Raw genomic sequence first — 57,671 nt, 5'->3', positions numbered from 1 at the left:
AAGAGACAGGTCCTATCGAAGATCAGGATACATTTGCTGTGATAGGAGCATCTGTCGCAGAAAATTTCGGTGTGGAAATGCCGGAGGGTACAATTGGAAAATCGATCCTGGATCGGTTAAAGTGAACTACTCGGCAACTAAGTTACCAGAGCATCTGAAATCTGGCGGGATACCGCCTTTTTTCAGGGTGCGTCCATGACACCAATACTGCTTGCCTTTCGGCTATGCAGCTACTTTTATTATTTCTGGATTCTTTAGTCCGGTTACGGACAGTTCCTTCTGTTTTCCGGATACGGAAAGATATTTCCGCAGGATATTAAACGCGCCTACTGCATCTGCATTGTATCTTACTCCGTCAGTTATATACATGCCCCGTTCTTTTCGGTTTGATGCTTCTGCATATCTTTTTGATACTTCTGGTGATAACGGGCTACACTGGCTGGTATAGCTTTCTTCCTGCTTGATCAATTGAATCCCATACAGTTTCAACTTATATTCCAGCATGATGTATAGTTTGTTATATGGCAGTCCGTGAAACTTCTGGTTGGTCTTGTGTCCCATATCTTTTTCTTTACGGATATTTCGGATGTTCCCCACAATCATACAGCGGATGTCTTCTTTTCTACAGNACTGCATTCTGCTTTTTCCTGTAAAGTCTCTGGATATGTTTCGATGATTTTGGATATTTTATTCCTCTTTCCGATTGCTGTGCATACCATACAGACTGCACTCTGGCGATCTCTTTATGAAAATATCTTTCCAGAGAAAGATATTTTCTTCCCAGAATAAAAGTCCTGCCATTTCCAGAATCATAGCAGGTCATCAGATTATGAAGTCCCAGATCAATCGATAAATAATGTCCATTCTGAGAAAGCTGCTCCGGTTCTTCAATCTCATAGATAACAATAAGGTCGTATTTTCCATTTTCCGGCGGATAGATCCGCAGCTGCTTTATATGATCCATGTTCCTGAAAATCTTATTTTCAAGATATAGAAATTTTTCATGGATCCCGTATGTTTCTTCCATGTAGCTTTTCAGTTCCTTTGGCAGAGACAGCCTCAGCTGGTCCGAACCTTTCTCATGCCTGATCCCCATCTGCATGTATGTGACCGGTATATTTCCCTGTTTAAAACGGGGCGGATTTGGATCTTTGATCCCTCCGGTCTTTTTCAGGACATAAAAAGATTTCCATGCTTTATCCAGCTGCTTGCAGGTCTCCTGCGCTGTCTGTGACGGAAGCTGTTTATACCACAGATTTCCTTTATGTGCTTTTTTCTGATAATACCAGTCAGGATACTTTTCCAGTCTCAGTTCTTTATAATGACGCCGTTCATAGTTGCAGATATTCCAGAGTTTGGATGCTGCATAACACATATGCCCTATGATATTGGAATATTCCTGACTGATCTTTATGGATGTTTTATGTGACAGCAGCATCTCCATTCTCCTTTTGGTTCATAATTTCTACTATGGTTATAGCATAGCACAAAATGCTCTTGCTTTTCAATATAAATCTGGTCTGCTTTCTTTTGAAAACAAATACAAGAATCAGGAGATATAAGAAATCAATCTTTGTTGTTATATTTTTTGTGCGGATACGCACAATCCTGTGCTTTCATCTCGGTAATTGAATTGCAGAGGATTCCCACCTATTGTCCTAAATAGCTTGAGACTGTTTTTTTACTATGTTATACTGGATGTATTGAGAGAATCAACGGGGTTTTTATTAAAAAGAGGAGGCTTTTCTATATGAGAGAGGTAAAAGCAGTAAAAATTAACGCGGCAGATTTTGCACCGTATGGAACATTCTACAGCATGACAGAACCGGAGGGACATCCGCTGGAAGGTGAAATCCATAAATTTTATCCAGATCGTATTTCTGGTGCCTGTGTCGGAAGTATGGCATTTTCTCCGCTTGCTGTCCGCAAAGATGAGAGAATTATTAAAGCAGCGGAATATCATACAACTACATGGGAGGGAATTGTTGCGTTGGACGATGACATGATTATTCATGTTGCACCGGCATCCGGCGGCACACCTGTCCCGGAACTGACGAAGGCTTTTCTTGTGCCGAAGGGATACATGGTAAAACTGAATGCGGCAATCTGGCATCTCTGTCCGCTTCCGGCAAATAACGAAGTACTTCATGCAATGATCATTCTTCCGGAATGTACTTATGCAAATGACTGTACAGTAGTTGATTTTGACGAGAAGGACTGGTTTAAGATTACCGTATAAAAAGTCTCCGGGTTGAACCCGGAGACTTTTTTTTCCACGAAGATCATAATTTTACAGCAGTTTCTTTTCTGTGAAAAAGAATTGTACAGATCAGTACAGTAAGTGGAACGGAGAGTACGATTCCGAAACTTCCGGCAAGTCCCTGCATGATCGCAATACCAATATTGTTTGAGTTGATGATCTGCTGATATGGAAGATCATAGGCATAATCCAGAAGAAGCGTACTCACACTGCTTCCTGCGAATGCAAGAATCAGGGTATTACTGTCAGTTCCCATCATATCTCTTCCGACACGCATTCCGGCCTTAAACAGTTCCTTGCGTGTAAGGGAAGAATTCTGTTTGTAGATCTCATCAATGGCACTGCTGATGGACATGGCAACATCCATGACAGCACCGAGACAGGAAATCAGAAGCCCGGAAAAAAGAAGTCCGCCAACCTGGATCCGGTTGGTATTCCACAGAGTCATCAGCGTTTCAATATCAGATACATTGTAGCCGGAAATGCCGGATGCTTTGCTGAAGCACCATGCAGAGATACCGGCAAGAACAACACCTGCCAGGGTGCCCAGTGTAGCTGCACAGGTTTTCTTTGTCGGTCCGCCGATCAGATACATAGTGACCAGTGTGGTAAGAAAACAGATAAATACTGCTGACCAGAATGGTGAATATCCAAGATACACAAGCGGAAGATATACAAAGATCACGCAGAAAAAAGTAAAGATCAGGCCAAGACATCCTTTGATCCCCTGTTTACCGCCGATGATGCATAATGCAAGAAGATAAAGAAGGGCAAAGATGTAAATAACCCACTCACGATCCTGAGAGTAAACGCTGGCGATCGTGGTCTCACCGGCAACGCTCTGCATGACAATGACCTTCATTCCTACTGTGCAGGCTGCACCAAAAAGATAACCGGAGCTGCTGGTGACATCAAGTTCTTCTCCCTTTCGTACACCAGTGAGCATTTTTACCCGTACCTTCTGTTCTCCTACACGGGTTCCGTTGGAATCGAGATTATCCTGAAGGATTTCTGTGACTTTTCCCTTTTCAAATGTCTGCCCCGTCCGGACAACCAGTTCTGTTTTTTCTACCTGATTAAGCTTAAAGACAAAAACAGCGAACACACAGACAAGTAAAAGATAAATAAGATACCGGACTGCTTTTTTTCTGGAAAGCAGCCCGGTAAATCTGGTGTGAGTCATACGAGTTCAGATCCCCTTAATTTGCAGAATCGTCGGCTTCAGTATCAGAAGCATCTGTGGTGTCAGCAGATGTATCTGTACCGGATTTCTGGATGGTAAAAGTATCATCGATAGCTTCAGTTTTGCCATCATCGGTGATCTGGTAAGTGTCGATGGAGAAGGAATCAGCACTCATTGTGATGACGGAATAACTTGGAAGCCAGTTCTGGCTGCGTGCTGCTACATAATCCTGCTGTGTGGAGAGCAGTTCGTAATATTTGGAACCGGAAGCGGAGTTTGCTGTCATGTAAAGGATTCCCTGAGGATCTGTTACAGTATTTCCGTCTACATCCTCAATTGTATAGCAGTTGTTGTCCTCGTGGAATGCATCGAGAGCAGCCTGTGCATCAGTATTGCCTTCTTCCGGAGCAAGTGTGATCTGATCGCCGGTATCTACATTTGTAGCGTGATCCCAGTCATAGTCCGTGCCGTCTGCGTTTAAACTGAACTCATAGTTCTGATGAGTCTGTCCGTCACCGTAGAGCATTTTGGAACGGCTGTAGGTGTGGTCATGACCCTGGAGAACGACATCAATATCGTTAGCATCAAAGACAGGAGTAAGCTGGGTACGAAGGATCATACCATCTGTATCAGAATGATCAAGACCGGAGCCGTAAATATCCTGATGGATAGTTACGATACGCCATTTTGCATCCGGATATGCCTTTACAGCCTCCTCGATGGTTTTCTGATGCTCTGCCACGTTATAGTTGTTTGTATTAAGGACAATGAAAAGTCCTTTGCCATAGCTATAATAGTAATCACCGCCGGCAGCAGTTTTTCCGTTGTCTGTATTGTTCGGGTTGTTAAAATGGTAGGAGTAATCAGGATTCAGAGAGTCATGATTACCGATGGTTGTTGCTACCGGAAGGCTTTTCAGTGCGTCTGCACTCAGATAGGAGGCGTATTCCTCTTCTTTGGCTTCACCGGTTTTGTTTACCTGATCACCGGCAGAGATGACAAAGTTTACATCTGGATTTTCAGAAAGTGCGGTATTCAGTGTACGATTCCAGGAAAAGCCATCGTTCTCGGCAGCAGTATTAGCTTCACCGGATTCGTTGGTCAGTTCGGCACCATCCTGGGTCTGACCTTTGGAAGCACCAATCTGCGGATCGCCTACATAGAGGATTTTTACGGAATCTGTTTTCTGTGTTTTATATTCGCACACGTCTGTCTGCTGACCGTTTTTCTCTACTGTGTAGTAGTAGGTTGTCTCTGGTTCAAGTCCGGTTACAGTTACGTGATTATATTCATATGCTTTATCGCCGGTAAGTTCCTGATCTACATCGCCGGCAGTACCCTCGAAGGTTTCAAGATTGTCTTTATCGGTTCCGAAATGGACAACAGGAGTAGCAGTACTGTCACCTTTTTCGCTGTACCATGCAAAGTTAAGCTGTGTGTCATCTGCACCCGGAGTGAGAGATACTTTGGTAAAATCTGCTGCCGTATCTGCCCAGCTGGAAGTCCAGTCAGACCATCCGGAATCAGCACCGGTAACGCTGCTGTCTGTGTAGTGTTCTGTGGATGCATAAACGGAAGGACATACAGTTGTAATGGAACAAAGAGTTAAAAAACCGACAATCAATTTTCTTTTCATAATAATATAAACTCCTTTAAGAGATAGATAATTAAAATGTAATAGATATTTGTTGGATCCAATCCTTACCCTCAGTCGACGCTGTGAAGTATATCACTGTAATTTTCAGAAAACAATAGCATTTACGGAGGTTTGATTGAGATTTTACAGAATCTTCATATAAAAAATATCGACGCATTCAGTTCGGATTACAGAGAATGAAGGGAACAGAAGGCTTTTTGCTTGGAAACCTGTAAAATATGTGATATGGTAAGATGAAACAGAAAAAATGAGGAAAACTATATGAACCATAAGATAAGAGTTCTTTTTCTGGATATTGATAATACTCTGCTGGATTTTGATGCAGGTGCTGCATGGGGAATGGAGCAGTGCTTCCGGAAGGCAGGACTGGAATACAGATCAGAAATGTTTTCTGTATTTACAGAAGAAAACAACAAAATATGGCAGAGGATTGAGCGCAGAGAGCTGACTATGGACGATCTTTTTCATGTGCGCTGGCAGGCAATCCTTGCACATCTCGGACTGGAAGCGGATGGAGTCGAGATGGAAAAGGAATTCCGCAGACTGCTTCATCTGACTGCGATTCCGGTGGAAGGCGCAGAAGAACTTCTGGAATATTTATATAAGAAAGACTACTGTCTCTGTGCCGCAAGTAATGGTCCTTACGAGCAGCAGATCAATCGTCTGAAAAGTGCAGATATGCTGAAATATTTTGACTATTGCTTTGTTTCAGAAAAGATAGGGGCAGATAAGCCGGGAAAACAGTTTTTTGATGGTTGTATGAGGCTTCTTCCGGGAGTGCAGCCAGAAGAATGTATGATGATCGGAGATTCCCTGACAGCAGATATTGCAGGCGGGAAACTCTATGGGATGTCCACCTGCTGGTATGTGCCTTCGGTGGAAAAATATAACGAAGAAAAATCAAAAAGTGGAAAACCGGCAGAGTATATTATCCATGAATTGAGAGAACTAAAAAATATTCTGTAAAAGAAGAGGAAAAAACATGAACAATAACACAGACAAAGGATTACAGGGCAACGAAAAAATAGAAGAGGCGATTGCGGGACTTCAAAAAGAAACCACACAGGAAATGCTGGCACATACGCTTACCGTGATCCGCCGCTGTATGAAAGCGGACGGTCAGTTCATCATTGCTGTGGAACCACCAAAGGGAGATGGACAGATCCGACTGGAAGCGATCAAAACAGAGGATGGAAGAAGTTGGTGGGCAGCATTTACCAGTTTTGAGGAAGAACTGAAAGGGGGCGGAAATGTCAAATCTACATTTCTTACAGATATTGACAGATTATTTGAAACCGCACTTACTGCAGATGAAATCGAAGGTGTGATCCTTAATCCCTGGAACCGTACGATCATGTTGGATAAATACCTGATCAAGGTGATTCTGGGAAAAAATATATAAGATTTTTTCTGAAATAAGTCTATAAAATTTTATCATAAGTTCAGGTATAATATTTCCCATCACAGCAGATACTGTCATCGTATTGCAAAATCAAAGAGAGGAAGCGTATACGATGATATTAAAAGAAAAGGAACGTACCACGATTGAAGACTTACAGACACAGGAAAAAAGCTGCATTGAAAAATACGGAAGATATGCGCAGCAGGCGAAAGATCCTGAACTGAAGAATCTTTTTCAGATTCTGGAAAAGAAGGAAAGAGAACATTATGATTCTCTTGACCGTGTACTCAGAGGAGAAGTCCCGCAGTGTAACTGCAACGACAATGCAGGGAAAGAGTATCAGCCGAAGGCTGCCTATACGGCGATGAGTTCCCCGGAGGACAAACAGCTGGATGCTTTTCTGGCAACGGACTGTATTGCGTCAGAAAAGCTGGTATCAGGAGAATACAATTCAAATGTATTTGCTTTTGGTGACAGTGGAGTGCGTAAACTGCTCGCAGATATTCAGGTAGAAGAACAGAATCACGCAGAGATGCTGTATAAATACAAAACAGTAAACGGGATGGCATAAGACAACAGAAGAAGAGGGCACAGCTCAGATAAAATGAGCTGTGCCCTTTTTGCAAATTACACTTCAGGATAATATTCTCTGAGGAATGGAATGGAGAAGGTTTCCATGGCTTCTCTAAGATCCGCCGTATTTCGTGGTCCGTAAAGTGGCAGGCAGGTAAAATCACGGCAGGTCAGATATCCCAGAATGGCCTGAGTCAGAGAAATCTGATATTCTTCCATTAGTCCGTGAAGTCCTTCGGCAATCTTGAGATTCTCAGGAGTATAGTATTCGGAATCTTTTACAGCGGCTGTTCCGTCGGCATATAATTTATGGAAAAATCCACTGCACACAGACATATATGGCATGGCCAGATTCTGAGGATTTTCTGCGTGATACTTCTGCATCTCCTGATCCATGATGGCCAGGGTGTCATCTGCAGGCGGACGCATGGAGGAGGAACCGATATTAAACAATGCCTCATTTGCCGTGAAACCGCGGTATCCTTTGGATGCGGCATAGACATCTGCTTCTTTCATACGTGCGGTACTCCAGTTGGAGCAGCCATAGTAACGGATTTTTCCCTCTTTTCGGAAATTTTCCATTATTTCAATTAATTCTCCTGCAGGAATCGCTTCATTATCTCTGTGATAAAAATAAATATCAATATAATCTGTGCCAAGTGCACGAAGAGAAAGTTCCAGATCTGTACGCATGTTTTCAGTAGAAATCCGTGAAGCGTGCATATCAGGGGTGGCAGAAGTCATATCCGGATGTCCGCCCTTGGTGAGTAATATAACGTCATGACGCTTTCCGCTCTGACGGAGCCACTGACCAAGTACACGCTCACTGCGTCCGATCTCAGAAGGAATCCAGTCAGAATAGACGCGGGCAGTATCATAAACATTGCCGCCCATATCCAGAAAAGCATCAAAAATCCGGTAAGCATCCTCGCCGTCCCATTTGATGCCGGCATTTACACAGCCCATTCCCATTGGAGAAAGTTCGAGATCTGTATTCATAAGAGTTATTTTTTTCATATAAATAAGTACCTTTCCTGTTGTGTGATATAAAAATAGAATCAGATATATCCTTATTATAAGCTATAGCCAGCGTACAGGTCAAAGTTTTTTGAAGGTTTCTATTTTACAAAGATTTTACAGGGTTACGATTTTGTATTTTACTTTTCCTCCATATAATTGCACTTGTCAATGAGGAAAACAAAAAAATTAAATAAAGCAAAATCAAGAGGAGAGTTATTTATTATGAAGAAAAAATTTCTTGCAATCGTAACAGCAGCACTTATTGGAACTACCGCTTTCGCATCTGTAGCAAACGCAGCAAGCGGAACCATTGATGTAATTTCCCGTGAAGATGGTTCAGGAACACGAGGAGCATTCATCGAGCTGTTTGGGATTGAAGAAAAACAGGGTGATGAAAAAGTAGATATGACAACAGAGGATGCAAGCATCACAAACAGCACTTCCGTTATGATGACAACTGTATCAGGTGATGAGAATGCAATCGGATATATTTCCCTTGGTTCTTTGAATGACACTGTAAAAGCAGTTAAGATCGACGGTGCTGAGGCATCCGCAGAGAATGTTGCAAATGATACATACAAAGTATCCCGTCCATTCAACATCGTAACAGGTGAGAAACTCAGCGATGCAGCTCAGGATTTTGAAAATTATATCATGAGTGCTGACGGACAGCAGATTGTAGAGGACAACGGATACATCAAAGTAGCAGATGATGCAAAAGCTTATGAGCAGAGCGATGCAGAGGGTAAAGTTGTTGTAGCTGGTTCTTCATCTGTAACACCGGTTATGGAAAAACTGAAAGAAGCCTATGAAAAAGCAAACGGCGGAAAAATCACAGTAGAAGTACAGCAGAGCGATTCTACAACAGGTATCACATCCGCAGCAGAAGGAATCTGCGATATCGGTATGGCTTCCCGTGAACTGAAAGATGAAGAAACAAGCGAAAATCTTACAGCAACAGAGATTGCAAGAGATGGTATCGCAGTTGTAGTAAACAATGACAATGACATTGATGATCTGACCAGTGATCAGGTAAAAGCTATCTTCACAGGTGAGACTACAGAGTGGGAAGACCTGGCTAAATAAGACATATACAGACTGACAGAACAGGGTGCCCGGTTTGTTCCGGGCTTCCTGTATGTCTGAGTACATTGATTGCATATAAAGGAAGCGCCAGCAGCGCATCCGCTAAGTTGGAGAGAGGAAGAGTCCTGTATGAATAAATTCAAAGAACAGGCCATGAAAATTGTATTTATGGTGGCTGCCTGTGCTTCTGTCCTGGCAGTATTTCTGATCTGTCTGTTCCTGTTTGCGAACGGACTTCCGGCCATCGCAAAGATAGGGCCGCTTAAGTTTCTTCTTGGAACCGTATGGAAACCATCCAATGACAAGTTTGGAATTTTTCCAATGATCATTGCAAGTATCTATGTGACAGGTGGAGCAATCCTGATCGGTGTTCCAATTGCACTGTTCACATCAGTATTTATGGCACGCTACTGTCCGCAGAAAATCTATCGTCCGCTGAAATCAGGAATTGAACTGATGGCTGGTGTACCGTCTATCGTATATGGATTTTTTGGTCTGGTCCTTATGGTGCCACTGATCAGAAGTACTTTTGGCGGCACCGGAACGAGCTGGCTGGCTGCTTCACTTCTGCTGGCAATTATGATTCTTCCGACGATTATCGGACCTACAGAATCCGCACTTAGAAGTGTTCCGGAAAGCTATTATGAAGGTTCTCTGGCACTGGGAGCAACAAAAGAAAGAAGCATTTTTATGGTTATGCTTCCGGCAGCGAAATCCGGTATCCTTGCAGCAGTTGTCCTTGGTATCGGACGTGCAATAGGTGAGACAATGGCAGTTATTATGGTAGCAGGAAACCAGGCAAGAATGCCGGTAGGACTGCTCAAAGGTCTTCGTACCATGACTGCAAACATCGTAACAGAAATGGGTTATGCTACAGGGCTTCACAGAGAAGCACTAATTGCAACAGGAGTAGTACTTTTCGTGTTTATCCTGATCATCAACCTGAGTCTTTCTTTACTGAACAGGAGGTCAGAACATGCAAACTAATGCAGCAGCAATAGATCCGGCGACGGAAAATATGGAAAAGAGAAATCAGACATCAGTATCGGACCGCATCCGTTCCTATCTGAGCCATCCAGGTTCAGGAGTGCTTGCACTTCTTACGATAGGAGCAGCAGTAATTACTTTTTCTGTGCTGATCTTCCTGGTAGCATATATCCTTGTCAAAGGTATCCCATATCTGACCCCAAGTCTTTTTAGTCTGGAGTATACCTCAGAGAATGTCTCTTTGATGCCTTCTCTTATCAATACCTTTATCATGACCGGATTGTCACTTGTGATTGCAGCACCACTTGGAATTTTTGCAGCAATTTATCTGGTAGAATATGCAAAAAAAGGCAACAAACTGGTACAGATCATCCGTATCACAGCGGAGACACTTTCCGGTATTCCGTCTATCGTATTTGGTCTGTTTGGTATGCTGTTTTTCGTAACAGCACTTCATTGGGGAATGTCTCTTCTGGCAGGTGCATGTACCCTTGTTATCATGGTACTTCCGCTTATTATGAGAACCTCTGAGGAGGCATTAAAGGCAGTTCCGGATTCTTACAGAGAGGCAAGCTTCGGACTGGGAGCAGGCAAGCTTCGTACGATTTTTACGATTGTGCTTCCTTCAGCAGTACCGGGAATCCTTGCAGGAATCATCCTTGCAATCGGACGTATCATTGGTGAGACAGCAGCACTTCTTTATACTTCCGGAACCGTTGCACAGGTTCCAAATCTGATGGGATCCGGACGTACACTGGCTCTTCATATGTATGTACTTTCCAGTGAAGGTCTCCATATGAATCAGGCATCTGCGACAGCAGTTATCATTCTCTTATTTGTATTAATCATTAACGGTTTGTCCGGTATGGTGGCAAAACGTATCGCGAAAGGATAACACGAAATGAACGATAATATTAAACTTTCTATAGAGGATATGAACCTTTTTTACGGAAATTTTCATGCACTGAAGGATATCAATATGCATATTCCGGAAAAAGAAATTACCGCTTTTATCGGACCAAGTGGATGTGGTAAATCCACCCTTCTGAAGTCCCTGAATCGAATGAATGACCTGGTAGAGGGCTGCAGGATCACCGGTAGAGTAGAACTTGACGGCGAGGATATCTATGGTGATATGGATGTCAATGGCCTTCGCAAAAGAGTCGGAATGGTATTCCAGAAACCGAATCCGTTTCCAATGAGCATCTATGATAATATCGCATATGGTCCAAGAACACATGGCATTCATTCCAAAGCAAAACTGGATGAGATTGTAGAAAAATCTCTTCGTGATGCAGCAATCTGGGATGAAGTAAAGGATCGTCTGAAAAAAAGTGCTCTCGGAATGTCTGGTGGACAGCAGCAGAGACTTTGTATCGCGAGAGCACTGGCAGTACAGCCAGAAGTTCTTCTGATGGATGAGCCGACCTCCGCTCTTGACCCGATTTCCACCTCCAAAATCGAGGAACTTGCAATGGAACTTAAGGGTGACTATACAATTGTCATTGTTACACATAATATGCAGCAGGCGACACGAATTTCTGATAAAACAGCTTTTTTTCTCCTGGGAGAAGTGGTAGAATTTAACGATACAGATACCTTGTTTTCCATGCCTAAGGACAAAAGAACTGAGGACTACATTACAGGGAGGTTTGGTTGATCATGGCGACACATTTCGAAAGGCAGCTTGAGGAACTTCATGTACAGATAATCACAATGGGAAGCCTCTGTGAGAAGGTGATCTCACTTTCCAACAGGGCAATCCGGGGAGATGACTGTGTCCGGGAAATTTTTGACACAGACAGAGAGATTGATACGAAAGAGCGTGAAATAGAGAATCACTGCATGCGTATTTTGCTTCATCAGCAGCCTGTAGCGAAGGATCTGCGGGAGGTTTCAGCAGCACTGAAAATGATTTCTGATATGGAACGTATAGGAGACCAGGCTGCAGATATCGCTGATCTCTCCAAGTTTATTGAGGTCAATCATGTAGAGGTTCCAGAACTGATCGGAAGCATGGCAGAGATGACAGTTCGCATGGTGACAGAGAGTATTGACGCGTTCGTAAAGAAAGATCTGAAGCTTTGCCGTAAGGTTATTGACGATGATGATCAGGTAGATGATGCATTTAATCAGGTCAAAGAAGAACTGGCGAAGCTGATGTATCAGAACCTGGATGCAAAGGCAGGACTTGATCTTCTTATGACGGCAAAATACATGGAGCGGATCGGAGATCATGCAGTAAATATTGCGGAGTGGGTTGAGTATGCACTCACCGGTGTCCACAGAAACAACGAACATCAAATGGGAGGCAGTCAAGCTTGACAAAGAAGATATTTAAATCGACTGTGCTGGTTTCGGCAATGATCCTGATGCTGGGAAGTGCCCTGGTAATGGGAATTCTGTATCGGTATTTTGGAAAACAATTAGATGGGGAGCTGGAAAAAGAGGCTTCCTATCTGGCGTATGGAGTAGAACAAAGCGGAGTAAATTATCTGGAGCATCTGAAGCAGAAGGATGCCCGTATTACCTACATTGATGCGTCGGGGAACGTGCTTTATGACAGCCAGGCGGACATATCTTCTATGGAAAACCACAGTGACCGTAAAGAGTTTGAAGAGGCAGTGCAAAAAGGACAGGGATACGCGGAACGAATGTCCAGTACACTGTCTGAAAAAACCGTTTATTATGCACGGAAGCTTACAGATGGAACAGTTCTCAGAGTAGCTGCAGTGCATTCTTCCATATTGACACTTATGCTTCAGCTTCTTCCTTCCGTGATAGGTGTTGCAATTGTGATGCTGATTTTTGCAGGAATTGCAGCGGCACGTATATCGGCCAAAATTGTTAAACCGATCAATACACTGGATCTTGACCATCCGGAAGATAATCAGATTTATGAGGAGGTGGGACCTCTTCTCAGCCGAATCCATAAACAGAATTATCAGATACAGATGCAGCTGGAAACAGCGAGACGTAATCAGGAAGAATTCCAGATCATTACCGAGAATATGCAGGAGGGGCTTCTGGTCATTGATGCATATACAATGATCCTCTCCGGAAATTCCAGTGTGTGGAGAATGTTCCAGTTACGAGAGCCGAAGATAGGTGACAGTGTATATTCCCTTGACCGAAATGAAGATTTTCGTAAAGTAATCGAAGATGTTCTCAAAGGACAGCATGGCAGTGCCATGCTGCAGCTTGATGGAGAATATGTTCAGCTCATCGCAAATCCGGTTTCCCGAGATGACAGAGTGGTAGGTGCAGTCCTGCTTCTGGTTAATGAGACTGAGAAGGTTGAAAGAGAAAATCTCAGAAGAGAGTTTTCGGCTAATGTGTCACATGAACTGAAAACACCTCTGACTTCTATTTCTGGTTTTGCAGAGATCATACAGGATGGCATAGTACAGGGAGAAGATGTACAGAAGTTTGCCGGAAGGATTTACCGGGAGGCACAGAGACTGATCCAGCTTGTTGAGGATACGATCAAGATCTCTCAGCTGGATGAGGGCGAAAATCCGTATGAATGGGAAAAAGTGGATGCCTATGCAGTTGTAAAAAATGTATGCGGAAATCTAAGAGACATTGCGGCAAAGAAAAACGTGCATCTTTTTATTGACGGCGAGAAACTGAATTTTTGTACAGTAAGACCTATTCTGGAAGAGGTCATTTATAACCTGTGCGATAATGGAATCAAATATAACCGGGAAGATGGTACAGTAAGTATTCATCTTCAGGAACTGAAAGACAGCGTGGAGATTAGAGTTAAGGACAATGGGATAGGAATTCCCAGAGAAGACTGCAGTAGAGTATTTGAAAGGTTTTATCGTGTAGATAAAAGCCATTCTAAGGCAATCGGTGGTACAGGACTGGGACTGTCGATCGTGAAGCATGGAGTTACCTTCCTTGGTGGTACACTTAAGATGTTCAGTGAAGAAGGCAAAGGTACGGAAATTACTATGACATTTCCAAAAGAACGAAAATCTAACGAATAAAAAGCAGGAGATGCGGGCAGGTTACTGTCAGCATCTCCTGTTTTTTAATAGCAATATGCGCCCTCGTAGCGTCCACAGGCGTCTTTTTTGTGAGAAAGTTCCTTGCAGGAGCTGCAGCGATCGCAGAATTCCTGCTCATAACAGGTTGCACAGATACAGTTCCCACAGCTGCTGCGGTCATAAGCCGGAGTACAGGTGTAGGGAAGAGTTTCTTTAGGTTTTTCTTCCTTCATGATATTCACCTCTCCTGAAACATTTTGATAACTGTATTATATATCTGTGTTTCAGGAGATTCAAGAAATTTATTTTGATTCCCACCGGCCGGAAGCACCACATGGAAGAACAAGTCCGCTGGCTGTTACTGGGAGACCGATTTCCTGAGAATCCACATGTCCGTTGAAGGATTTCAGTTCTGTTGACAACATATAAGTCAGAACAGCCGGTGCAAGTCCTGTAGTGTAGGAGTTGATCAGGAAAAACAGCGGATCCTGACTCAAAAGCTTCACACACAGTTTCACAAGAGGATGGATCGCATCCTCGATCTTCCAGATTTCACCTTTGGGTCCACGTCCGTAGGACGGAGGGTCCATAATAATGGCATCGTAATGATTACCACGGCGGATCTCACGCTCAACGAATTTTACACAGTCATCGACCAGCCAGCGGATCGGTGCCTCTGAGAGACCGGATGCGGCGGCATTTTCTTTTGCCCAGTTTACCATTCCCTTGGAAGCGTCTACATGGGTAACCTGTGCGCCGGCAGCAGCCGCTGCAAGAGTTGCACCTCCTGTGTAGGCAAAAAGATTCAATACTTTGATCGGACGTCCTGCATTGCGGATCTTGTCACCAAACCAGTCCCAGTTGACTGCCTGCTCCGGAAACAGTCCGGTATGCTTGAAGCTGAATGGTTTCAGGTGGAAGGTGAGATGTTTATAATGGAGATCCCACTGCTGAGGAAGATCAAAAAACTCCCATTCGCCGCCGCCCTTTTTGCTACGGTGATAATGTGCGTTCATGTTTTTCCAGCCCTTGCTTACCTTTGGGGTATCCCAGATAACCTGCGGATCCGGACGGACCAGGGTGTATTTGCCCCAGCGCTCCAGCTTTTCACCACAGGAAGCATCAATTACTTCGTATTCTTTCCAGTCATTTGCAATCCACATATATTATAACCTTTCCTGTAACTGTAAGGGTGTTGAACAGTTACCCTTTCTTTGTATGCATTTTATAGGAATCTTTTGAAGGATCCTGTCTATTCAGTATAGGTGAAACCGCAGGATTCTGCAAGCAAAACTGTCGCGTTTTGTGTATATGCCGTGTAGTTTATGCAGAATTTACACTTTATCACTCTGATTCGAGAAAATTTTTTATAAATACAGAGGCTGTGGGACTTGACAAGCAGGAATTTAGCATACTAAAATAGACGAGATAGTAAATCAGCTTAAAAGCTGGCGCTAAAGAAGAGGGAATTTAAATTTATGCCGGTACAGGATTCTGGGGACCGGCACGAGGAGGACAATTATGCAGAAGTACAGCGAAATGAGCAGAGAACAGCTGCTGGATCTGAAGAAAGAACTGGATAAGCAGTATGCAGATATCAAAGCACAGGGACTTGCCCTGGATATGTCACGTGGTAAACCGGCAGCAGATCAGCTGGATCTTTCTATGGAACTGATGGATGTTCTGTCAAGCAGCACAGATCTGAAATGTGAAACAGGGGTAGATTGTCGTAACTATGGAGTTATGGATGGTATTCCGGAGGCAAAGCGTCTTCTTGGAGAGATTTCTGAGGTATCACCGGAAAACATCATCATTTATGGTACTTCCAGTCTGAACGTTATGTTTGATACTGTGGCACGTTCTATGACACATGGTGTTATGGGAAATACACCATGGTGCAAGCTGGATAAGGTAAAATTCCTCTGCCCTGTTCCGGGATATGACCGCCATTTTAAGGTTACAGAGTTCTTTGGAATTGAGATGATCAATGTTCCGATGACTCCGCAGGGACCGGATATGGATATGGTTGAGAAACTGGTAAGTGAAGATCCGGCAATCAAGGGTATCTGGTGTGTTCCGAAATATTCCAATCCACAGGGATATACTTACTCAGAGGAAACAGTTAAACGTTTTGCTCGTCTGAAGCCGGCTGCACCGGATTTCCGTATCTACTGGGATAATGCTTACAGTGTACATCATCTCTATGACGATGAGAAGGAGCAGGATTTCCTTCTTGAAATTCTCGAAGAGTGTGCAAAAGCAGGAAATCCTGATATTGTTTATAAGTTTACTTCTACATCCAAGATCAGCTTCCCGGGTTCCGGTATCGCAGCAGTAGCTGCATCCAAGGCTAATCTGGATGATTTCCGTAAATATATGACTGTCCAGACTATCGGACATGATAAACTGAATCAGCTTCGTCATGTAAGATTCTTCAAGAATCTGGATGGCGTTCATGCACATATGAGCAAACATGCAGCAATTCTCCGTCCGAAATTCGAAATGGTAGAGGCAACTCTGGAAAAAGAACTCGGCGGACTTGGAATTGGAAGCTGGACCACACCGAAGGGTGGCTACTTTATTTCCTTTGAGTCTATGGACGGATGTGCAAAAGCAATCGTTGCCAAGGCAAAAGAAGCAGGCGTTGTTATGACAGGTGCGGGAGCAACTTATCCATATGGTAAAGATCCAAAAGACAGCAATATCCGTATTGCACCATCTTTCCCGCCACTTGAAGAGCTTGAAAAAGCAGCACAGGTATTTGTTGTCTGCGTTAAGCTTGCAAGTGTAGAGAAGCTTCTTGCTGAATAAGACATTTTTTGACCAGGCTGCTGTGAACGGAGTGAACAGTAACCATTTCAGGAGGCATCATGGCAGAAGAAAACAGAAAAATGAGCAAGGGAAGAAAGATACTGGTAGGCTTCATTGTTGTACTGTTTTTACTGAGCATCGGTGCCTACTTTTTTGGAGTATATTATTTTACAAAGCATTTCCTGCCGGGAACGCAGGTAAATGGTTTTAATTGTTCCTACATGACACAGGAAGAGACAGAAAAACTTCTGGCAGAAAAGACCAGAGTATACGTTCTTGCTGTTCAGACCAGAGGAAATGGTCAGGAGAGCATTTCAGCAGATCAGATCGATCTGAAATATACTTCAGATGGCAGTGTGAACAGGATGCTGCATAAGCAGAAACGTTTTCAGTGGTTTCTTGCATTCAGTCAGCATAAATCCTGGGAGGTTTCAGCATCAGTCAGCTATAATGAAAAGCTTTTTCAGAAGGCCGTAGATGATCTGAACTGCCTGAAGGACAATCAGGAACCCTCAGATGCGTACATAAAGGAAAATGAGGACGGGTTCGAAATTGTACCGGAAATAGAAGGCACAAAGGTTGACAGAGAGAAACTGCAGAAGGATATTTCTAATGCAGTTACAACGGGAAGAACAGTAGTAAATCTTGAAGTTGACGAATGCTATGTAAATCCGTTAATATATAGTGATGAGCTGAAAAGTGACTGTGAGCAGATGAATGAACTTACGGATGTTGTGATCACGTATGATTTCAGTGACCGAAAGGAAACGGTTGACAGGACTCTGATCAAAGAATGGCTTGGCAGAGATGAGGATGGCAGTCTGATCCTGGATAAAGATGCGATTGCGTCCTATGTAGGACAGCTTGCAGCGAAGTATGATACGGTTGGTACAGATCGTACTTTCTCGACGTATGATAACAGGGATATCACTGTATCCGGAGGCACTTATGGATGGCTGATCGACCAGCCAAAGGAGACCGACGCTTTATATCAGGCAATCCTTGATAAGAAAACTCAGGTGAGAGAACCTGTATATGCACAGAAGGCGGCAAGCCGTGATACGAATGATATCGGATATTCTTACGTGGAAGTCAGTCTGACAGATCGCAGACTTGTCCTTTATAAGAGCGGAACGCCTGTTGTGGATACCGGGATTGCAATCAGCAGCAGTACACCGGATGGTGTGTACTCGATCGAAGAAAAGAAGACAGGTGTATCTGTCGGAAATATGACCGCAGACTGCTGGCTGTCTTTTACGGATGATCTTGGTATTTATGGTGATCCGGGATTAAATCTCAGTGCGATAACAGACACAGAGGAGGACAGCTTTGGCAGTACGGATTATGTGGATTTCAGCTCAGATATGACAGACTGGACCGGCACAGAAGGCTGTATTGTACTGCCGGAAGAGGCTGCACAGGAACTGTATCAGAATGTAGAAACCGGCATGCCGGTGGTTGTTTATAAATTCTGAATGAATAACTACAAGTAAAAATGCTGCAGAGATTCAGAGGTGAATTTTTGCAGCAGTTTTTGCATTCTTTAAGGAGATGGAAGAATATGAAAATTGTTGTATTAGCAGGTGGAACCAGTACAGAAAGAGATGTCTCTATTGTATCAGGAACAGGAATCTGTCAGGCACTCAGACAGAAAGGTCATCAGGCAATTCTGGTGGATGTATTCTGTGGCCTTGAACCGGTAGACTGGGCAAATCCTTTTCCGGCAGAATATGATGTCGAAAAGGCGGCAGAGTATATCAAGAGCTTTAATTCCCAGATGAAAGAGTTAAAGAAAACCCGAAGAGATTTCTTTGGACCAAATGTCATTGAACTCTGCAAAAAAGCAGATTTTGTTTTCCTTGGACTTCACGGTGCGAACGGAGAAGACGGTAAATTACAGGCAGCCTTTGATCTGATGGGAATCCCTTATACCGGAACAGGATATTTAAGCAGTGCAATGGCGATGGATAAAGGTGTGACTAAAGCTATGTTTCAGATGAGAGGTGTGAGCACACCAGGCGGTAAATCCATGAAGAAAAAAGACCGCCAGGATTCTCTTGCAGCACTTGGTATGGAGTTTCCTGTAGTAGTTAAGACATGCTGTGGTGGTTCCAGTATTGGTGTTTATATTGTAGATGATCAGGAAGCTTACCAAAAAGCACTGGATGAGGCATTTGAATATGAGAATGAAGTAGTTGTAGAAGAGTTTATCAAGGGCGTGGAGTATACAGTTGCAGTGGTTGACGGAACGGCTTATCCGGTTGTTCAGATCGTCCCGAAAGAGGGATTCTATGATTATGAAAATAAATACAAACCAGGTGCAGTACAGGAGACCTGCCCGGCACCGATTTCCGAAGAACTGACAAAACGTCTTCAGGAAGCGGCCGTTGATGGTTATCATGCACTGGAGATGGAAAGCTATGCAAGACTTGATTTCATCGTGACAGAAGATGAGAAGATATACTGCCTGGAGGCAAATACACTTCCGGGAATGACTCCTACCAGTCTGATACCACAGGAGGCTGCCGTTCTTGGAATGGATTATCCTACTCTGTGCGAAGAATTGATTCGTGTATCACAGAAAAAATACGAATAAGGAAATATCATCACCGGAATGCCATGAACGCAAGGTGATATATGGATATGGAGAGGAAATCGATATGAAAAATCTTACTATAAAAAATCTTACAGAGGTCTGCTCCGGCATCTACCATGGTCCGGAAAACATAATGGACAGAGAGGTTTCATCCATTACCACAGACAGCCGCAAGATCGAAAAAGACAGTCTGTTTGTTCCAATCGTAGGGGAACGTGTGGATGCGCATCGTTTTATTGAGGATGTCATGAGCAAAGGGGCACTTGTAACACTGTCGGAACGAGAACTTAAGAATGCTGATTTTCCGTATATTCAGATAAATTCTTCCCTTCAGGCTGTGAAGGATATCGCAGAATTTTATCTGAAACAGCTTCAGATACCGGTTGTAGGGATTACAGGAAGCGTGGGAAAGACCAGTACCAAAGAGGTGATCGCGTCTGTTCTGAAGGAGAAATACCGCACTCTTAAGACACAGGGAAATTTTAACAACGAACTGGGACTTCCACTCACAGTTTTTCGCCTGAGAGAGGAAGATCAGATTGCTGTTCTGGAAATGGGAATCAGTGATTTTGGAGAGATGAGCCGGCTGACAAAGATTGCAAGGCCAGATACCTGTGTGATCACAAACATCGGAACCTGTCATCTGGAAAATCTTGGAGACCGTGACGGTGTGCTTAAAGCAAAGACTGAAATCTTTAAATGTATGAATCCGGAAGGACATATTGTCCTGAACGGTGATGATGACAAGCTTGCCTCAGTAAGCGAATACAATGGCATTAAACCGGTATTCTTTGGACTGGATGAAAATCGTGATGTTTACGCAGACCATATTGAAAGTAAGGGACTCAAAGGTGTAGCGTGCCGTATCCATCTCGGGGAAGCTGTTTTTGATGTTCTTGTTCCGACACCGGGAATTCATATGGTCTATAACGCACTGGCTGCCGCTGCTGTCGGACGCATCTATGGTCTTACCACGGAAGAAATCAAAAAGGGCATCGAAAGCCTTGAGACGATCCGTGGCCGTTTCAAAATGATAGAGACAGATAAATTCCTTGTGGTAGATGACTGCTATAATGCAAATCCAATGTCAATGAAGGCTTCGCTGGATGTTCTTCATGATGGAGAAGGCCGCAGAGTGGCAATTCTTGGAGATATGGGTGAGCTTGGAGAAAATGAGATTGCTCTTCATGAGGAGGTTGGAACTCATGCTGCACAGTGTGGAATAGATGCCTGCATCTGTGTCGGTGAACTTTCGGCACATATGGCAGAAGCGGCACGAAAGGCTGATCCGGATTTTGAGGTTATTTATGAAGAGAGCAGGGAAGCACTCCTTGAACATCTGAAAGATCTGGTTCAGAAGGGAGATACGATTCTCGTAAAAGCATCTCACTTTATGAAGTTTGAAGAGGTTGTTGAAGCACTGGAAAAAATGTAAAGATCTGGAATCCGTATATCTCGGATGAATATAAGAATAACGGAAACTCCCATTGAGTGGATGAATTCTCACGAAAAACAGAGAATTCAGCTGTTTACGGGAGTTTTTTGTATTTTCAAAGGAGAATTTGATGAACGATTTTTGTTTGCAGCAGATTCCTGGAGGTGTAGAATGTGAATTAACAGCAGAAAGAGCCGGAGCGGTGAAGCCGGACAGATTGTAAAAGCAAGGAGGGGCTTATGCTGGAGAAAATCATGGACCTGCAGATACTGTTTTGTATCATGGCTGCATCTGGTGCATCCGGTGCAGTCGGTATGCTGGCAGTACACCTTACTTACAGAAGAATTTTGCGAAGAACGAATGCGGTCACAAGTCTTAAGGAAAAATGGCTGAATCTCTGGAAGACAAGAGACAAACTGCTGAATCGAATGAATCTTCTGGTCTGGATCCCGTCTCTTTTATCAACGGGGTGTCTGGTATTGGCGGTATGGTTTGTGACAAGGCTTGACTGGACAGATGGACTGCCGCTTCGTTATCTCTATCTGGGCACAGTGATTCCGGTTGGTCTTATGATTCTCAGACAGGCACTGGATTTTGCTTACAGAGAAGAACTGGTGATGAATTCTCTTGCGGATTATATTTTGTCTGTGAAAACGCGAAGAGAAGAAACCGTCACTTCAAGAAAGTCAGAACCTGTCCCTGTCGTGCAGCCGGCAAAAGTGGATCCTGCACTTCAGGAGGAGATGGTGGAGAAGATCACAGCAAGTATCCGGCAGACTGCTGCTACCGGAAGTCATTTCAGCAAGATGCTTAGCCCGGAAGAAGAGGAGATTATGAGAGAGATCATCCGGGAATTCATGGAGTGACAGGAAACTCAGAGGAAATAGTTCTTGTAGGAAGGAGAGGTGTTTGTTATACTTTGAAGCATAACGGAAGCTGAGAAACTTGAGAATATGCGGCTGTAAAGAGGATAAACGCTACTGTGAACAGTTACGGATAAACAGCTGCAGACACACAAAATAAAGGGAGAAGAGTCTGAAAAACAGTAGACTTCAGATTCACAAGTCAAGATGAATAAAAAGAGAATTACGTGGATAGAACTTCTTCGCATTGCCGCCTGCATCGGTGTGATCGGTATTCATGCCGGATCGCAGCATTTCCGGGATACAGCACTGGATTCCGGGGTGTGGAGAGTTTCAAATTTCTATCATGGGATCTTTCGGTTTGCAGTCGCTGTGTTTGTTATGATCAGCGGTACCCTGTATCTGGACAGCAAACGGAACTGGTCCCTTAAGAAACTGTGGAGAAAGAACATTCTGCAGATTGCGGCTGCATATGCCTTCTGGCAGTTTTTTTATGCAGTATACAGAATTGTGGTTTCAGGAAATATGGAAGGTCCGGTCCTGTTTTTAAAGAAGGTCCTGATTTATTGCAGCGGTTCCTACTTTCATTTATGGTATCTTCCGATGCTGGCGGGGCTTCTGGCCGTGACGCCGCTTCTGTGGGAGATTGTAAACTGTGAACGCGGGAAGAAATGGGAGGAATATCTGATCCTGCTGTTTCTGATCTTCAAGATTCTGCCGTACACGATGAATTGTTTCTCATTTCCGCTGAAAGAGTATGTTATGGATCTGATGTATACGATTCAGCCTGGAATGATAGTGGATTATGCAGGATATTTTGTTCTGGGGCATTATCTTTCTCATTATGAGATTCCGAAAAAAATGGAAAAGACAGTTTATATTCTTGGAGTCGTTCTGATCATAACAGCAATCCTGCTCTGTCAGATCATGTCACCGCGGGAAGGAAGAGAGATACAGGCATATTATGAAAACTTCACGCTGGCCGGATTTTTCTGGGGAAGTGCAGTATTTCTGTTTTTCAAAAATTATGTATCCCGAATTCAGTGGACAGAGAAACAGGAAGAAGTGATCTGCCGGTTAGGGAGCTATACCTTTGGTATTTATCTGATCCATGCGTTTTTCCGCGATATCCTGCACAGAGCAGGGGTGGACAGTATGATGATCGGAATTACATTTATTGCGATTCCGATGGTTATGATATGTATTTTTGTACTTAGCTGTATTGGAGTAATACTTATAAAGAAAATACCGGTCTTAGGCAAATGGATCGTCTGAAAGTTTGTGGATGATTCTGCCGGCAGGAAACAAAAACAAACACTGCCGCTCACAGCAGGCTGTCAATTGGCAGCAGGGCTGCGGGCGGCAGTTCCTTACTTTATCTTGAAGCAAACTTGTCCGTTTTGTCAATCTTCTTCGATGACCTGAATCTCCAGATAATCAAATTCAATATGCTCAATAAAACTGTCCTGGCGGAATCTGGTTCTGGCATGGCGTTTAAAATCAGCAACATTGCTGTCCAGCCAGATTGGATTCTCCAGGTCGAAATCATAGCAGATTTCCTGAAGTGCCCGAAAAATCTTGTGTGTTCTTGTATCTTCAGAGTCGTCATCAATGACGATGTCTTTTAACATGTGGTTGTCTTTCCACATTTTTCCCCATAAACGAAACATATAATTAAAAACCTCCCTGTCAGAACTGCCACAGGCGGCAGAAATGTGATTCCAAGTATAACGGATTTTGATGGGAAAGTAAAGGAGTGTTATAAATTCACCAGAGTCATGTTTTTTGTGACATATCTTATGAAATCTCATTGCAGATTTTAGTGAGATAAAGTATAATTAATATACATTTTGCAAAAACAGCAAGAATGCAATGCAGAATTTACATGAATGGAGGAGTTATTATGAAGCTATACGACGGTGGCGTTTACCTTGTAAACGGTTGTGATATTGTTGAAGAAGGCAAGATGGAACAGCCGGTATCCAGAGAAGACGCAGCAAAGAACACTATGGCATATGGTATTCTGGAGGCACACAATACTTCTGGAAATATGCAGAAATTACAGATTAAGTTTGATAAATTAACATCTCATGATATTACTTTTGTAGGAATTATCCAGACAGCCCGTGCTTCAGGACTCGAGAAATTCCCGATTCCTTATGTGCTCACAAACTGTCACAACTCTCTCTGTGCAGTAGGCGGAACCATCAATGAAGATGATCATATGTTCGGACTTACCTGTGCAAAGAAATATGGCGGAGTATACGTACCTCCTCATCAGGCAGTTATCCATCAGTTCGCACGTGAGATGCTTGCAGGCGGCGGCAAGATGATCCTTGGTTCTGACAGCCATACCCGTTACGGTGCACTTGGTACCATGGCTATGGGTGAAGGCGGCGGAGAACTGGTTAAGCAGCTTCTTTCCCAGACTTATGACATCAATATGCCGGGCGTAGTTGCTATTTATCTTAAGGGACAGCCAAGACCGGGCGTAGGTCCGCAGGACGTTGCACTGGCAATTATCGGTAAGGTATTTGCCAACGGCTATGTAAAGAATAAGGTTATGGAATTCGTAGGACCTGGAGTTGCCGGTTTAAGTGCAGATTTCCGTATTGGTATCGATGTTATGACAACAGAGACAACCTGTCTTTCTTCTATCTGGCAGACAGATGAGACCATCGAGGAATTCTATGAGATCCATGGCAGAAAAGAAGATTATAAAGAACTGAAGCCAGGCAAGGTTGCATACTATGACGGCTGTGTAGAGGTGGATTTAAGCGAGATCAGGCCAATGATCGCAATGCCGTTCCATCCAAGCAATACCTATACAATTGATGAACTGAAAGCAAATCTCTATGACATTCTTGATGATGTGGAGAAGAAAGCACAGATCAGCCTCGATGGCAAAGTTCCGTATTCACTTAAGGATAAAGTCGTAGATGGCAAGCTTTATGTGGAACAGGGAATCATTGCCGGATGTGCGGGCGGTGGATTTGAAAATATCTGTGCAGCAGCAGATATTCTTCGTGGAGCAAGCATCGGAGCAGATGCATTTACACTCAGTGTTTATCCTGCAAGTACACCGATCTATATGGAACTTGCAAGAAATGGTGTCCTCGCAGATCTGCTTGAAACAGGTGCCGTTGTGAAGACTGCTTTCTGCGGACCTTGTTTTGGTGCCGGAGACACTCCTGCAAACAATGCATTCAGTATCCGTCATACAACCAGAAACTTCCCGAACCGTGAAGGATCTAAGGTTCAGAATGGACAGATTTCTTCGGTTGCCCTTATGGATGCAAGATCTATTGCGGCAACAGCTGCCAATAAAGGCTTCCTGACTTCTGCCGAAGAATTTACAGGAACCTACAGACAGCAGAAATATTTCTTCGACAAGACAATTTATGATAATCGTATCTTTGACAGCAAGGGAGTAGCAGATCCGAGTGTTGAGATCCAGTTCGGTCCAAACATCAAAGACTGGCCGGAGATGCCTGCACTGGCAGAGAATCTTGTGCTTAAGGTTGTTTCTGAGATTCATGATCCTGTTACAACAACAGATGAACTGATCCCGTCAGGTGAGACTTCTTCCTTCCGTTCCAATCCTCTTGGACTGGCAGAGTTTACTCTTTCCAGAAGAGATCCGGAGTATGTCGGACGTGCCAAAGAGATCCAGAAGGCACAGAAGGCAATTGAGGCTGGTGAATGTCCGGTTGATGCAGTTCCTGAGCTGAAACCGGTTATGGAAGCTGTAAAGAAACAGTTTGCAGACATCAGCAAAGAAAATGTTGGAGTCGGAAGTACGATCTTTGCCGTAAAACCTGGCGATGGTTCTGCACGTGAGCAGGCTGCTTCCTGCCAGAAGGTTCTCGGTGGCTGGGCAAATATTGCAAATGAGTACGCAACCAAACGTTATCGTTCTAACCTCATCAACTGGGGTATGCTTCCGTTCCTGATCCGAGAGGGAGAGCTTCCATTTGCAAACGGAGATTTCCTGTTCTTCCCGCAGATTCGTAAAGCTGTTGCAGAAAAAGCAGACAGCATCACAGGATATGTGGTTAAGGAAGACGGGCTCAGAGAATTCCAGGTGACTCTTGGAGAACTGACAGATGATGAACGTGAGATCATTCTCAAGGGATGTCTGATCAACTACAACAGAAAATAATATAACTGTTCACAGTAACAGAATAATCTGAAGGAATTGAATTTCAGTTCAGATTCTAAGGAGGGGTGCCGCACTTTGTGTGACACCCCTCCTGGCTTATATGAGAAATATATGAAAAAAATAAATTATCAGAAAATAATAAACAAAACACACAAATAAAACAAGAATAAAGTCGTAAACAAGAAATATATAAAATAAAATGCAAAATAATTAAAAATGTGTTGACAAATATGGACTGTAGTGCTATTATAATCTCATCAAAACAAAAGAAAACAAACACACAAAGTACAAAAGATACTCATTCAATTCATAGTATATAGAACACACATGAAAGGAATGAAATCAAAAAGAAAGGTTAAGGTGATACCGTTGGGACAGTAGTTATTAACGATCATCAATATAAGAAGTGATAGGAATCGAGTTTCCTGCCAGAAAGACCTGATACATATTAGCCCATTGAATTAGAAATAATCATATTCTGACAGAAGATTAATGAAAGTTATAACCTGGTGAACAGGACTTCATAAGAAGAAATGATTGTTTAAGAGTAAGTATTACAGGTATATAGAATCGATTACTTATATTGAATAACTATCACGCACCTGATACAGAGGATTTCGAAGATGTGTAAAGAAACATTTTTGAAAAAGTATAACTCCTTGTTTTAGAATTTCGTCTGAAAGAAGAGATTCAGAGAAATCCAAAGATAAACAGGCAAGATACTTTGAAATGCATATAAGATAAATTCTCATATGGATTGAAACTTTGCATCAGAAGAACATCTCCTCACAACAGATGTTAAGAAGAGATAAGAAGGAAGCTTATTTCTAAGGAAAACAATTCGAAATTTAATAAGTTAAGTTTGGAGTTGCTCTAGTCCAGCGAAAAAGATATCCGGAATTCTCTATAAATTAAATTATAATCCGTAAATTATAATTTAAATCTATAAACTTTCTAAATAAGCGAAATGATAAACATCGTATCGTTTATGAGCAGGGAATAAAATATTTTGATTATCCGATAAGACATGAATATGAGATTAATATAAAACTGAATAAAGAGAATTGAATGAAAGATATATAATATAAATATATCACAGGAATTCAATTAGCAGACAAGACGATAAGTTTGAAAGAACTAAGAGGTTATTAAAATTGAATAGTGAAGAGTGTTAAGACGACCATCCTTTTATCATAATTCGTGAAGAATAAATAGAAGTGATGGTCGTCTTTGTTGTTGTATTCCGTGCTCTTTTACGTTATACTCTCCTCAAAAGGAGAGATTTTTTTATGCGAAATTTTAATATACAGGACTGTATCCTTTTTGAGGATAAAGAAATTTTAGTATGCCATAAACCCGCAGGTATCGCTGTGCAGAATGCCAGACTGGGAGCCGCGGATATGGAGAGCAGCCTGAAGAATTACCTGGCACTCAAAAATCCCGGAAAAATGCCGTATCTTGGTGTTGTACACAGGTTGGATCAGCCGGTAGAAGGCGTTCTTGTGTTTGCTAAAACACCGAAAGCGGCATCCGGGCTGACTCGACAGATTACTGCAAAAACTGTTACGAAGGAATATCTGGCGGTGACAGCACAGATGTCGGATGAAAAGCAGGGACATTTAGAAGATTATCTCAAAAAAGACAGCAGGACAAATTCTTCGTCTGTGGTTGCTTCCAAAACACCAGGAGCAAAAAAGGCGGTTCTTGATTATTGGGTGCAGGAAGAAATAAAAGATGAAAGGACAGAAACCGGAAAGAGGATTCTGGTAAAAATTGCCCTGGATACAGGACGCCATCATCAGATCAGAGTTCAGATGGCGCATAAGGGAATGCCGCTTCTGGGAGATCGAAAATATAATGCAAAGGATCTTTCCGTCCTGCCACTGGGATTGTGTTCCTGTCATCTGGCATTTCGTCATCCGGTAACAGGAAAGAAGATGGAATTTAAGGCTGCACCGAAGGGGGAAGCATTCACAGGCTTTCAGGCGCTGTGAATGCCACAGTAATCATAACCGATTTTCCCTGTAAATAATGAAAAAAATTATGAAATCTATAGACTCAAAAAAGAAAATGTGTATAATGTAAAAAAAGAAGCGCATTTGTATAAAGGATATATTAAGGAAAAGAGGGAAAACGATGAGAAAAGCGGCTGCAGCCGGAATTATTCTTGCCGGAATTATTTTAGTGGCAGGAGGACTCGATAGAAAAGGCGGCTCTGATAATTTTGTAGCGGATGTGCAGGCAAATGACGAGACAACACAGAAAGAAGAAGAGAACAGATCATCTGAAGAGACAGAACTGGAAACACAGATAGATACTTCGGCACCTGTTACAGCAGGAAGCAGGATTGCCGTTGTGAGCAAGAGCGTAGACGGTGAATTCTGGAAAGCAATCCGTACCGGCATGGAGGATGCGGTGAAGGACGTCAACGCGGCATACGGCTATACGTCAGACGATCAGATCACGATGACGTTTGAAGGTGCGAGCAATGAGCAGGATGTGGAGAAGCAGATAAATACACTGGATGCAGTTATTGCAGAGAATCCAACGGTATTATGTCTTTCAGCAGGAGATGAGGATTCCTGCCAGGCTCAGATCGAGGCAGCGAAGGAAAATGGAATTTCAGTAGTTGCTTTTGACTCTAATGTAACGGACAGTGACATGATTGCAGCTTTTAGGGGTACTGATAATACTTCTGTAGGAAAGCTTGCAGGAGAGAAGCTCGCAGATGCAATAGGAAAGAGCGGCAAGGTGGCGATTTTTTCGGCACAGGAGAAGACAGAGAGTTCCAGGAGGCGAGTAGAGGGATTTAAGGAAGCAATCTCAGCTTATTCAGATATTTCAGTTGTTCAGGAATTATACATGGACAAGGTGGAGGATATGCAGTCTGCAATAGAGAGTACGCTTCAGTCTTATCCGGATCTTGCCGGCGTTTTTTGTACCAATGCGGATGTCTCTGATCTTTATCTTGATACCGAAAAAACAGGAGATCATGTTCTGACTATGGTTGGAGTAGATGCTACATCCAAGCAGCAGGAGGCAATTCGTAATGGTGTTGAGGCAGGTGTGGTTTCGCAGGATCCATACAGAATCGGCTACCAGACAATTCTGGCTGCAGTGCAGCTGACCGTTCCAAAGGAAGAAGTCTCAGGTGTTGAGAGAACGGTGCTTTATGATCCGGCATGGATTGATTCTTCAAGTCTGGATGATCCGGAGTACAGTGATTATCTTTATGGGAAATAATATAAATATTTGTATTCTATGCATAACACAAGGACAGTTCACATTGAACTGTCCTTGTGTTATAATAAACAGGTTCATTAAAATAAAGGAGGAAAAATTTTTGAAGGAAAGAGAATCATTTGGATCAAGGCTTGGTTTCATTCTGGTTTCAGCCGGATGTGCAGTAGGTCTTGGAAATGTATGGAAATTTCCGTATATGACAGGCAAGTATGGCGGTGCCGCGTTTATTCTTATCTATCTTGTATTTCTTGTGCTGCTTGGACTGCCAATTCTTGTAAGTGAATTTGCGGTAGGACGCAGCAGCAGACTGAGTACGGCGAGAGCATTTCATAAACTGGAACCGGAGGGTTCTAATTTTCATAAATACAGTTATATGGGAATGATCGGCAATTACATGCTGATGATGTTTTACACGATGGTAGCAGGCTGGATGATGTACTATTGTTATGTTATGGCATCCGGTAAGCTGAGCGGTGCTTCTTCTGATGAGATAAGTGGATTTTTTTCAAATTTGATGACGTCCACAGGTACCATGACGGGCTGGATGATCGCGGCAGTTCTGCTTGCATTTGGAGTCTGTTCGCTGGGACTTAAGAATGGAATTGAGCGTATCACCAAGGTCATGATGATCTGTCTTCTGGCACTTATCGTTGTGCTGGCTGTTCATTCTGTGACTCTGGACGGTGCAATGGAGGGTGTTAAATTCTATCTGGTGCCAAACCTTGACAATATTCGTGAGGCAGGTCTTGGAAATGTAATCTTCGGGGCACTTTCACAGGCATTCTTTACGTTGAGCATTGGTATCGGAGCTATGGAAATCTTTGGAAGCTATATGGGAAAAGAACAGACGCTGGCAGGTGAGAGTGTCAACATCCTGATCCTGGATACCTTTGTTGCACTGATGGCTGGACTGATCATTATTCCTGCATGTTTTGCTTTTAATGTAGAACCGGGAGCAGGTCCGGGACTGGTATTTATCACTCTGCCGAATGTCTTTAATCAGATGGCAGGAGGAAGGCTCTGGGGAACACTATTCTTCTTATTTATGTCATTTGCAGCATTATCCACAGTTATTGCAGTGTTTGAGAATATTCTTTCTTTTGCAATGGATTTGTGGGGCTGGAAGCGAAACAAGGCGGTTCTTGTAAATATTGTTCTGGTTATCGTTCTATCCATGCCGGCAATCCTTGGATTTGGTCCATGGTCTGGAATACAGATTCTTGGTGAAGGAACAAACATTATGGATCTGGAGGATTTTATTATTTCCAATAATATCCTGCCGCTGGGATCTGTGATCTTTGTGATCTTCTGTGCATCCAGAAAAGGCTGGGGATGGGAGAATTTTATCAAAGAGGTCAATACAGGTTCCGGACTGAAATTTCCGACATTCATCAGAAATTATATGCTGTGGGTGATCCCGGTTGTTGTTGCAGTCATTTATCTGAAAGGGTACTATGATATGTTCCAGCCAAAGGGACTCTCCTATCTGATTCCATGGATGATTGTTGGTATTGCCATGCTAGCGCTGGTTGGATGGATTGCATTTGGTCACAGCAGAAAAAATAAAAAGTAATCAGCAGAAATACGAGGAGGTATATTATGATAGCAGAAAAAATGAAACCTTTTGTACAGAATAACTCAGCAATTCGTATGATGTTTGAGGAAGGAAACCGTCTCCGTGCAAAGTACGGTGCGGATAAGGTATATGATTTCAGCCTGGGAAATCCGAGCGTTCCGGCACCGGACTGTGTGAGAGAGGCAATCATTGACCTTGCAAACAACGAAGAACCGACAGTTCTTCACGGTTATATGAGCAATGCCGGGTTTGAAGATGTCAGAGAAACAATTGCACAGTCTCTGAACCGTCGTTTTGGAACCAGTTTTTCTGCACATAATCTGATTATGACCGTTGGTGCGGCCAGTGGGCTGAATGTGATCCTCAAGACAATCCTGAATCCTGGAGAAGAAGTGATCGTTTTTGCACCGTATTTTCTGGAATATGGTGCATATGTACGTAATTATGACGGCCAGCTTGTGGAAATCTCCCCGAATACAGAGACTTTTCAGCCAAACTTAAATGAACTGGAAGAGAAGATTACCGCGAATACCCGTGCAGTGATCGTGAATACACCACATAATCCTACAGGTGTTGTTTATTCCGAGGATACGATCAAAGAACTGTCTGCGATCCTTGAGAAAAAACAGCAGGAGTTTGGCTCTGTGATTTATCTGATTTCTGATGAACCATACAGAGAGTTGGCTTATGATGGAGTGGAGGTTCCATATCTGACAAAATATTACAGGAATACTGTTGTGGGATATTCCTACAGTAAATCACTCTCTTTACCGGGAGAGCGTATTGGTTATCTGGTCATTCCAGATGAACTGGAAGACAGTGCAACAGTTATTACAGCAGCAGCGATTGCAAATCGTATACTTGGAAGTGTCAACGCTCCGTCTCTGATGCAGAAGGTGATCCAGAAATGTGTAGATGCAGAGGTGGATGTGGCTGCCTATGACAGAAATCGTCTGACACTTTACAACGGGTTGATAGAATGTGGTTTTGAGTGTATCAAACCACAGGGAGCTTTTTATTTATTTGTGAAATCTCCGATCGCAGATGAGAAACAGTTCTGTGAGGCCGGTAAGAAATATAACATCCTTATGGTTCCGGGAAGCTCCTTTGCTTGCCCGGGATATGTGAGACTGGCATACTGCGTCTCTTATGAGACAATCTGTAATTCCCTTCCGGAATTTCGGAAGCTGGCAGCAGAGTATGGACTTGCATAGAGCAAAAGAATATTCTTTAAAGTACCGAGAAGCCGCATTGCGCGGCTTCTTTTATTGTGAAATAATAAACAAAGTTTGCCGATTTTTGAACCCAAAAACAGGAGATCCACTCGCAGAAGTACGGGGCAGGAGCTCCTGTATATGTTTATATTGCATATCAGAGAGGCATCAGGGATGCCGGATCATGATATCAGATTTTATCAATTTTCTTACGGATTTCCAGCATCCGGTGATCCAGCTGGCTGATCATGGAGGCACATTGCTGCAGTTCCTCGTTGATAGGAGCTGCCTGTTTCTGATCTCTTTTATAGCGAAGATGATGATCAAGATTAGCCCAGTAATCCATGGCAGCTGTCCGAAGCTGTAGCTCCAGCTTGATCCACTGGTTTTCTTCCTGAAATGGAATTGCAATTTCCAGAATCAGATGGAGACTCTGATAGCCGGACTTCTTGGGCTGTCTGATATAATCTTTGATTTTGATGACACGGATATCCTGCTGCTTTTGGAGAAGGTCAGCTACTTTATAGATATCATCTATATAGGCACAGACCGCTCGGACACCGATCAGGTCGTTGATCTTGTCTAGAGCATTGGAAAAAGTCAGATCCAGCCCCTTTTTCTGCATTTTTTTGCATACGCTGTCATAGCTTTTGAGTCGTCCGATTTTCATCTGGATAAAGTTTCTCCCATAGTGCATAAGCAGAAAGGTATTGATGATATCTATCTTGGTCATCATAAGATTGATGGCACATTGTCCTTTGATGCTGAACTCACTGTCAGTCAGCATATTCTTTAAAAGTTCTTTCTTTTTCAATTTCTGTCTTTCTTCCTCTAATTGTATCAATGTGAATGTTTCTGGTTCTGTTACTCGTACTGCATTGCCGCTTCCCATTAGAATACTCCTTCAATAATAAATTTGTAGATTGATTGTGTTAAAAGAAAGTAAAGATCTCTCATCTTTTAATTTATGTGGGGCATAATAGAAATATGACAAATAATCGTAACTGTTCAGTACCCTCACAGTTACGAGTCAAAATGCATTTCAAATCACCTTCGGTGATGGCATTTTGCCTTGTATATCTCGGGATTTTGGCAAAAAACATGCCAAAACGCCTCGCGGGATACTACCTTCTGAATAGTTATAAATAATCTTATTTTTTGAACTTTTGGGGAATGACTCGCGGACAGTTGCGAAAGATTGTGGGATATACTTGGGAGGCTGAGAGTTTGTCTGGAAAAACAGTGAGTATTTTTGCTGTATTAACGAAACGGCATAATATATTATTATATACAAAATAAACAAAAAAGTATATAGAAAAACAGAAAAAATATAAAATATTTCAAAAGAAAGTGAATGAAAAAATCTAAATTTTAAATTATATGATAATAATGTACAAAAGCACCCCGAAATCACTTGAATAAAATGCATAAAAAATCGAAAAAAGAGGGATTATGTGGGATTGATTTAGATGAATAAAGTATATTGACAAATGATTAACAATCACATATAATAACCTCATCAGCAAGATTGATAAATAATTAACGATAATTCGTTAACACACACAACCAACACACTACACTATTAAGACGAAAAAGAAAAACAGGAGGATTTCAGAAATGGCAAAGAAAGAAAATAACATCCCTGCAATTATCGATACTCCAGAGGCACTTGAAGCTAAGATTGCCGCAATGAAAGAAGCTCAGAAAATTTTTGCTACCTATACACAGGAGCAGGTTGATAAGATTTTCAAAGCAGCAGCAACTGCAGCAGATAAAGCACGTATCCCGCTTGCCAAAGCAGCTGTTGAAGAAACAGGAATGGGTATCGTAGAAGATAAAGTTATCAAAAATCATTATGCATCTGAATATATCTACAACGCATACAAAAACACAAAGACATGTGGTGTAGTGGAAGAAGATTCGGTTTATGGAATCAAGAAAATCGCAGAGCCGATCGGTCTGATTGCAGCAGTTATCCCGACAACAAACCCGACTTCCACAGCAATCTTCAAAACTCTGATCGCATTAAAAACAAGAAACGCGATTATCATCAGCCCACATCCACGTGCAAAAGGAAGTACTATTGAGGCTGCAAAGGTTGTTCTGGAAGCGGCAGTTAAAGCAGGTGCTCCGGAAGGCATCATCGGATGGATCGATGTACCAAGCCTTGAACTGACAAACCTTGTAATGAAAGAAGCTGACATCATCCTTGCAACAGGTGGTCCTGGAATGGTTAAGGCTGCATACTCCTCCGGAAAACCGGCACTTGGTGTTGGAGCCGGAAATACACCGGTTATCATTGATGAGACAGCAGACGTTCGTCTTGCAGTAAACTCCATCATTCATTCCAAGACATTCGACAATGGTATGATCTGTGCTTCTGAGCAGTCTGTAACTGTTCTGGAGGGCGTATACGAAGCAGTAAAAGCAGAGTTCCAGTACAGAGGATGCTACTTCCTTAAAGAAGATGAGATCGAGAAAGTAAGAAAAACAATCCTGATCAATGGTGCACTGAATGCCAAGATCGTTGGACAGAAAGCAGCAACCATCGCTGAGATGGCAGGAGTTACTGTCCCGGCTGAAACAAAGATCCTGATCGGTGAAGTTGAATCTGTAGATATCAGTGAAGAGTTTGCACATGAGAAACTTTCTCCTGTACTTGCAATGTACAAGGCAAAAACCTTTGACGAAGCAATCGCAAAAGCAGAACAGCTTGTAGCTGATGGCGGATACGGACATACAGCTTCTCTTTACATCAATGTAAATGAGAAAGAAAAAATGGCAAAACATGCAGCAGCAATGAAGACCTGCCGTATTCTTATCAATACTCCATCTTCTCAGGGTGGTATTGGAGACCTCTACAACTTCAAACTTGCTCCGTCTCTGACACTTGGATGCGGTTCCTGGGGTGGAAACTCTGTATCTGAAAACGTTGGTGTAAAACACCTGATCAATATTAAGACTGTTGCTGAGAGGAGAGAGAACATGCTCTGGATGAGAACCCCGGAAAAAGTTTACTTTAAAAAAGGTTGCCTGCCGGTTGCTCTTGATGAGCTGAAAAACGTAATGGGCAAAAAACGCTGCTTCATCGTAACTGACTCTTTCCTTTATAAGAATGGATATACAAAGAAAATCGAAGACAAACTGGATGAAATGGGAATCGTTCATACATGCTTCTCTGATGTAGAACCAGATCCGTCTCTGGCAAGTGCAAGAGCAGGTGCAGCAGCAATGCGTGCATTTGAGCCGGACTGCATCATTGCAATGGGTGGTGGTTCCGCAATGGATGCCGGTAAGATCATGTGGGTTCTTTATGAAAACCCGGATGCAGACTTCGATGATATGGCAATGGACTTCATGGATATCCGTAAGAGAATCTATACATTCCCGAAAATGGGTAAAAAAGCTTACTTCATCGCCGTACCTACATCTTCTGGTACAGGTTCTGAGGTAACACCGTTCGCGATCATCACAGATAAAGAGACAGGAATTAAATGGCCTCTGGCAGACTATGAACTGCTTCCGGATATGGCGATCGTAGATACAGACAACATGATGAGTGCACCAAAAGGCCTGACAAGTGCTTCCGGTATCGACGTTATGACACATGCGATCGAAGCATATGTATCCATGATGGCATCTGACTACACAGACGGTCTTGCACTCCGTGCGATCAAACTGGTATTTGACTATCTGCCAAGAGCATACAGAAATGGAAATGATGTAGAAGCAAGAGATCATATGGCAAATGCTTCCTGCATGGCTGGTATGGCATTCGCAAATGCATTCCTCGGAGTAAACCACTCCCTTGCACACAAACTGGGTGCTTTCCACCATATTCCACACGGAATTGCAAATGCTCTGGTACTCACAGATGTTATGCGTTATAATGCAGCAGAAGTTCCGACAAAGATGGGTACTTTCCCGCAGTATCAGTATCCGAAGACTCTGGCTCGTTATGCAGAGATTGGTCGTTTCGTAGGACTGACAGGAAAAGATGACAAAGAAGTATTTGAGAAACTTCTGGAGAAACTGGAAGAACTCAAGAAGATCATCGAGATCAAACCTACTATCAAAGACTACAATGTAGATGAGAAATACTTCCTTGAGACTCTTGATGAGATGAGCGAACAGGCATTCAACGACCAGTGTACTGGTGCAAATCCGAGATACCCACTCATCGCAGAGCTGAAAGAGATTTATCTGAAAGCATACTATGGTAAATAAGAAACAAGTACATTTTCTTCCATAGAAAATTTATTATAAACGGCGGCTGCCCCGGTATTACAGGAATGTGATACCGGGGCAGTTGTTTTTTTACTCCATAAGAAACTTAAGAAGCAAAACAGGAAATCTGTGTGTTGCAAATCAAGAATGTGGATGTTACAATGTACTGCAACAAGATGAGTAAAATAAATGTTACTGCTCACTCAGTTTACCTGTGAACGGTTACAAATAAATCTGTCTGTGAAAAGACAGAACAGTTACAGACAAACAGAAAATCACAGATATGTGATACAGAAAAGACAGCTTCAGGGGGCATGACTATTGAAACAGAATGAAAACACAAAATATGTAAAACTTGGAATCACAGGTGCGTCAGTCCTGGCGTTTGGCTTCGCAATTATGTATATTCTGAACCAGAGTCAGAATATCGCAGCAGGAATCAGAGGAATTTTTAACATCCTGAAACCGTTCCTGTATGGTGCGTTGATTGCCTATATTCTTGCACCAATGTGCAATCGCATGGATGACAGATTCCTGAAGTGGTTTCCAAATGCAACTGAGAAACAGAAAAAGGGATTGAAATTCCTGTCTATCGCGATAGCAGTGATTTCTGCTGTGACGATCGTAGTCTTATTGATTCTTCTGATCCTGCCGCAGGTATGGGACAGTACGGTCAAGATTATCCGTATTCTTCCGGAGAGACTCGCGTATTGTAACCGTATGATTGATCAGATACTGCAGGACCAGCCGCAGATCCGGGCATATTTTAATCATTTCGCTTCACAGATCGAGAGTGGACTGAATGATGTCCTGAATGCAAATTCCAGCATGATGCAGACGATCCAGGGAATTATTAATAATATCACAGTACAGCTGATCGAGGTGTTCAGTGTGTTCAAGAACATGTTTCTTGGATTTTTGATCGCCGTTTATCTTCTTGCCAGCAGGAAACTGTTTGGTGCACAGGCAAGGCTGCTTCTGTATGGTATTTTTCCAAATAAGTGGGCGGCTATCATTGAGGAAGAATTTCGTTATACAGATAAGATGTTCAATGGTTTCTTTGTTGGAAAGATCATTGACTCTGCGATTATCGGTGTGATCTGCTTTGCAGGTACGACCTTGATGGGATTTGAGTCGGCTGCTTTTATCAGTGTAGTGATCGGTGTGACGAATATCATACCGTTTTTCGGACCTTTTATCGGTGCGATTCCATGTACCCTGCTGCTTCTTCTTGATAATCCATGGCAGGCACTGTATTTCGTTATCTTTATTGTGATCCTTCAGCAGGTGGACGGAAATATCATTGGACCGAAGATCCTTGGAAATACAACAGGTGTTTCCAGTTTCTGGGTATTATTCTCCATTCTTCTATTTGGCGGATTATGGGGAATTGTGGGAATGGTTATCGCAGTTCCGCTTTTTGGAGTGATTTATGATATCATCAGGAAGCTGACGAACAGAGGTCTCCAGAAGAATCATCAAGGGGAGATGCGGGAAGCGTATGATAATTATTTCCACAAGCCTGAACAACCGAAGGAGAAACCTTCCGAGTCGAAGCTTTCCAGAGAAAAATTTCTTGAAGCGAAGGTTAAGCTTCAGAAGAAGTGGAAGCAACATTCAGATCGATAATATGACATAAAAAACGTGCGCATTGACAGCGCACGTTTTTTGTCTAAAGCAGACTTGTTTGTTTTTACTGTTTACGGAATGCAGCACGTTTTCTTTCTCTAGGGTCGAGAATTCTCTTACGGATACGAAGGCTTGATGGTGTAACCTCAAGAAGCTCATCCTGATCGATAAACTCGATTGCCTGCTCCAGGCTGAGGATTCTTGGCGGGGTCAGTTTCAGAGCTTCATCAGCGGAAGAAGAACGTGTGTTGGTCAGATGTTTGGTCTTGCAGACATTCAGTTCGATGTCCTCAGCTTTACCATTCTGTCCGATAACCATACCGCTGTATACTTTTTCGCCAGGTCCGACAAAAAGTGTTCCACGATCCTGTGCGGAGAACAGACCGTATGCAACAGCCTCACCTGATTCGAATGCGATCAGGGAGCCCTGTTTACGGTACTGGAAATCTCCCTTGTACGGAGCATATCCGTCGAAGGTGGTATTCAGAATACCGGTACCCTTGGTGGAAGTAAGGAACTCTCCACGGAAACCGATCAGTCCACGGGACGGGATGTGGAATTCCAGACGAACAGAACCATCGCTGGCTGTGCTCATTCCCTGAAGCTCACCTTTACGTTCGCTCAGCTTCTGGATAACAGTACCTGAGAATTCTTCCGGAACATCAACGTAAGCGATTTCCATCGGCTCGAGTTTCTTGCCGCGTTCGTCTGTGTGATACAGAACTTCCGGCTTACTTACTGCGAATTCATAACCTTCACGGCGCATATTCTCAATAAGGACAGACAGATGAAGTTCACCACGTCCGGAAACCTTGAAGCACTCAGTAGTTTCTGTATCTTCTACACGAAGGCTGACATCTGTGTTGAGTTCACGGTACAGGCGGTCACGCAGATGACGTGAAGTGATAAATTTACCTTCCTGTCCTGCAAGTGGGCTGTCGTTTACAAGGAAGTTCATGGAAAGTGTAGGTTCAGAAATCTTCTGGAACGGAATTGCTTCCGGATTGTCACCGCCGCAGAGGGTATCACCGATATGGATATCTTCAATACCGGAGATTGCAACAATAGAGCCTACAGATGATTCCTTAACTTCAATCTTATTCAGGCCGTCAAATTCATAGAGTTTGCTGATTTTGACTTTCTTGCGTTTGTCAAGGTCATGATGGTTCAGAAGGGTAAGTTCCTGGTTTACTGCGATCTTACCATTCTCTACTTTACCTACACCAATACGTCCTACATATTCATTGTAGTCGATGGTGCTGATAAGAACCTGGGTATCAGCATCCGGATCACCCTCCGGAGCCGGGATATATTTCAGGATTGTCTCAAACAGCGGAGCCATATTCTCTGGTGTATCTGCAAGATCCAGAACTGCATGACCTGCTTTTGCAGAAGCATACAGGAACGGGCAGTCAAGCTGCTCATCAGAAGCCTCAAGATCCATAAGGAGTTCGAGAACTTCATCGATAACCTCATCCGGACGTGCTTCCGGACGGTCGATCTTGTTGATGCAGACAATAACATGCAGATCCAGTTCAAGAGCCTTTTTCAGAACGAATTTAGTCTGAGGCATGGCACCTTCAAAAGCATCTACCAGAAGAATAACGCCATCGACCATCTTCAGTACACGCTCTACCTCGCCACCGAAGTCTGCATGGCCTGGGGTATCGATGATGTTGATTTTTACTCCTTTGTAGTGGACAGCAGTGTTCTTGGACAAAATAGTAATTCCGCGCTCACGCTCAATGTCATTGGAGTCCATGACACGTTCCTGAACTTCCTGGTTTTCACGGAATACACCGCTCTGCTTCAGAAGCTGATCCACCAGTGTGGTTTTGCCGTGATCGACATGGGCGATAATGGCTACGTTGCGTACATCTTCGCGTTTGATATTCATAAAAATCGAAATCCTTTCTTTTTTCTTCTATATTAATGTGTTTTTTTCATAATACGACATTTCAGTTTACCACATTTTTCGCAGATTACAAGGTGTTAATAAAATTTTTTTTAAAAATGGTTCTAAATCTTCGTGGGACTTCATATTCATAGTTCTATAAAAAACAAAATACCCAAAGAGGAAGGAGAACTTATTTATGGCAGACAAAATCATTGAAAATAATCAGGTATCGATCATGGGAAAAATTGATACAGGCTTTACTTTTAGCCACCAGGTATTTGGTGAGGGCTTTTATACAATGGAACTTATTGTCAGACGACTCAGTGATTCGGAGGACAGAATCCCGGTTATGGTGTCTGAGCGTCTGATCGATGTCACGCAGGACTACACAGGGGAATATATCGAGATTCATGGCCAGTTTCGTTCTTATAATCGCCATGAAGAGAAACATAATCGACTGGTACTTTCTGTTTTTGCACGTGAAGTAAGATTTGTGGAAGAGGATGAAGAAAATACTCCGGTCAATCAGATCTTTATGGATGGATTTATCTGTAAACCTCCGGTTTATCGAAAGACTCCTCTTGGAAGAGAAATCGCGGATATCCTTCTGGCAGTGAATAGGCCTTATGGAAAATCAGACTACATACCATGTATCTGCTGGGGCAGGAATGCAAGATACGCTTCGGCATTTGCAGTGGGAGGGCATGTGCTTCTTTGGGGAAGAATCCAAAGCAGGGAGTATGTGAAACGTATCAGTGAAAATCAGTCCGAAAAGCGTATTGCTTATGAAGTATCCGTGAGTAAGCTGGAATATGTGGATTAGCTAAGCAGCAGTGTAACTGTTCACAGGTGATATCCCCGAGAGATGGTATCAGGAAACACCCGGCAGATACAGCTTGCTTTTTTGCCTGAACTGAGGTAAGATAAAACCATTAATGCAAGGATTAGTTTTACTAACGTTAAGAGGAAGTAGTTATGGAAAGAGAATTAACAGAAGTATACTGTGGAAACGGAAAGGGCAAGACTGCGCTTGCAATCGGACAGAGTATCCGTGAAGCCGTTCAGGGCAGGAGTGTGATTGTGATCCAGTTTCTGAAAGGATGTGAGAAGCGTTCTCTGGATTTCCTGGAGGAGATGGACAATCTGGATTTTAAGATCTTCCGTTTTGAAAAGAGAGACTGCTGTTATGACCAGCTGACAGAGGAAGAGAAGGCAGAGGAGAAATCCAATATCCTTAACGGACTGAACTTTGCCCGTAAGGTTGTGGTGACTCAGGAATGTGATTTCCTGTTGCTGGATGAGATTCTGGGACTTTTGGACTGCGGAATTGTTACTGCAGATGTCATTGCTGACATTCTGAAGCAGAAGGACGAGTCCATGCATATAGTGATGACGGGATGGAATTTCCCGGATGAGCTGAGACCTTATGTGGACACAGTCACAACACTGAACACAGAGGAGATTCACTCAGCAGATCATGAAGGAATAAGATAAAATTACAGAAGAATAAAGGAGGAGTTCAAATGGCAATTTTTAAAGGTGCAGGTGTAGCGATCGTTACCCCTATGTATGAAGACGGAAAGGTGAACTACGATAAACTTGAAGAACTGCTCGAGTATCAGATTGCCAACAGTACAGATGCGATCATTATCTGCGGTACTACAGGTGAGTCTGCAACTATGACACATGGAGAGCATCTCAAGACGATTAAATTTGCAATTGATAAAGTAAACAAACGTGTTCCGGTTATCGCAGGAACAGGTTCCAACTGCACAGAGACTGCGATCATGATGTCTAAGGAAGCTGCATCTTACGGGGCAGACGCTCTGCTGATAGTAACTCCTTATTATAATAAGGCAACTCAGAAAGGCCTTATTGCTCACTATACTGCTGTAGCAAACGCAGTACCGGAGACACCGATCATCATGTACAATGTTCCAAGCCGTACAGGATGTAATCTCCAGCCGGCAACAGTTGCTGCCCTTGTTAAGAATGTTAAGAATATTGTAGGTCTTAAGGCTGCAAGCGGTGATCTTTCTCAGATCGCCAAGACAGTTTCTCTGGCAGGTGAAGATCTGGAACTGTATTCCGGAAACGATGACCAGGTTCTTCCGATTCTTTCTCTTGGTGGACTGGGTGTTATTTCCGTTCTTTCCAACGTTGCACCGAAGGAAACTCATGATATGGTAATGAAATTCCTTGAGGGAGACACCAAGGGAGCTGCCAAGATCCAGATCGATGCAATCCCGCTGATCAATGCACTCTTCTGCGAAGTAAACCCAATCCCGGTCAAGACTGCTCTGAACCTTATGGGAATGAACGTAGGACCGCTTCGTATGCCGCTTTGCGAGATGGAAGAAGCAAACAAGGAAACACTGATCAAAGCAATGAAAGATTTTGGAATCAAACTTGCATAAGAAACTCCGGAGGAAAACACAACTATGGTAAAAATTATTATGCACGGATGCTGTGGACATATGGGTCAGGTAATCTCTGATCTGGCTGCGAAGGATGCGGAGGCAGAGATCGTTGCCGGAATTGATATCTCAGACAAGGGAAACACCACATATCCGGTATTTACAGATATTAAGGCATGTCAGACAGAAGCAGATGTAGTGATCGACTTTTCTTCAGCCAAGGCAGCAGATGCACTGCTGGATTTCTGCGTAGAGCGCAATCTTCCGGTTGTACTTTGCACAACAGGACTTTCCGAAGAACAGCTTGCCAAAGTAGAGGAGACGGCAAAGAAGATTCCTGTCCTTAAATCTGCAAACATGTCTCTTGGAATCAACACTCTTCTCAAACTGATCCAGGAAGCTGCCAAAGTTCTGGCAACCGCAGGATTTGACATGGAGATCGTAGAACGTCATCATCGCCTGAAACTGGATGCACCGAGCGGTACTGCTCTGGCACTTGCAGACAGTCTCAACGAAGCTATGGATAATCAGTATCACTATGTCTATGACAGAAGCCAGAAGCGAGAGATGCGTGATGATAAGGAAATCGGTATCTCTGCAGTTCGCGGCGGAACGATCGTAGGAGACCACGAAGTAATCTTTGCCGGTCCGGATGAAGTGATTGAATTTAAGCACACAGCATATTCCAAGGCTGTGTTTGGCAAAGGTGCCGTGGAAGCAGCCAAGTTCCTCGCAGGGAAACCGGCAGGACGGTATGATATGGCTGATGTGATCGAGGGATAAATAACGTCAATATGTTTTTGTGATATACAAAAGACTAAAAAAAGTTCTTGCAATCAAAAAAAAGTTGTGCTATGATGACTTCATCAATCAAAGAACAACCGAATTTACAAGGGCGTAAACATCAAAAGGTGTTTACGCCTTTTTTGTATGGATCTGCCAGAACAGATATCGATTTTTTCCTTTGACTGAACAGGCCTGTAAAAAATATCCAAAAATAAAAAAGTAACCAAAAAATCATTAGACTAATTGTACAAAAAGATTATTGAACTCTTAAAATTTTTGTGATATAGTAACTACATCAATAATCGTACGTTAAACAAAAGACAAAAAAGTTACACAAAGTAATACACGGCAGGGAGACCGTGGAAAAAGGAGGAAATTCAATATGAAAAAAGCATTAGCAGCAGCGGCACTTTGTGGTGTACTGGCCACAGCAACTATGACAGTACCGGTAATGGCAGATGATCCGGATTATGCAGGAATGAAGATTGTTCTTATCCTTCCGGGAAGCATTGATGACCAGAGCTGGAATGCAAGTAACAATGCAGGTGCAAAGGAATGTGACGAAGAACTCGGAACCTCCATTGAGGTTGTTGAATCTGTTCCGGTAGAAGAATTCGAGTCCACTTTTACAGAATATGGTGAGAAAGGCTATGATCTGGTAATGGCAGCAGGAAGCCAGTTTGATGAGGCAAGTGCAGCAGTAGCACCTCAGTATCCGGAGACTGTATATACTGTTATTAACGGAACTGCAAGTGATTCTGACAACATGGTTCCTGTATTCCCGAAAGAATATGAAGGCTCTTATCTTGCAGGTATCATCGCAGGATACACTACAGAGAATGGTAAATTTGCTACAGAAGGTGGAGAATCCAATGCAGCAATGGTAAAACTTCTTGATACCTATGAAGGTGCTGCCAAGGCAGTTGCAGAAGAAAGAGGTATCGAAGGAGCAGAAGCAAACAGATCTTTCCTGAATACATGGACAGACGTTTCTGTAACAAAATCCATGACAGATCAGATGATCGACAATGGCGCAGATACTGTTTTCTGCTATTCAAATGAAGGTGCATCTGGTGCTGTTCAGTCAGCAGAAGAAAAAGGTGCAAAATTCGTTGCATTTGCAGCAAACAAAAACGATGAGAGCGATTGTGTTGTAGCATCCGTAAACATGAACTGGTCAAATGTTTATCCGTGGATCGTTAAAGGAATCGCTTCTGGTGAACTGAAAGGTGCTCAGGAAGTTGGTGTAGCAGAGGGCGTATTTGAGCCAATCTATACAGACGCAGTTACAGATGAGTGCAAGAGTGCAGTTGATCAGGCAGTACAGGATATTACAGATGGCAAGATCGATTTCACCCAGTATTTCTCCGAAGCAGAATAAAAGTTACTGTGAGCAGTTACGAATAAAAACAGTTGATGAAGAGAATATGCGTTTACGAATTGACAGTGCCGAAAGGCACTGTCAAATTTGTAAGGAGAGGAGTTGGCGAAATCATGAACGAGCCTGTTATAGAATTAAAACATATCACCAAGCGTTTTGCCAAGGTATTAGCCAATGACGATGTTTCCATTACGATCCATAAGGGCGAAGTTGTAGCTCTTCTGGGTGAGAATGGGGCCGGCAAGAGTACGATCATGAAGATTTTGTATGGTCTGTATCATGCAACATCAGGAGAGATATGGATCGATGGCAAAGAACGTAAGATAGCAACACCAAAAGAAGCAATGGATGCCGGTATTTCCATGATTCAGCAGCATTTTTCACTGGTTCCGGCTCATACAGTCACAGAGAATATCATTCTTGGAAACTGTAAGGGAAAACTGGATATTAAGAAAAAAGAAAAAGAAATCCAGGCACTTGCAGAAAAGTACGGATTTCAGGTACCGGCAGGAGAGTATGTAAAGAATCTTTCCGTAGGAACTCAGCAGAAGGTTGAGATTTTAAAGGCACTTTATCTGAATGCCAGAGTCCTGATCATGGATGAACCTACTGCTGTGCTTACACCTCAGGAGATAGACACTCTGATGGAATTTGTCCGCCGTTATGTTGAGCAGGGCAACTCTGTAGTATTTATTACACATAAGATGCGAGAGGTTATGGCAGTCTCAGATACGATCGTAGTTATGAGAAACGGAAGCATTTGTGGAACTGTAAAGAAAACAGATACCTCAGAGGCTGAACTGGCACATATGATGATTGGTCGTGAACTGGAAACACTGGAAAAGCCGGGAACGGAAGATATGAGTAATCGCAGAGTACGCCTTGCGGTCAAAGATTTAAGCATTAAACCGAAGGATCATACCCCGCTTTTGGAAGATATCAATTTTGAGATCCACGAGGGAGAGGTTCTTGGATTTGCCGGAGTTTCCGACAATGGACAGCAGGAACTCTGTGAGGCAATTTATGGAGGAATCCCGATTACATCCGGAAAGATCGAGCTGGACGGAGAGGATGTCACAAACGAGTCTGTCAAAGACAGGATTAAACTTGGTATGGGATATGCGGCAGCTGACCGTTATCGTTATGGAATGGTTGCAGAGATGTCTATGTCCGAAAACATGCTTCTCAAATCCAGCTATCTGAACAAATGGGTCAATCATGGACTGATCCGCTGGTCAGCACTTCACCGTTACACAGAAGACAGTATCAAACAGTACGCGATCAAAGCACCGGATCACACGGTTACGGCGGGAAGTCTCTCTGGTGGAAATCAGCAGAAAATGGTTGTAGCCAGGGAAGTTGATATGGGCGACAAACTGATCATTTTTGACCAGCCAACCCGTGGACTTGATCTTGGTGCGATCAACTATGTTCACAAAACAATTCTTGGTGAGAGAGATAAAGGAAAAGCGGTTCTTCTTGTCTCAACAGAACTCTCAGAGATCTTTGCACTCTCCGACAGGATTGCAGTTCTTTATAAAGGAAAGATCATGGGAATTTTTAAAAACGGTGAGCTTACAACGGAGAAGATTGGACTGCTGATGGCTGGTGTGCAGCCTGAGAAAGAAGGTGCAGAATCATGAAACAACAGAAAAAAGTAGCAGAGTTTCTTTGGTGGACTGTTCTGGCGATCATCCTCGGACTGGTGATCAGCTTCGCATTTTTGCCGCTGCTTGGTGTCAATCCGATCGAGTCTCTGAAGATCATGCTTTCAGAAACATTTGCAGATAAATTTTCCATGGGAAATATCCTGGTAAAGACAACGCCTCTGATTCTTACCAGCCTTGCATTTGCTTTTACATATAAAGCAAACCTTTATAACATCGGTGCACAGGGGCAGTTTTATGTAGGATGTATCTGTGCGGTTGCAGTTACCCTGCAGCTTCAGACGAAGGTTCCGGGACCTGTGGTTCTGATCGCTGCCTGCCTTGCAAGTATGATCGGTGGAGGTCTTACAGGATTTATCATTGGTTTTCTCAAAGCAAAATTCAATGCAAATGAGTTCCTGGTAAGTATGATGTCAACCTATGTTATTACCTATGTCATGCAGCTCCTTTTAAGAACCGTTCTTCAGGAGTCCAAACATGAATATCTTAAGACAGATTATATTGATAACTCTGCGTGGCTTCCCAAAATCATCAAAGGAACTTCGGTTTCTCTGGGTATTGTAATTGCAGTTATAGCGGCAATTGTGATCTGGTTCATTTTGTACCGTACTTCTATGGGATATCGCATTCGTGTCATGGGATTTAATCAGGATGCAGCGGCAATGTCCGGTATTAATCCGAAGACGCAGTGTATGCTTGCGTTCTTTATCAGTGGTGCAGTTGCAGGTCTTGCAGGTTTTACCGAGATCAATGGTATGCAGCATATGCTTCTTACCGGACTGGAGTCTGATATCGGTTCCTATGGAATTGGTATTGCGATTATGGCAAATGCAAATCCGATCGGTGTTATTTTTGCAGCACTCCTGTTTGGTACACTTCAGGTCGGAGGTACTGCACTTGGACATTCTACAGATGCACCGGCGAGTGTTATTGACGTAATGCTTGGTTTCGTCATGCTGTTTGTACTGATGTCTTTCTTTGTAAGAAAGAAGCTTGAGATTAGAAGCATGAAGAAACAGAAACTCCAGAAAGGAGAGGTTTGAGTATGCAGATTTTTGTGAATTTGATTACAAGAGCTATTTTTATGAGTACGCCTCTTGTTCTGGGCGCATTAGGTGAGGTTCTGGCAGAACGCACCGGTATGATGGTAACAGCGATCGAGGGTATTTTCCTCGTTGGTGCATGGGGAGGATTTATCGGAGCCTATCTTTCCGGAAATCTTCTGATCGGATTTCTGCTGGCGATGGTCTGCGGACTGATCGTGGCACTTCTTTATGGCGTGACGACAATTTATATGCATCAGCATCAGATTGTAATGGGAACTGCAGTTGCGATCCTTGTAACAGGATGCTGTACATTTTTTTATCGAGTAATCTTTGGTATTCAGACGGTGCCGCTTAAGGTAAGTATTCTCAAAACCATAAAGATTCCTCTGCTGAGCAAAATTCCGATCATCGGTCAGGCAATTTTTTCACAGAATCTGGTGACTTATTTCACCTATATTCTGGTGCCGATCATGTTCTTTGTGATCTACAAGACTTCTCTTGGACTTTCCATGAGATCCTGTGGTGAAAATCCGGAGGCAGCAGATGCGGCTGGCATTAACGTAACACGTACACGTTTTCTTGCAGTGGCAATAGCGGGATGTTTAGGTGGTATCGCAGGTGCTTATTATCCACTGTGTAATGTAGGTATGTACAATGCAGAGATTATCGGCGGACGTGGATGGATCGCATTTGGTATCTGTTTCCTTGGAAACTGGAACCCGGTCGGGGCACTGATCTTTGGTGTCATCTTTGGTATTTCCGATGCACTTGGTATTTTTGTCCGTGCAATGGGAACTTCCTCTGTTCCAAGTGAGTTGTTCAGTGCATTGCCATATATTCTTGTTATCATACTGACCGTATGCAGAAAACAGTTTAATGTACCGGCAAAACTCGGTGCAAATTATGTAAAAGAGGATTAAAATTTTATGGGCATGTGTCTTTCGCGGCACATGCCTTTTATGATGAAAAGGTTCGGCTTCTATATAAAATTTTTCCATCTTCTTCCAGAATAGGATTTTAGATTTTGGTACATATTATTACCACAAGATAAAATCCATGGTAAAGGAGAATGACAGAATGAAAAAAACCAAAGGGATCCTGACAGGTACATTGCTTGTAATGGCTCTGGGAATGCTGACTGCCTGCGGAAGTAATAACAATAAAGCAGATGAGAGTGGAACTGTGACAGAAGACAAGAAAGAAGATAACACTAAGACAGATAATACCGAAACCGATACACGGGATGATGAGGAAAATGGAAGCAATACAGATACAAATTCCGGTGCGGATGATACTGCTATAGACAATGGAGATACCGTGTCAGAGGAAACGGAAGAAAATAGCGGCACAGTGACGGACGATAGCAGTGAAACTCAGGAAAATAATATGGATAACACAAAGGATAAAAAAAATAACGACGGAACGGTATCCGGTGCACTGGGAGATGGAGTCAAAGATCTTGGAGACGGTGTCGGCGATGCAGTGGAAGATGTAGGAGATGCTGTCGAGAATGCAGTAGACGGACGATAACAGGTTCAGGGAATAGTAGACTGTGAACAGTGTCACAGAATGTTTACTTTAGCATGATAAAGTGAAAATGCTTGCATAAAATACAAATTCATATTATCATATTTTCAGGGAAAACCTGAACAGAATCATGAAAAGCCTCCGGATCTGTCAGAATCCGGGGGCTTTTCATTAACTTCCAGAGAAAATATAAAGCAAATATGTAAAACAACTGTTGTATACTGGAAGTATCAAAGGAAGGAGAGAAAATATACTATGAAAAAAATTGTCAAAAAATGCATGGTTTTACTGTTCGTCTCAATTATGTTCATTACGGCTGTACCTGTGACAGCACAGGCAGCATCCCAAAATTCTTCAATCAACATGAATATTTTTAAGAAGAAAAATGTGCAGAAATTGTTTGAAAGTATGTCGTGGCAAGCACGACCAGGGTTCAAAAATCAGTCAGAACTGAAAAAGAAATTACCAAACATTGTTCGCTGGGATTTTGAGTATGGCAGTTTATATAATCGTCGACGTTTTGAATCATATGGAGATGCAGATATTCTGGTTCCCAAAAATATCGTTTACAAACATATACAGGATGTTTATGGAATCAAAGTAAAAAGTGTAAAACTGCCTGTAAAAAAAGGAAAATATTTATTAAAAGAACTGTGGTGTCAGGATACACATACACCGAAATATTATCGAGCAGTCCGTACAAAGGCAGGAGCCACAATTACAGTAAGAGTGAAGGATATTTCGGGATATTATGATGGAAAAGTAGTATTTACAGTAAAACCTGCACGAAACTCCAGAGGATTTGTAATAACATCTACGAAATATTCCAGGGAGACAAGACCAACATTTGTTGTTTCCTGCAGCAGAACCGGCTCTCAGAAGCTTACAATGAAGGTAAAGTGTTCTAAGAGTGGGAAACTTACGTGGAAAAGTTCTAATAAAAATGTGGCTACGGTAAATAATAGTGGCGTGATTACAGCCAGAAAAAACGGACAGGCAACCATTACAGCCAGTGTAAAGTATAATAACAAAACTTACTCTGTATCGAGAAAACTAACTGTAAAATCGAGAAAACAGTATGGCTCGTGGAGTAACTGGTCACTGGATCCGGCATATGGTAACAGCTATCGTCAGGTCAGGACTACGACTCTGTACAGATATTATTGTTTCTTGTGTCCCGTATGCGGGGGAAGAGAGCCTTTACAGGGAATGAGTGATTGTCATCAGTACAGACTTACACTGGATAATGGCGTTGTTGCCTGGTTTACAACCCCATATTCTGCTTCAAATTCTGCTCCATACAGTTATGCATCTTATAAAAGATACACATTCTCGCTGGGCGATGGGCAGAGATGGAATTTCAGTACAGGAAATATCAATGATCATGCTGTCGGAACAAAAGATACAGATTCTCCGGCAGTTGTCATTCGCACAGGATACAGTACGCGCAGTATCAGTACCAGTTATTATATCAGTTCGGTCAGCTGATGAATTTTGCAGGAAGCAGATATGATGTAGCTTTCGGCTGTATGAGAAGCATAATAACAAAAAAGAGGAGAAACAGTTTATGAAATTTCGTCCATGCATCGACATACATAATGGAAAAGTAAAACAGATCGTAGGCGGCAGTCTTAAGGATGCCGGAGATCAGGCAAAAGAAAACTTCGTATCCGGACAGGATGCAGCTTTTTATGCAGAATTATACAAAAACGCCGGACTGAAAGGTGGACATGTTATTCTTCTGAATGGAAAAGATTCTGAATACTACGAAGCCACCAGGAATCAGGCAATCAATGCCCTCAAGGCATATCCAGGAGGGCTTCAGATCGGCGGCGGTGTCTGCCCGGAAAATGCAGAGGATTATCTGAATGCCGGTGCAAGCCATGTCATTGTTACTTCCTATGTGTTTAAAGATGGAAAACTTTCCTGGGAAAATCTTGCAAAGATGGAGCAGGCAGCAGGGAAAGAACATCTCGTACTTGATCTCAGCTGCCGCAAAAAAGATAACCAGTATTTCATTGTCACAGACCGCTGGCAGAAATTCACCGATGTACCGGTTACTCTTGAAGTGATGGAAGAACTTGGAAGCCACTGCGATGAATTCCTGGTTCATGCGGTAGATGTAGAAGGCAAAGCAAACGGTATTGAGACAGAGCTTGCAGACCTTCTTTCCGAATACCAGAAATGCCCGATCACCTATGCCGGAGGTGTGGGAAGCATGAAAGATATTGAACTTCTGAAAGTCCACGGAAAAGGCAGGCTCGATGTGACAGTGGGCAGTGCACTGGATTTGTTTGGTGGAACGATTCCATTTGAGACTCTATGTTGTCTTCAAAAGATATGAGAAAATACAGTTGGATATAGATTAATAGTTTTCTCCTAGGTTACCCATATAGGTATATTGCAACGAATTTTGTAAAGTTGTAAATAAAAGCAAAAATCAAAGCATTCGTCTGATAAATATTAACCCAAAATAACCAGAAAATTATACAGAAATAAAAACGGAACAAATATGTAAATAGGTTATTGTAAGATGTTAATGTAAGATCAATACGGGTTAAAGGAGAGAAAAGTGATGAAAAAAAAGTATGTTTTTATTTTACTTATGGGTGCATTATTGTTGAGTTAAATGGTAATGATTATTTTTCAGGATATTTTATTTTGGAAAATGAGGATGGTGAAATAGTAGCAGAAGATAATGAAGCATTTGCTCGATTAGGACAATAAGCGGGAATCCTTGGCAATTCAATTCCCGAGATGAAAGTGCAGGATTGTGCGTATCCGCACAAAAATATAACAACAAAATTTATTTCTTATCGGAAGAGACCTTAAACATGTCTATTCAGGAGAGGGAGAAAAGGAATATGAGAAATACAATGAAAAAGACCTTACTAAAAGTATTATTAACGGCATCTGTTTTAAGTGTGAGCCCGGTTGTGGCAGCTGAAAGTAATGTGGTTTATGCGGCGGAAAATGATTATATTCTGCCTGACAGTGACAGCAGGGCGTATACATATGATGAGCTTTCGAATCTGTCTCAGGATGAACTCAGGCTTGCCATAAATGAGATATATGCAAGGCATGGTAGAATTTTTGATGCAGCGGATCTGCAGAATTATTTCAATTCAAAAAGCTGGTATAACGGAACTGTAAGTGCGGATGACTTTTCGGAAAGTGTCTTTAATACTTATGAAAAAAGCAATGTAGACCTGCTCAGTTCAATAAGAGAGGGAACTGCGACCGGAACTGCGGCAGGATCCGCAGATGGTCATACAGTTATTGATGATGCAGCTGTCAAAAAAATGCTGAACGGAGAAATTGTAGAACTGGGAACTGACTGTATGCTGGATCTGAATCAGGATGGAAATAAAGACTGGCTTCATCTTACGTTGATCAAAATAGAATATCCGGATACATATACATTAACTGTTAGCTCAGAATCACTGTCAGATAAAGGTGAAAATGTAAAAGAAGACCTGTATGGAGTCAGCCTGAATGGAAAAGACATATTAGTTATGGTATATGAATACGGACCAAGTGATGATCCATTGACTACATTTTTCAGCTATGATGGTAATACACTGAAAAATATTGGACAGATTGCTACTAATCCGGAGAACATGAAGGTCGACAATGGAGAGATAAAAACAAAGACCAGATGCAATATTATGGGGACAGCGGCTATCCAAACGAACTGGTCAGTGAATGGTTCCGGTTTCATAGAAGAAGTACCTCAGAATATGTATGAATACAGTTTGGACTTTTCATATCCGGGAAAATCAGAGGATTATTTTGTATATCTTAAGGAAGATATAAGCGTATATTCGGATATGGACGAAAATTCTGAAGAAACTGTGATGGAACCACAGAATGCATGTTTCACATATACAGATTCCGAGAACTGGGTTTATGTCCAGGGAGAAACAGGACAGGGTGGCTGGCTTTGCGTAGCAGGCTGGGATGCAGGTGACCAAAGAGCCACGTTTGATAATTTGCATTATGCAGATTAAGAAACTATAAAATAAAAAAATGTAACAGCTACAGTGAGTGAAACAGAAATCAACCTTCCAGAAGCAAGAAAAGGATTGTTTTCCTCTTCCAAAGTGCTTATAATTAAATAGATAATAAAAATGGGAGGAATTTCAATTATGGATCTTTCAACTTTAGTAAAAATGTCCAATACATATGGAAGTAATCCGGCTTATGTTCTGGCTGGTGGGGGAAATACTTCTGTCAAGGATGACACAACACTTTATGTTAAGGGCTCAGGCACACAGCTTGCCACGATCAAGGCAGAAGGCTTTGTCAAGATGGACAGAGCGCGCCTGAATGAGATCATGAAAACAGAATATCCGGCAAATGATGTGGAACGTGAGTCTGCATACCTTGCTGATGTCATGGCGGCGGTGACAGACGATGACAAGACCAAACGTCCAAGCGTAGAAGCACTGCTCCACAATTTATTTGCCTATACTTATGTACTGCATGTTCACCCGACTCTTGTCAACGGCCTGACCTGCGGAAAGGGCGCACAGGCACTTTGCGAGGAACTTCTGGGCAAAGATGTTCTCTGGATCGATATCTGCAAACCGGGATATACACTTGCACGCATCTGTTACGAGAAAATGAACGCTTACAAAGAAGAATTCGGCAAAGATGTTCAGGTTCTTCTGCTTCAGAATCACGGAATTTTTGTTGCGGCAGATACCGTGGAGGAAATCGGCGTTTTATTTGACGGTGTTATCAATAAATTAGAGAAACAGGTAAAGAGAACAGCTGATGTGAGCGATGCTGTCACACCTGAAAAAGAACAGGCAGCACAGCAGCTCTCCGAGTTACTGGGACATGCTGTAGAAGTTGTGCCGGCAGCAGAAATGGACAATTTCGTAAAGGACAAAGCATCAGCAGCACCGCTTCTGAAACCATTTACTCCGGATCATATTGTGTACTGCGGACCATATCCGTTATTTGTAGAGAATATCGATCAGGCAAAAGAAGCACTGGACGCATTTATGAAAGAGAATGACAAAGAACCACGCCTCATTCTGGTACAGGGCGTTGGCGGCTTTATTATGGAAGATGACAAGGGAAAAGCTGCAAAAGCACAGCTCCTGGTCAAAGATGCCATCAAACTTGCAGTATATGCAGAGAGCTTTGGCGGAGCACTGCAGATGACAGATGACATTACATATTTCATTACACACTGGGAAGCAGAAGCATACCGCAGCAAGAAATAAAGACAATCATTTCTTATAGAGAGATCAGGTAACGAGGTCAGTGGTGAAATTATTTACCACTGACCTCTTTTTGTCCATTGAAAAAGGAAGCTGCTGATGAATATAATGAAGATGATAAAAAAATAACAAACACCTGAGGGTTTTCTTCCATTTTGAGGAATACAGATCTGAAAAAACAGATAAGGTAATAAGGAAGATGAAACAGAGGAGGAAATACTAATGAATAAGATAACACATGCAGCAGCAAAGAAAATTTTTTCAGGAGTTATAGATTATGCACTTGGCCAGGTAAACAAAAACCCTGACGAGGCGTATGAAAAGATTATTGATATTGCAGAAAAGAACATGAAGGATCTGCAGACAGATGTGAACTGGGAATATATCAGAAAGGTTGCCTGTAATCCGGAATATACATTAAACCGTTACATAACTTCCATGGTAAAAGAACTTCACCCGAATGTGCTCAAAACCACACTTATGAATCTTGGATTTGAAGCCTTCTATAATGGAACCAAAACAATCCGTGAAATGAGAAAAATCCATAACTGTAATATTCCGTGGATCATTCTGATGGATCCAACCAGTGCATGTAATCTTCATTGTACAGGATGCTGGGCAGCAGAATACGGCAATAAACTGAATCTTTCTTTTGACGATATGGATTCTATCGTGACACAGGGTAAAGAACTTGGTATTTATTTCTATATGATGACCGGTGGAGAACCGATGGTAAGAAAAAAAGATATCATTGAACTTTGCAGGAAACATAATGACTGTGTATTCTTTGCATATACCAATGGTACTCTTGTCGACGAAGCACTCTGCAAACAGATGCAGGAGGTCGGAAACCTGTATCTTGCACTGAGCGTAGAAGGAGAACCAGAGGTTAATGACCTTCGCCGTGGAGAAGGTGTCTATGGCAAAGTTATGCATGCGATGGATCTGCTGAAAGAACATGGTCTTGTGTTTGGTACTTCTATCTGCTATACAAGTGCAAACTACAAGAGCGTTACCAGCGAAGAATTTATCGATATGCTTGTAGAAAAAGGCTGTCGTTATGCTCTCTATTTCCACTATATGCCGGTTGGAAATGAGGCTTCTGTTGATCTGCTTCTGAATCCGGAACAGAGAATTTATGTGAAGAACCGTGTAAGGGAGATCCGTAATATGGAGCATGGCCCTGGAATTTTTACCATGGATTTCCAGAATGACGGTGAATTTGTAGGCGGATGTATCGCAGGAGGAAGAAACTACTTCCATATCAATGCAAATGGTGACGCAGAGCCTTGTGTATTTATCCATTATTCCAATGGAAATATTCATGAGAATACAATCCTTGAGATTCTGAAACAGCCTCTGTTCATGGCTTACCATGACAACCAGCCGTTTAATGACAATATGCTCCGTCCATGTCCGATGCTGGAGAATCCGGAGATCCTGCAGCGCATCGTAAAAGAATCCGGTGCACATTCTACAGATCTTCAGTCCGAGGAGACACCAGAACATCTCTGCAGCAAGTGCGTACATTATGCAGAAGAATGGGCTCCGGTGGCAGATAAACTGTGGGCAGAAGACAAAGCAGCAAAAGAAGCAAAGAAAGCTGCAAGAGCAAAATGATCACCAAAGGTGATTTGGAATGCATTTTGACCAAGTTACTGCGAAAGGAGTGAACAGTAACGATATAAAGAGCACCTCTTTGCATCCTCTTAGATCGAGGATGTGAGGAGGTGCTTTCCATGTTTATGCCAAAACACTTCGCGGGACAGATACGGGCACATTCTTTGATGAGCGATAAGCACTTCCTTTTTTTCAGGGATTGTATTAGAATAGAAAATAAAATGATCATACATGAAAACAGATAAAAGGAAATGGATTGGAGAATAAATATGAAAGTTGTGATTTTAGCAGGTGGTTTTGGAACCCGTATCAGTGAGGAGAGCCATCTGAAACCGAAGCCGATGATCGAGATCGGAGAGAAGCCGATTCTCTGGCATATCATGAAAATGTATTCGGCATATGGATTTAATGAATTTGTGATCTGCTGTGGATATAAGCAGCATGTGATCAAGGAATGGTTTGCAGATTATTATCTTCACAACAGTAATATTACCTTTGATTTTACACAGGAAAACAAGATGATCGTACATAATAATGTCCTGGAGCCATGGAAGGTGACTCTGGTGGATACCGGTCTGAACACTATGACAGGAGGACGTATCAAGAGAGTAAAGGAATACCTCGATGGGGATACTTTTATGCTGACGTATGGAGATGGCGTGGCAGATATTAATATCCGGGAGCTTCTTAAATATCATCGTTCTCATGGCAGGATGGCAACGATCACCGCGGCACAGCCGGGAGGTCGTTTCGGTATCCTTGACATCGAAAATGATGGCACGATCACCAATTTTAAAGAGAAGAAAAAAGAGGATGGCGGCTGGATCAATGCAGGATTTATGGTTCTGGAGCCTTCCATCATGGATCTTATCGAGGGAGACGATACTGTGTTTGAGAAATATCCGCTGGCAGAAGCGGCACGTATGGGACAGCTGAATGCATACCGTCACAGAGGTTTCTGGCAGTGCATGGATACGCTCCGTGAAAAAAATCTCCTGGAAGAACTCTGGCAGAGTGGAAAAGCACCATGGAAGATATGGGAATAGGAAAGAGGATACGATGAAAGCAACAAGTTGTGATTATTGTGCAAATTATGCATATGATGAAGAGAGTGAGAGCTATTTCTGTGATGTGAATCTGGATGAGGATGAATATTATCGTTTTATCAGCACGGAATACAAGGAATGTCCGTATTATCGCTCCGGTGATGAATATAAGGTAGTTCGACATCAGATGTAGAGAGGAATTGGAGCGAAAATGATTACTGTAGAACTGGATAATTTCAGTCTGAAAGAAATCTGTCAGTCCGGACAGTGTTTTCGAATGAGAGAGACAGAAGAAAATACATATGAACTGATCGCGGGAGACCAGTATCTCAAGCTCACACAGGAAGGAACGATCGTAACTTTTTATTGCAGTGACGTGGAGTTCCTCTGTTACTGGGTCCCGTATTTTGATCTGGATGCGGATTATGGGGGATACATAGAAAAAATCAATCCGCGGGATCGTTATCTCTGTGCGGCGGCAGCGAGTGGCAGTGGGATCAGAATCCTCAGACAGGATCTTTGGGAGATGATCATTACATTTCTGATCTCGCAGCAGAACAATATCACCAGGATCCGTGGATGTATTGACAGATTATGTAAACGGTACGGTGAGAAGAAAGTGTCTTTGGATGGCATGGAATACTGGAGTTTTCCAACTCCACAGCAGCTGGGAACTGCGACAGAAGAGGAACTTCGTGCACTTGGAATGGGATATCGCGCCAGATATCTGGTGGAAACTACGCAGAGCATTCTGAAGGGAGAAATTTCTCTGGAAAAACTTTACAATATGCGGTATTACCGAAGAGCAAAACAGGAACTTATGAAACTCAGCGGGGTAGGCGAAAAGGTAGCCGACTGTATCTGTCTGTTTGCACTTCACCATATGGATGCTTTTCCAATTGATACACATATCCGCCAGGTTCTGGAGGAACATTATAAAAGAGGATTTCCAAATCGTCGATACCATGGACTTCGTGGCATCATGCAGCAGTATATTTTTTATTATGAACTGACGCAACGATTCAGAAGGTAGTATTCCGCGAGGCGTTTTGGCATGTTTTTTGCCAAAATCCCGAGACATACAAGGCAAAATGCCATCACCGAAGGTGATTTGGAATGCATTTTGACTCA

The 57,671-nt window shown here is 42.7% G+C and carries 51 protein-coding genes (1 of these 51 running past the window's edge); 41 read left to right on the top strand and 10 right to left on the bottom strand.

Annotation, left to right across the window (positions count from 1 at the left end):
- Positions 1-125, top strand: the 3' end of a protein-coding gene (locus tag GT674_RS10030; RefSeq protein ID WP_161285562.1) for a phosphopentomutase. The gene continues 1,066 nt to the left of window position 1, outside the view; the window shows 125 of its 1,191 coding nt (coding positions 1,067-1,191); its start codon lies off the left edge, out of view; the stop codon is at positions 123-125.
- A 97-nt stretch (positions 126-222) separates the two neighbouring features.
- On the opposite strand, the gene GT674_RS17410 is transcribed toward GT674_RS10030, so the two are convergent.
- The gene (locus tag GT674_RS17410) at positions 223-603 is read right to left on the bottom strand and encodes an IS200/IS605 family accessory protein TnpB-related protein (RefSeq protein ID WP_442859858.1); all 381 of its coding nucleotides are present in this window, start codon (positions 601-603) and stop codon (positions 223-225) included.
- 19 nt (positions 604-622) lie between these two features.
- A complete protein-coding gene (locus tag GT674_RS17405; protein ID WP_442859857.1) occupies positions 623-1,375 on the bottom strand; it encodes an RNA-guided endonuclease InsQ/TnpB family protein in 753 nt (250 codons plus the stop codon).
- Positions 1,376-1,750: 375 nt separating this feature from the next.
- Between GT674_RS17405 and GT674_RS10020 the strand changes: the two genes are divergently transcribed.
- Complete coding sequence (locus tag GT674_RS10020; protein ID WP_161285561.1) at positions 1,751-2,239, top strand: DUF4867 family protein; 489 nt, start codon at positions 1,751-1,753, stop codon at positions 2,237-2,239.
- A 43-nt stretch (positions 2,240-2,282) separates the two neighbouring features.
- On the opposite strand, the gene GT674_RS10015 is transcribed toward GT674_RS10020, so the two are convergent.
- Both GT674_RS10015 and GT674_RS10010 read right to left on the bottom strand, forming a co-directional pair.
- The gene (locus GT674_RS10015; RefSeq protein ID WP_161285560.1) at positions 2,283-3,443 is read right to left on the bottom strand and encodes a YibE/F family protein; all 1,161 of its coding nucleotides are present in this window, start codon (positions 3,441-3,443) and stop codon (positions 2,283-2,285) included.
- Positions 3,444-3,459: 16 nt separating this feature from the next.
- Positions 3,460-5,079 (bottom strand): purple acid phosphatase family protein, encoded by a 1,620-nt coding sequence (locus GT674_RS10010; RefSeq protein ID WP_161285559.1) that lies wholly within the window; start codon positions 5,077-5,079, stop codon positions 3,460-3,462.
- A gap of 282 nt (positions 5,080-5,361) precedes the next feature.
- Here GT674_RS10010 and GT674_RS10005 point away from each other — a divergent pair, with 282 nt between their 5' ends.
- From GT674_RS10005 to GT674_RS09995, 3 genes are all read left to right on the top strand, one after another.
- On the top strand, positions 5,362-6,066 hold the full coding sequence (locus tag GT674_RS10005) for a YjjG family noncanonical pyrimidine nucleotidase (protein ID WP_161285558.1): 705 nt from the start codon (positions 5,362-5,364) through the stop codon (positions 6,064-6,066).
- 16 nt (positions 6,067-6,082) lie between these two features.
- The gene (locus GT674_RS10000; protein ID WP_161285557.1) at positions 6,083-6,502 is read left to right on the top strand and encodes an SseB family protein; all 420 of its coding nucleotides are present in this window, start codon (positions 6,083-6,085) and stop codon (positions 6,500-6,502) included.
- Positions 6,503-6,614: 112 nt separating this feature from the next.
- A complete protein-coding gene (locus GT674_RS09995; protein ID WP_161285556.1) occupies positions 6,615-7,073 on the top strand; it encodes a ferritin-like domain-containing protein in 459 nt (152 codons plus the stop codon).
- 56 nt (positions 7,074-7,129) lie between these two features.
- On the opposite strand, the gene GT674_RS09990 is transcribed toward GT674_RS09995, so the two are convergent.
- Positions 7,130-8,092 (bottom strand): aldo/keto reductase, encoded by a 963-nt coding sequence (locus tag GT674_RS09990; RefSeq protein WP_161285555.1) that lies wholly within the window; start codon positions 8,090-8,092, stop codon positions 7,130-7,132.
- 225 nt (positions 8,093-8,317) lie between these two features.
- Between GT674_RS09990 and GT674_RS09985 the strand changes: the two genes are divergently transcribed.
- The 6 genes from GT674_RS09985 to GT674_RS09960 all read left to right on the top strand — a co-directional run bounded on the left by GT674_RS09985 (position 8,318) and on the right by GT674_RS09960 (position 14,163).
- Entirely contained in the window at positions 8,318-9,181 is an 864-nt protein-coding gene (locus GT674_RS09985; RefSeq protein ID WP_161285554.1) for a substrate-binding domain-containing protein, read from the top strand.
- A 129-nt stretch (positions 9,182-9,310) separates the two neighbouring features.
- Positions 9,311-10,168 carry a phosphate ABC transporter permease subunit PstC gene (pstC, locus tag GT674_RS09980; protein WP_161285553.1) on the top strand — a complete coding sequence of 286 codons (858 nt, stop codon included), beginning with the start codon at positions 9,311-9,313 and terminating at the stop codon, positions 10,166-10,168.
- A gap of 31 nt (positions 10,169-10,199) precedes the next feature.
- Positions 10,200-11,063: a phosphate ABC transporter permease PstA gene (pstA, locus tag GT674_RS09975; RefSeq protein ID WP_373090335.1), complete on the top strand. Its 864-nt coding sequence runs from the start codon at positions 10,200-10,202 to the stop codon at positions 11,061-11,063.
- Between the two features lie 6 nt (positions 11,064-11,069).
- The gene (gene pstB / locus GT674_RS09970; protein WP_161285551.1) at positions 11,070-11,828 is read left to right on the top strand and encodes a phosphate ABC transporter ATP-binding protein PstB; all 759 of its coding nucleotides are present in this window, start codon (positions 11,070-11,072) and stop codon (positions 11,826-11,828) included.
- Positions 11,829-11,830: 2 nt separating this feature from the next.
- Complete coding sequence (gene phoU, locus GT674_RS09965; RefSeq protein WP_161285550.1) at positions 11,831-12,493, top strand: phosphate signaling complex protein PhoU; 663 nt, start codon at positions 11,831-11,833, stop codon at positions 12,491-12,493.
- A complete protein-coding gene (locus GT674_RS09960; protein ID WP_161285549.1) occupies positions 12,490-14,163 on the top strand; it encodes a sensor histidine kinase in 1,674 nt (557 codons plus the stop codon). Before phoU ends, GT674_RS09960 begins: the two co-directional genes overlap by 4 nt.
- 44 nt (positions 14,164-14,207) lie before the next feature.
- On the opposite strand, the gene GT674_RS09955 is transcribed toward GT674_RS09960, so the two are convergent.
- Together GT674_RS09955 and GT674_RS09950 are read right to left on the bottom strand one after the other, a co-directional pair.
- Positions 14,208-14,396, bottom strand: coding sequence for a hypothetical protein (locus GT674_RS09955; RefSeq protein WP_161285548.1), 189 nt, complete (start codon positions 14,394-14,396; stop codon positions 14,208-14,210).
- A gap of 69 nt (positions 14,397-14,465) precedes the next feature.
- A complete protein-coding gene (locus GT674_RS09950) occupies positions 14,466-15,326 on the bottom strand; it encodes a class I SAM-dependent methyltransferase (RefSeq protein WP_161285547.1) in 861 nt (286 codons plus the stop codon).
- A 358-nt stretch (positions 15,327-15,684) separates the two neighbouring features.
- Between GT674_RS09950 and GT674_RS09945 the strand changes: the two genes are divergently transcribed.
- The 6 genes from GT674_RS09945 (at position 15,685) to GT674_RS09920 (ending at position 23,143) form a co-directional block, all read left to right on the top strand.
- Positions 15,685-16,974: an aminotransferase gene (locus GT674_RS09945; RefSeq protein WP_161285546.1), complete on the top strand. Its 1,290-nt coding sequence runs from the start codon at positions 15,685-15,687 to the stop codon at positions 16,972-16,974.
- 59 nt (positions 16,975-17,033) lie between these two features.
- The gene (locus GT674_RS09940) at positions 17,034-18,449 is read left to right on the top strand and encodes a L,D-transpeptidase family protein (RefSeq protein WP_161285545.1); all 1,416 of its coding nucleotides are present in this window, start codon (positions 17,034-17,036) and stop codon (positions 18,447-18,449) included.
- 86 nt (positions 18,450-18,535) lie between these two features.
- Complete coding sequence (locus GT674_RS09935) at positions 18,536-19,570, top strand: D-alanine--D-alanine ligase family protein (protein ID WP_161285544.1); 1,035 nt, start codon at positions 18,536-18,538, stop codon at positions 19,568-19,570.
- 64 nt (positions 19,571-19,634) lie between these two features.
- Positions 19,635-21,005 carry a UDP-N-acetylmuramoyl-tripeptide--D-alanyl-D-alanine ligase gene (locus tag GT674_RS09930; protein ID WP_161285543.1) on the top strand — a complete coding sequence of 457 codons (1,371 nt, stop codon included), beginning with the start codon at positions 19,635-19,637 and terminating at the stop codon, positions 21,003-21,005.
- Positions 21,006-21,244: 239 nt separating this feature from the next.
- A complete protein-coding gene (locus GT674_RS09925; RefSeq protein WP_161285542.1) occupies positions 21,245-21,871 on the top strand; it encodes a hypothetical protein in 627 nt (208 codons plus the stop codon).
- Positions 21,872-22,075: 204 nt separating this feature from the next.
- Positions 22,076-23,143: an acyltransferase gene (locus GT674_RS09920; RefSeq protein ID WP_161285541.1), complete on the top strand. Its 1,068-nt coding sequence runs from the start codon at positions 22,076-22,078 to the stop codon at positions 23,141-23,143.
- A gap of 128 nt (positions 23,144-23,271) precedes the next feature.
- Here the strand turns inward: GT674_RS09920 and GT674_RS09915 are convergent, their stop codons facing one another.
- A complete protein-coding gene (locus GT674_RS09915) occupies positions 23,272-23,538 on the bottom strand; it encodes a hypothetical protein (RefSeq protein WP_161285540.1) in 267 nt (88 codons plus the stop codon).
- A gap of 233 nt (positions 23,539-23,771) precedes the next feature.
- Here GT674_RS09915 and GT674_RS09910 point away from each other — a divergent pair, with 233 nt between their 5' ends.
- The 5 genes from GT674_RS09910 (at position 23,772) to GT674_RS09890 (ending at position 32,063) form a co-directional block, all read left to right on the top strand.
- The gene (locus GT674_RS09910) at positions 23,772-26,030 is read left to right on the top strand and encodes a hydratase (protein ID WP_192926011.1); all 2,259 of its coding nucleotides are present in this window, start codon (positions 23,772-23,774) and stop codon (positions 26,028-26,030) included.
- Between the two features lie 1,289 nt (positions 26,031-27,319).
- Positions 27,320-28,024, top strand: a complete 705-nt coding sequence (locus tag GT674_RS09905) for an RluA family pseudouridine synthase (RefSeq protein WP_161285539.1) — start codon at positions 27,320-27,322, stop codon at positions 28,022-28,024.
- Between the two features lie 142 nt (positions 28,025-28,166).
- The gene (locus GT674_RS09900; RefSeq protein WP_161285538.1) at positions 28,167-29,273 is read left to right on the top strand and encodes a substrate-binding domain-containing protein; all 1,107 of its coding nucleotides are present in this window, start codon (positions 28,167-28,169) and stop codon (positions 29,271-29,273) included.
- A gap of 100 nt (positions 29,274-29,373) precedes the next feature.
- Positions 29,374-30,846 (top strand): sodium-dependent transporter, encoded by a 1,473-nt coding sequence (locus tag GT674_RS09895; RefSeq protein ID WP_192926010.1) that lies wholly within the window; start codon positions 29,374-29,376, stop codon positions 30,844-30,846.
- Between the two features lie 26 nt (positions 30,847-30,872).
- Positions 30,873-32,063, top strand: a complete 1,191-nt coding sequence (locus GT674_RS09890; protein WP_161285537.1) for a pyridoxal phosphate-dependent aminotransferase — start codon at positions 30,873-30,875, stop codon at positions 32,061-32,063.
- Between the two features lie 190 nt (positions 32,064-32,253).
- Here the strand turns inward: GT674_RS09890 and GT674_RS09885 are convergent, their stop codons facing one another.
- Positions 32,254-32,955: a GTP pyrophosphokinase gene (locus GT674_RS09885; protein ID WP_161285536.1), complete on the bottom strand. Its 702-nt coding sequence runs from the start codon at positions 32,953-32,955 to the stop codon at positions 32,254-32,256.
- 725 nt (positions 32,956-33,680) lie between these two features.
- On the opposite strand from GT674_RS09885, the gene adhE reads away from it, so the two are divergent.
- Positions 33,681-36,290, top strand: coding sequence for a bifunctional acetaldehyde-CoA/alcohol dehydrogenase (gene adhE / locus GT674_RS09880; RefSeq protein ID WP_161285535.1), 2,610 nt, complete (start codon positions 33,681-33,683; stop codon positions 36,288-36,290).
- Positions 36,291-36,611: 321 nt separating this feature from the next.
- Positions 36,612-37,919 (top strand): AI-2E family transporter, encoded by a 1,308-nt coding sequence (locus GT674_RS09875; RefSeq protein ID WP_243149096.1) that lies wholly within the window; start codon positions 36,612-36,614, stop codon positions 37,917-37,919.
- A gap of 64 nt (positions 37,920-37,983) precedes the next feature.
- Here the strand turns inward: GT674_RS09875 and typA are convergent, their stop codons facing one another.
- Positions 37,984-39,816, bottom strand: a complete 1,833-nt coding sequence (gene typA, locus GT674_RS09870) for a translational GTPase TypA (protein WP_161285534.1) — start codon at positions 39,814-39,816, stop codon at positions 37,984-37,986.
- A gap of 196 nt (positions 39,817-40,012) precedes the next feature.
- On the opposite strand from typA, the gene GT674_RS09865 reads away from it, so the two are divergent.
- From GT674_RS09865 to GT674_RS09785, 17 genes are all read left to right on the top strand, one after another.
- A complete protein-coding gene (locus tag GT674_RS09865; protein WP_161285533.1) occupies positions 40,013-40,639 on the top strand; it encodes a single-stranded DNA-binding protein in 627 nt (208 codons plus the stop codon).
- A 152-nt stretch (positions 40,640-40,791) separates the two neighbouring features.
- Positions 40,792-41,310, top strand: a complete 519-nt coding sequence (locus GT674_RS09860) for a cob(I)yrinic acid a,c-diamide adenosyltransferase (RefSeq protein ID WP_161285532.1) — start codon at positions 40,792-40,794, stop codon at positions 41,308-41,310.
- Between the two features lie 29 nt (positions 41,311-41,339).
- Entirely contained in the window at positions 41,340-42,233 is an 894-nt protein-coding gene (gene dapA, locus GT674_RS09855; RefSeq protein ID WP_161285531.1) for a 4-hydroxy-tetrahydrodipicolinate synthase, read from the top strand.
- A 24-nt stretch (positions 42,234-42,257) separates the two neighbouring features.
- The gene (dapB, locus tag GT674_RS09850) at positions 42,258-43,016 is read left to right on the top strand and encodes a 4-hydroxy-tetrahydrodipicolinate reductase (protein WP_161285530.1); all 759 of its coding nucleotides are present in this window, start codon (positions 42,258-42,260) and stop codon (positions 43,014-43,016) included.
- 385 nt (positions 43,017-43,401) lie between these two features.
- On the top strand, positions 43,402-44,400 hold the full coding sequence (locus GT674_RS09845) for a BMP family protein (RefSeq protein WP_161285529.1): 999 nt from the start codon (positions 43,402-43,404) through the stop codon (positions 44,398-44,400).
- 113 nt (positions 44,401-44,513) lie between these two features.
- Entirely contained in the window at positions 44,514-46,043 is a 1,530-nt protein-coding gene (locus GT674_RS09840) for an ABC transporter ATP-binding protein (protein ID WP_192926009.1), read from the top strand.
- Entirely contained in the window at positions 46,040-47,110 is a 1,071-nt protein-coding gene (locus tag GT674_RS09835) for an ABC transporter permease (protein WP_161285528.1), read from the top strand. Before GT674_RS09840 ends, GT674_RS09835 begins: the two co-directional genes overlap by 4 nt.
- Positions 47,111-47,112: 2 nt before the next feature.
- Positions 47,113-48,033 (top strand): ABC transporter permease, encoded by a 921-nt coding sequence (locus GT674_RS09830; RefSeq protein ID WP_161285527.1) that lies wholly within the window; start codon positions 47,113-47,115, stop codon positions 48,031-48,033.
- A 157-nt stretch (positions 48,034-48,190) separates the two neighbouring features.
- Positions 48,191-48,643 carry a hypothetical protein gene (locus GT674_RS09825; protein WP_161285526.1) on the top strand — a complete coding sequence of 151 codons (453 nt, stop codon included), beginning with the start codon at positions 48,191-48,193 and terminating at the stop codon, positions 48,641-48,643.
- Between the two features lie 252 nt (positions 48,644-48,895).
- Complete coding sequence (locus GT674_RS09820; protein ID WP_161285525.1) at positions 48,896-50,128, top strand: Ig-like domain-containing protein; 1,233 nt, start codon at positions 48,896-48,898, stop codon at positions 50,126-50,128.
- Between the two features lie 79 nt (positions 50,129-50,207).
- The gene (hisA, locus tag GT674_RS09815; RefSeq protein WP_161285524.1) at positions 50,208-50,984 is read left to right on the top strand and encodes a phosphoribosylformimino-5-aminoimidazole carboxamide ribotide isomerase; all 777 of its coding nucleotides are present in this window, start codon (positions 50,208-50,210) and stop codon (positions 50,982-50,984) included.
- A 520-nt stretch (positions 50,985-51,504) separates the two neighbouring features.
- A complete protein-coding gene (locus GT674_RS09810) occupies positions 51,505-52,650 on the top strand; it encodes a YARHG domain-containing protein (RefSeq protein WP_161285523.1) in 1,146 nt (381 codons plus the stop codon).
- A 138-nt stretch (positions 52,651-52,788) separates the two neighbouring features.
- Positions 52,789-53,877, top strand: a complete 1,089-nt coding sequence (locus tag GT674_RS09805) for a class II aldolase/adducin family protein (RefSeq protein WP_161285522.1) — start codon at positions 52,789-52,791, stop codon at positions 53,875-53,877.
- A 219-nt stretch (positions 53,878-54,096) separates the two neighbouring features.
- Complete coding sequence (locus GT674_RS09800; RefSeq protein ID WP_161285521.1) at positions 54,097-55,494, top strand: radical SAM protein; 1,398 nt, start codon at positions 54,097-54,099, stop codon at positions 55,492-55,494.
- Positions 55,495-55,763: 269 nt separating this feature from the next.
- A complete protein-coding gene (gene rfbF / locus GT674_RS09795) occupies positions 55,764-56,540 on the top strand; it encodes a glucose-1-phosphate cytidylyltransferase (protein WP_161285520.1) in 777 nt (258 codons plus the stop codon).
- A 13-nt stretch (positions 56,541-56,553) separates the two neighbouring features.
- Positions 56,554-56,733, top strand: a complete 180-nt coding sequence (locus tag GT674_RS09790; protein WP_161285519.1) for a DUF6472 family protein — start codon at positions 56,554-56,556, stop codon at positions 56,731-56,733.
- Positions 56,734-56,751: 18 nt separating this feature from the next.
- Positions 56,752-57,573: a DNA-3-methyladenine glycosylase family protein gene (locus GT674_RS09785; protein ID WP_161285518.1), complete on the top strand. Its 822-nt coding sequence runs from the start codon at positions 56,752-56,754 to the stop codon at positions 57,571-57,573.
- Positions 57,574-57,671 lie beyond the last annotated feature (98 nt).

Origin of the sequence: Blautia sp. BIOML-A1, from assembly GCF_009883055.1 — a bacterium.
GTDB lineage: Bacteria > Bacillota > Clostridia > Lachnospirales > Lachnospiraceae > Blautia_A.
This window is presented reverse-complemented; position numbering and strand designations above follow the sequence as displayed.

Bases quoted from the DNA above. Each gene is read 5' to 3' on its own strand.
- GT674_RS09945 (WP_161285546.1), top strand. From the start codon at position 15,685: ATGCAGAAGTACAGCGAAATGAGCAGAGAACAGCTGCTGGATCTGAAG.
- dapB (WP_161285530.1), top strand. From the start codon at position 42,258: ATGGTAAAAATTATTATGCACGGATGCTGTGGACATATGGGTCAGGTA.
- GT674_RS09900 (WP_161285538.1), top strand. From the start codon at position 28,167: ATGAGAAAAGCGGCTGCAGCCGGAATTATTCTTGCCGGAATTATTTTA.
- GT674_RS10020 (WP_161285561.1), top strand. From the start codon at position 1,751: ATGAGAGAGGTAAAAGCAGTAAAAATTAACGCGGCAGATTTTGCACCG.
- GT674_RS10005 (WP_161285558.1), top strand. From the start codon at position 5,362: ATGAACCATAAGATAAGAGTTCTTTTTCTGGATATTGATAATACTCTG.
- pstA (WP_373090335.1), top strand. From the start codon at position 10,200: ATGGAAAAGAGAAATCAGACATCAGTATCGGACCGCATCCGTTCCTAT.
- rfbF (WP_161285520.1), top strand. From the start codon at position 55,764: ATGAAAGTTGTGATTTTAGCAGGTGGTTTTGGAACCCGTATCAGTGAG.
- GT674_RS09885 (WP_161285536.1), bottom strand. From the start codon at position 32,955: ATGGGAAGCGGCAATGCAGTACGAGTAACAGAACCAGAAACATTCACA.
- pstC (WP_161285553.1), top strand. From the start codon at position 9,311: ATGAATAAATTCAAAGAACAGGCCATGAAAATTGTATTTATGGTGGCT.
- GT674_RS09950 (WP_161285547.1), bottom strand. From the start codon at position 15,326: ATGTGGATTGCAAATGACTGGAAAGAATACGAAGTAATTGATGCTTCC.
- GT674_RS09845 (WP_161285529.1), top strand. From the start codon at position 43,402: ATGAAAAAAGCATTAGCAGCAGCGGCACTTTGTGGTGTACTGGCCACA.
- GT674_RS10000 (WP_161285557.1), top strand. From the start codon at position 6,083: ATGAACAATAACACAGACAAAGGATTACAGGGCAACGAAAAAATAGAA.
- GT674_RS09990 (WP_161285555.1), bottom strand. From the start codon at position 8,092: ATGAAAAAAATAACTCTTATGAATACAGATCTCGAACTTTCTCCAATG.
- hisA (WP_161285524.1), top strand. From the start codon at position 50,208: ATGAAATTTCGTCCATGCATCGACATACATAATGGAAAAGTAAAACAG.
- dapA (WP_161285531.1), top strand. From the start codon at position 41,340: ATGGCAATTTTTAAAGGTGCAGGTGTAGCGATCGTTACCCCTATGTAT.
- GT674_RS09810 (WP_161285523.1), top strand. From the start codon at position 51,505: ATGAGAAATACAATGAAAAAGACCTTACTAAAAGTATTATTAACGGCA.
- GT674_RS09790 (WP_161285519.1), top strand. From the start codon at position 56,554: ATGAAAGCAACAAGTTGTGATTATTGTGCAAATTATGCATATGATGAA.
- GT674_RS09940 (WP_161285545.1), top strand. From the start codon at position 17,034: ATGGCAGAAGAAAACAGAAAAATGAGCAAGGGAAGAAAGATACTGGTA.
- GT674_RS09830 (WP_161285527.1), top strand. From the start codon at position 47,113: ATGCAGATTTTTGTGAATTTGATTACAAGAGCTATTTTTATGAGTACG.
- GT674_RS09825 (WP_161285526.1), top strand. From the start codon at position 48,191: ATGAAAAAAACCAAAGGGATCCTGACAGGTACATTGCTTGTAATGGCT.
- GT674_RS09920 (WP_161285541.1), top strand. From the start codon at position 22,076: ATGAATAAAAAGAGAATTACGTGGATAGAACTTCTTCGCATTGCCGCC.
- GT674_RS09835 (WP_161285528.1), top strand. From the start codon at position 46,040: ATGAAACAACAGAAAAAAGTAGCAGAGTTTCTTTGGTGGACTGTTCTG.
- GT674_RS09860 (WP_161285532.1), top strand. From the start codon at position 40,792: ATGGAAAGAGAATTAACAGAAGTATACTGTGGAAACGGAAAGGGCAAG.
- GT674_RS10010 (WP_161285559.1), bottom strand. From the start codon at position 5,079: ATGAAAAGAAAATTGATTGTCGGTTTTTTAACTCTTTGTTCCATTACA.
- GT674_RS09805 (WP_161285522.1), top strand. From the start codon at position 52,789: ATGGATCTTTCAACTTTAGTAAAAATGTCCAATACATATGGAAGTAAT.
- GT674_RS09930 (WP_161285543.1), top strand. From the start codon at position 19,635: ATGAAAAATCTTACTATAAAAAATCTTACAGAGGTCTGCTCCGGCATC.
- GT674_RS09820 (WP_161285525.1), top strand. From the start codon at position 48,896: ATGAAAAAAATTGTCAAAAAATGCATGGTTTTACTGTTCGTCTCAATT.
- GT674_RS09985 (WP_161285554.1), top strand. From the start codon at position 8,318: ATGAAGAAAAAATTTCTTGCAATCGTAACAGCAGCACTTATTGGAACT.
- GT674_RS09800 (WP_161285521.1), top strand. From the start codon at position 54,097: ATGAATAAGATAACACATGCAGCAGCAAAGAAAATTTTTTCAGGAGTT.
- GT674_RS09935 (WP_161285544.1), top strand. From the start codon at position 18,536: ATGAAAATTGTTGTATTAGCAGGTGGAACCAGTACAGAAAGAGATGTC.
- GT674_RS17410 (WP_442859858.1), bottom strand. From the start codon at position 603: ATGATTGTGGGGAACATCCGAAATATCCGTAAAGAAAAAGATATGGGA.
- GT674_RS10015 (WP_161285560.1), bottom strand. From the start codon at position 3,443: ATGACTCACACCAGATTTACCGGGCTGCTTTCCAGAAAAAAAGCAGTC.
- phoU (WP_161285550.1), top strand. From the start codon at position 11,831: ATGGCGACACATTTCGAAAGGCAGCTTGAGGAACTTCATGTACAGATA.
- GT674_RS09955 (WP_161285548.1), bottom strand. From the start codon at position 14,396: ATGAAGGAAGAAAAACCTAAAGAAACTCTTCCCTACACCTGTACTCCG.
- pstB (WP_161285551.1), top strand. From the start codon at position 11,070: ATGAACGATAATATTAAACTTTCTATAGAGGATATGAACCTTTTTTAC.
- GT674_RS09915 (WP_161285540.1), bottom strand. From the start codon at position 23,538: ATGTTTCGTTTATGGGGAAAAATGTGGAAAGACAACCACATGTTAAAA.
- GT674_RS09910 (WP_192926011.1), top strand. From the start codon at position 23,772: ATGAAGCTATACGACGGTGGCGTTTACCTTGTAAACGGTTGTGATATT.
- GT674_RS09905 (WP_161285539.1), top strand. From the start codon at position 27,320: ATGCGAAATTTTAATATACAGGACTGTATCCTTTTTGAGGATAAAGAA.
- adhE (WP_161285535.1), top strand. From the start codon at position 33,681: ATGGCAAAGAAAGAAAATAACATCCCTGCAATTATCGATACTCCAGAG.
- typA (WP_161285534.1), bottom strand. From the start codon at position 39,816: ATGAATATCAAACGCGAAGATGTACGCAACGTAGCCATTATCGCCCAT.
- GT674_RS09840 (WP_192926009.1), top strand. From the start codon at position 44,514: ATGAACGAGCCTGTTATAGAATTAAAACATATCACCAAGCGTTTTGCC.
- GT674_RS09995 (WP_161285556.1), top strand. From the start codon at position 6,615: ATGATATTAAAAGAAAAGGAACGTACCACGATTGAAGACTTACAGACA.
- GT674_RS09890 (WP_161285537.1), top strand. From the start codon at position 30,873: ATGATAGCAGAAAAAATGAAACCTTTTGTACAGAATAACTCAGCAATT.
- GT674_RS09785 (WP_161285518.1), top strand. From the start codon at position 56,752: ATGATTACTGTAGAACTGGATAATTTCAGTCTGAAAGAAATCTGTCAG.
- GT674_RS09925 (WP_161285542.1), top strand. From the start codon at position 21,245: ATGCTGGAGAAAATCATGGACCTGCAGATACTGTTTTGTATCATGGCT.
- GT674_RS09865 (WP_161285533.1), top strand. From the start codon at position 40,013: ATGGCAGACAAAATCATTGAAAATAATCAGGTATCGATCATGGGAAAA.